The sequence below is a fragment of the Gracilibacillus thailandensis genome (genome assembly GCF_010994055.1).
In the GTDB taxonomy this organism is placed as follows: Bacteria; Bacillota; Bacilli; order Bacillales; family Amphibacillaceae; genus Gracilibacillus; species Gracilibacillus lacisalsi.
Genome location: NZ_WJID01000031.1, coordinates 1 through 57,671 on the forward strand (window position 1 = coordinate 1; position 57,671 = coordinate 57,671).

Here is a 57,671-nt window from a genome sequence, read left to right on the forward strand (position 1 = left end):
CTTTTAGAGTTTCTCTTTCTTATTAATATGTTCAATATTTATGGAGGGATAGCGAAGTTGGCCAAACGCGGCGGACTGTAAATCCGCTCCCATCGGGTTCGTAGGTTCGAGTCCTACTCCCTCCACCATTTTATTAATTTTATATTTTATGATAATCGTAGGGGTATAGTTTAACGGTAGAACAGAGGTCTCCAAAACCTCCAGTGTGGGTTCGATTCCTACTACCCCTGTTTTTCTTATCATGGCGATCATGGCGAAGTGGTTAACGCACCGGATTGTGGTTCCGGCACGCGTGGGTTCGATCCCCACTGGTCGCCCCATTTTCAAAATATTGGGCTATAGCCAAGCGGTAAGGCAACGGTTTTTGGTACCGTCATGCGCTGGTTCGAATCCAGCTAGCCCAGCCATTTATGCGGAAGTAGTTCAGTGGTAGAACACCACCTTGCCAAGGTGGGGGTCGCGGGTTCGAATCCCGTCTTCCGCTCCATTTGTATTTAACATTTTCATTTAAATATCATATACTATTTATATCGAGGCGGCATAGCCAAGTGGTAAGGCAGAGGTCTGCAAAACCTTTATCACCGGTTCAAATCCGGTTGCCGCCTCCATTTCTATTTATGCCGGTGTGGCGGAATTGGCAGACGCGCACGACTCAAAATCGTGTTCCTTCGGGAGTGTCGGTTCGACCCCGACCACCGGTATTTGTTAAAGCTATTATGACGGCGTTTTAGCGGTTTAATCAATCGTTGAAACGTCGTTTTTTGCGTTCTATTTTCAATGAACGTTCCTTCTTTCATATGATAGTATTGACCAGGTAATTTATTTCTTAAATAAAATTTCTTGGTACTTATCACCGTAATCCAGTGTAAATCTTTAGTTTCAACGGTATGTACGCCTGTTGGTGGGTTAACAAATACCAACATTAATTCTACATATTTTTAACCAATAAAACTTAGCTGAATCAATTGATGTTGCATAATTTTGGGTCTCCTATCTGTAACTATCCTTCTATCATGCTTGTTTATTGGCACACTTTCCTCACCTTCATCTATGAAAAAGTAATTAGGCATTCCCCATCCCATACAACAAATAGATCGTCCAAAATCTATACAGAACAACATGGGTTTAAAATAAAGTTTAACAGTTTATAAAAAAGTTGCACCATTTTACCCCTCTGTATATGCTCGTTTAAAGAGCTGTTTATTACGACCACATATGGTATTGGTTCTTTCATTCTTGCTATAAGATAAGTAACATGTTAATATTTATAATGAACGTTCTATATGGAGGTTGTTACATGAAAAAATCACAGAAAAAAGAAAATATAATTAACACAGCTGAGACATTATTTTATCAGCATGGTTTTCATGCAATTGGTGTAAAAAATATATTGGAGCAAGCAGGAGTAGCAACAATGACCATGTATTATCATTTCAAGTCGAAGGAAGATGTTATCAAAGAAATATTAATTCAAAGGGAAAAACAATATTTCCAATTGTTAGAAGCTAAAATCGACAGAGAGAATGGTATTAATCAGTATGTAGAGTCGTTAATTAATGCGCACCTAGAATGGATAGAAACTGAAGGTTTCAATGGTTGTTTATTCTTAAGAGCGAAACAGGAATACGAAGGTATCAACGAAGAAATTGCTTCAATAAGTAGAGACCATAAAAAAAGACTTTTAAACAAAATTGAAAATGATCTGAAGTTCCTTAAGGCTCCCAACTCTCTTAGTGTGCAACTATCTATTATACTAGAGGGCATAACATCGATGGTTCAAATACTAGAGTTAGATAAGGTGAAAAAGACGGCACTTGATTTAGCGAAAAGTATTCTGGATTCCGAAAAATGAATTTAACTAGAAATAGGTAGAGAATAGTGTCTTATATTTACATTGTTCTCTCTATTTTTTACTAAATTATTATAATGAACGTTATATATAAAAAAGGGGAGAACTATTATGAATCCAAAAAAATTAATAGCAGTGGGCTTACCAATGATTGCCGTGACATATGGTTTATCTCGGTTTAGTTATGGTCTAATGCTTCCATATATTAACGAAACGATTAATATGGATCAATCCACTAGTGGTGTCATCTCGTCTTTATCATACATCGCTTACTGTATAGCAATACTATTTGCAATGGTGTTTTCTAATAAAATTACTCCAAAATCCTTTCTTGTGGTAGCTGGATTATCATCGATTGTTGGTTTAGGTATAATATCCATTTCCTTTCATCCGGTAGTACTAGGTTTAGGGATATTTTTGGCAGGGTTGAGTACAGGGATTTCATCGCCGCCATACGCTAATATTGTTAGCACTAATGTAGAAACAAGGTTTCAGAATCAGACGAATTCATGGATTAATTCCGGTACAAGTATTGGAACAGCTAGTACTGGGGCAATTGCAATCCTTATGACTAATAGCTGGAGAGAAACATATTTGATATTTATGATCATTGCTATTTTTGTGCTTATTGTTAATTATAAAGTACTTCCAAAACATCAGAGTTCAGAAAGGAAGGGCACGGTTGGCTACTCTAAAAAAGAATGGAGACATTCTTTTCAACTAATTATTGCATCTTTCTTTATAGGAATATCCTGTTCGGCATATTGGACATTCTCAAGAGACTTTATATTAAATTTGGATAGCGTTCCTACATACCTAGGAGAGTGGTTTTGGGTCATTATAGGAGTAGCAGGCTTATTGGGAGGAACTGCTGGTGCATTTATACAAGAGTTCGGATTAGTGAGTGCGTATAGGCTTTCTGTATTAACAATTTCCACTTCTTCCCTTATTCTTGGAATTCATCCAGGTAACAATATAACAGGATTCCTGTCACCAGTACTGTTTGGAAGCTCTTATATTTTCATAACAGGAGTTTTCATCGTATGGGGGATTTCCGTGTTTAAAACTAACCCAGCATTCGGACTAGGAATACCGTTCTTAATACTTGCACTGGGGCAGGCCATAGGGTCCATTATATCAGGAGTAGTAGCCGATATATCAGGATATTATATACTTTTTATCGGTGCTTCTATAATTGGTTACGTAACCTTAGTATTTAAACCCAAAGTAAATTAGATATTTTGCTTATACTACAAAAATGATCAATCTTTATTTTCTTTTAGGGGTAAAACCGGCAACTGGTTCTACCCCTTGTTAAGGTTTATTTGAGTTAGCTATATTTTAAGATAAGGGTTATCGAGCATTAGAACAGTGAGCTGGTATCCAACCTTTTATCAGTGCACCACCTTCTGAATGGTTATCTACGAAAAGGTCACCCCCGTGTTGCCTCACGACCCTTCTTGAAATAGTCAACCTTAACCCGCCCCCTCCGGTTGATAGTTCTTGTCCCCCAACAGTTGCGGATCATGGGTCAAAGAGCTTGCAGTTGAAGGTGTTTTCTAAACGGTTTTATTCTCGTCCTCTATAGCGATAACTTCCCTTGCTGCTTCTATGAAAGACAATATGATTGGTGAAAGCCATTTTTCTTTATGCCAAGCCATATGAGTATATACGTGTAAGTCCGAAAGTTGCCATGGAAGAGCAACAAGATCACCCCGTTCAACTTCTGCTTCCACTGTGATTTCAGGAAGAAAGGCAATACCGATCCCAGAAATTGCACATTGTTTAATGGCTTCGGCATTTTGAAACTCCAAATAAGTAATACTATCAATGCCCTTTTTCTCAAATGATCGGTCAAACATGGTTCGATAAGGACAGCCCTTTTCATTAACCAGTAATACTTCTCCGTCAAAATCTTCCTGTTGCAGTACAGGTTTTTTCGCAAGTGGATGATCAGGAGCGACGAACAAGCGGAAAGTTTCTTCCAGTAACGGTTCTACAGCAAGTCTCGTTGAGAGAATGGTTTCGTCCAGCATAAAGACGACATCCGCGGTTCCATCAAAGAGTGTTTGCTTGAGTTCCTGATTTGGAACAGAGCGGAAGATAAGTCGAACGCCTGGATAGCGGGAACGAAATAGCTTAAAGACAACTGGGAGGCGATAGGCGCAAAGAACCTCGTTGGCACTGATTGTAAGGGTGCCTCTAATATCTTCGTTGTCATGAACGCTATTGCGAGCTTCGTCTAATTTGTCTAGAACGCTTTGGATATGAGTTAAAAAGCGTTTACCCGCAGTGGTGAGAGCGAGCTGCTTGCCCAAGCGGTCAAAGAGAGGAACACCAAGCTCATCCTCCAATGCTTTTATTTGCATCGTAACGTTGGAGGGGACGTAGCTCAGCGCGTCCGCAGCCCGACTGAAATTTAAAGTGGAAGCAACTGTGCGAAACGTTTTCAGTTGGCGCAATTCCATTATACTTTCCCCCTTTTATTTTCAATATTATTGAATGCTAGTTTCTGTTTTATTCACTTTTATTGAGAGTACCATGGGATTATACTTAGTACAAGAAATACATTCTAGATGTGTTTCATTTTTGAAGGGGGCTACAGTACAATGGATTATGAGATTTTTGATTTGGGTGACGTAACCTTGCAATCAGGAGTAACGTTACCGAACGCATTTCTTGCATATAAGACTTATGGAGAATTGAATGAGAAGAAAGATAATGTGATCGTCTATCCAACTGCTTTTGGCGACCATCATGTTCAGAATGAATGGTTGATTGGAAACAGCATGGCACTAGATCCGAGAAAACATTTTATTATCGTTCCAAATCTGCTGGGAAACGGATTATCTTCGTCTCCTAGTAATACTCCTGCTCCATTCGACAAGGCTAATTTTCCTCAGGTAACCATCTATGATAACGTTAAATTACAGCATCGACTGGTGACCGAAAAATTCGGCATTCAAAAGATCGCTCTAGTAGTTGGATGGTCAATGGGAGGTGTTCAATCATTCCAATGGGGGGCAAGCTATCCCGACATGGTGGAACGAATTGCTCCCTTCTGCGGAGGTGCAAAGACTTGGCCACAAACGTATATAGTTCTGGACGGAATGAAAGCTGCGCTCATGGCTGCAGTTGGCCATGATTCAAGTAAACTAAACCAATTGACTTCAGCAGACATGCGCGCTGTTGGTCGTGTCTATGCGGGATGGGGCTTATCTCAGACCTTTTACAGAGAGGAACTTTATCGTGAGATGGGATATGATTCATTGGAAAATTTTGTGGCTGGAGTCTGGGAAGATAGCTTTATGAGGATGGATCCACACAATGTCCTAGCCATGCTATGGACTGGACAAAATGGAGATATTAGTGCAAACTCCGCCTATAACGGAGACTTCGATAAGGCGCTTAACAGCATTAAAGCGCTCGCTATCGTCATGCCAAGTATCACGGATCTTTTCTGCACGGCGGATGATAACGAATACGAGGCTAAGCATATCCCTAATGCTGTTTTAAATCCTATCGAGTCGATCTGGGGTCATTTTGCCGGCCGCGGAATCAACAGTGCTGATAATAAATTTATTGATGACAACCTAAAGCGCTTATTGGAAACTTAAATTTGCTTAAAAGAAACCATTTTGATCATAGACTCTTCAAAATGGTTTCTTTTTAATCGGGTTGCTAGCTATTTTGATTAAAAATAAAGATATGACAGTGACTGAGTGGGATGCTTTAGCAAAGAAATATAAATATCCTGCTTCCTCACGTTTAATATATGTATTTGGATCATGGAATGGCGTGAAAGTAGCTTTAGGATTGGAAGGTAACAAAAGAAGATACTCAGAACTGGATTAAGTTCAGTAGAATATTCTGCTTAATCTAGCCAATTAGCATCATAATAATAATTTAACTACAGGGGTTAATCATCTAATCGTTCATTTTTATTTAGAAGAAACTGTCTAATTTCTTTTATCAGTCACACTTACTTTTACATATTCCTGTTGTCTATAATGAAGCGGAAGGTGGCCATGATTTTTGTTTTTGGAATCAAAACAATGAGCGCTAAATACTCATCATTGAGGTTTAGCGTTATTTATTCAAAATTATCTAAGTATTATCGGGTTTAATCTATATTTCAACAGGTTGTTGAATCATATGTAAGGCTTTACAATAGGAGGAGAGATTGTTAGATTACTAGAATGGAGTTGACTTTAATAATGAATCAGTCCAATAAAAGTATTTCAGAATTAACGAAAGTTTTGAAAGAAGCTATTGGTAAGACACCACCAAATGGAAATCCGCTTGTTTCGCATAAATTTGGTGCTGATCCTTACCCACTTATTTATCAAGATCGTGTTTATTTATATGCAACGAATGATGAAATTGAGTATGATGAGAATGGCGATGTGACGGACAATACATATGCAGGCATTAACACGTTAACCGTTATTTCTTCATCCGATCTTGTAAACTGGACAGATCATGGAGAGATTCCAGCTGCGGGACCAGATGGAGCGGCTAAATGGGCTAAAAATTCGTGGGCACCTGCTATTACTCAAAAAGTCATTGATGGAAAGGATAAGTTCTTCCTTTACTTTGCGAATAATGGTAGTAACATCGGAGTCTTGACTGCAGATTCCCCACTTGGTCCATGGACAGATCCGATTGGTCAACCAATCATTTCAAGGGAAACGCCTGGTGTGGATGGTGTTCCTTGGATTTTTGACCCGGCGGTTTTAGTGGATGATGATGGTACGGGCTATCTGTACTTTGGTGGTGGAATTCCGGATGAAGAATACGAGATGCCAAATACTGCTCGTGTGATTCAGCTTAGTGATGATATGATTCTTACGGTTGGAGAAGCGAAGCCGATTCCAGCACCATTTATGTTTGAAAGTGGTGGTATTAATAAATACAATGGGCGATACTATTACTCCTATTGCTCTAACTTCTACACTAGTGACCGTCCGGCGGGAGTTCCAGGAGCAGGGGAGATTGCTTACCTAACGAGTGATCATCCAATGGGACCATGGACGTACCAACATGCGATTCTAAAAAATCCAGGATATTTCTTTAATGTATCTGGAAATAATCATCACGCGATATTTGAATTCAAAGGCACATGGTATATTTCATATCATGCACAAACATTATCGGCAGCGATGGGGATTGAGAAGGGCTACCGTTCGACTCATTTAAATAAAATATATTTTGATGAAGAAGGTCAAATTGAACCTATTCAGGCTGATCTGCAGGGAGTAGAAAAGGTTAAGAATTTAAATCCATATGAAACGATGGAAGCAGTAACGATGGCTTGGCAAGCAGGAATTAATGTGAGCAAACCATCAGATACTAACTTTAATGAGCACGATCGAGTTGTATCTGAAATTAAGCAAGGTGCTTGGCTAGCTGTTTCATCGGCAGACTTTGAACATGCGGCTAAAGAATGTGTGGTTCATCTTGCAAGTGAAACAGAGGGTGTTTCGATTGAAATACGTTTAGATTCGATTGACGGTCAAATTGTCGGTCAAGTTGATGTTCCAAACACAGGTGGAAAGTGGAAAGAGCTATCCTTCCCTGTAGAAGTGGATAAAGGTATACATGATGTATACTTTGTTTTTAAAGGAGATACTAATCAATCATTATTCGAACTTGCAAGTTGGTCATTTAATAAATAGTTAACATCTTGATATTATGAAAGTGCTCCAATTCATTCGTTATGATTGAATTGGAGTCCTTTTTATCTTTTTGGTAAAGCAGAAAGATAAAGACAAGACTATAATAAACTAACAAATTAATTTAATTGAACCGCTCTCATGATAACGCTATCATGAATTGGTAACGATAAGCTGATGCGCTTAGACCTGTATGTTCCTTGAATTTTTTATAGAACCAATCTAAATCTGTATAGCCCACCTGATAAGCAATTTCATAAATTTTTAAATCTGTATAACGTAGTAAAAACTTAGTTTTTTCCATTCGGCGATTTAATAAGTATTGATTAAATGTCATATTTTCCTGTGATTTGAATTTTTGACCTAAATAAGAAGAATTGTAATGCAGATCATTAGAAATATCTTTGAGAGTGATATTTTCATGAATGCATTGTTCTACATAGTCTTTCACAACCTCAATAATATTCGATGCGTTATTCTGTTGAGTAGATCCAGGCTTTTTTGTAGTGTAAGTAATGGTTTTTGTCTTATTTTCTTCTATTACACCTTTAATGTTTAATAAGCTTTCAATTAATTCTTCCGTGTTCAAAGGTTCAGGTAAATAACTATTAACCTGTAAACTAATAGCTCTTTGAACCATCTCAAAATTCTTACCTCCTTCAATAAGTAAAATTGGGTTCGATGTTTTTTCTCGTATTTGTCTACAAAGCTCAAAGCCAAAAGTATTTAGATGTCTTAAATTTAACAAGTAGAGATCATAAGTGTTTTTCTTAATAATAGATAATGTATCTGCCATTTTGAAGACGGAATCTTGGATAATAAAACCATAATATGACCAATCAATTTCCCTTTTTAGATTCTCTATTGATTGTTGATCCGCATCAATCAATAAAATTCTACGCATGAATATCTCCCCCCTGTTGTAATATTTAACTATTTTCATTTTATCTGAGGGTATGACAATCAAGAATGTGCAAATCTTTGTATTTAACACAAATTTTTGTTTCTTATCTTTTTCTTAGTAAAATATTTCCAATAAATAGAATTAATCAGGTTATCTTCTTAAATAAAACAGGTTGTGAAGAAGAATGAAAAAATTTATATTCTTTTTATTGTTTCATTATTTAATTATACCTCGAAATTTAGATAAATCTAGAGTTTGCCAGGTGATTAAGCTTAATTATCACAGGTTGTTTACCTGTTATGAAAGCGCTATATTTAACGCAAGGAATTCCGAAATCATTTATTAATGGGAGGTATTTTAGTGAAAAAGCTCATCATATCTATCTTTTTATTGCTTTTGTTTACCCTTGTTGCATGTAGTAATAACGATGATACCGCTAGTGAAGATGTCGAAACAGATGATACGGAAACAACAGAAGAAATATCGGCTGGAGAGAAAGAAACGGAAGAGGCAGTCGACTACTATCAGACTCCTGAGATGGACTTTGACTTAGGTGGTCAAACAATAAAGGTTGTTGCTTGGTGGGATATGGAGATTACAGGTGAAGATCCAGACAGTATTCAAGCACGTGAAAATTTAGAAGCATTAAAGGAAAAACACAATTTTGATATCGAATATATCACCATTGATTTTGGTGAATATCAAGAGCGAATTACTGCTTCTTTATTAGCAAATGAACCAGTTGGTGATCTTGTACGTGTCGGTAAGAAATACACTATCCCTTCATTTGCTCAGCAAGATTTAGTGTGGGCGGTTGATGAATGGGTTAAAAATGAAAATGTATTTAACTTACAATTCACAGAAGAAATTTTTCAATATGAAGGACAGGGTTATGCTTTTACCGACGCAAAAGCTAATATAGTTCAAGGTATATTTTATAATCGTACATTAATGGATGAATTAGGTTTGGATCCGATTCAAAATTACATTGATGAAGATAACTGGAATTGGGATACATTTGCAGAAGTTGTCGCATCAGCAAATCAAGATACAAACAATGATGGCCAAATTGATACTTGGGGATTAGCGAATCCATCCGTTTTAGAAAGAGCATTGGCGTCTAATGATGCAGCGTTAACGGCCGGAAGTGAGCAAACGTTAGATGATCCCGCAACAGTTGAAGCGTTAGAATTTACAGCTTCAATATTCGAATTAGCGCGACCAACGGAAGGTGGCGATTGGACAGAGCCAGAACAATTCTTCCGTGAAGGAAATACATTGTTTTTAACTGGAGCAGACTTCCTTTATAACGGTCTTGTTAATGACATGCCTAATTATGACATTGGTTTTGTGCCATTCCCTATTGGTCCAAATGCTGATGGATATAGAACGTATGAGGCTGATATTCAAGCAATCGCCATTCCGAAATCGGTAGAAAATCCTGAACAATTACTTTATATTTGGGAAAAAATTTTCGATGTTCAGTCTATCTATGATTATCCTGGTCAGGCGCAATTAGAATCCATGTTTGCCAATGAAGATGATATCGAGAATGCTAGATTAGTTATGGAAAATTTAAATGTACTTGATCACTTTACGTTTAATAATGATGTTTATTGGAACTTTGAAGCTGAATTATTAGAGGGCACAGCAATTTCAACTCTCATTGAAAGTCATGCACCAGCCTTCCAGGCAGCAATAGACGAAGTTTACGCTGAATAACTGTACATTCAATAGAGCTGGATAAAGTGCCTACTAAAGAATGTAGGCACTTTATCTTATAACAAAGAAAAGATAAAGGGAGGGAAAATAGTGCGTATACTCAAAAACAATATAGTTCGTATTATTTTAGTCCTTATCATCTTTTTTTCTTCAATATGGATCTATGATTCTAGAAATAAAGCCAATCAGCATTATTCACAAGCCATCACTGAGTTTGAAGCAGTAATCTCGGATAGAAGTGAGGCGAGTTATGATAATTATCTAGAAAACTATTCGAATGAGAGTAAACCTGATCAAGTGATACGAATAGAAGGAGAGGACTTTGTAGAAGCAGATGGCAATGATTTTAAAGTGATGGAGGATTTTAATGACTTAGATGGCCCATCTATTTTTACTCCAGAACAAGGTTCCATATCATGGGAAGTGAATATTGAAGATGCTGGTTTGTATAATATGCGGATCCATTATTACCCGATTGAAGGAAAGAGCTCAGCCATCCAACGAGAAATAAATATTAATAATGAATTACCATTTATGGGTGCTGATTACGTTCTTTTTGATCGTATTTGGGTAGATCGGGATGAAGAAATACTACGAGATGAAAATGATAATGAGATTCGTCCGAGACAAGCAGAGCAGCCTGAATGGATTCTTGCACCATTTAAAGATAGTGAAGGTTATTTTAATGAACCTTACCTTTTTTATTTTGAAGAAGGAACCCAAAGAATAACGTTAACCTCCAAACGGGAACCGATGGTCATTGATTATATAGAGCTCTATCAAGATCCAGTAGCGCCAACATATGAAGAAAAGAAGTCAGAGTATGAACAGAATGGGTTGAAACCAACAACTGATCAGTTCATTAAAGTCCAGGCAGAAAATGCTGTTAGAAAATCCTCAGCAACGTTATTTCCTTTAACAGATCGAACCAGTCCAACTGTTGAACCTTACCATGTATCGAAATTACGGGTGAACGCGATCGGCGGACAAAACTGGAAAATGCCAGGCCAATGGATTGAATGGGAAGTCGAAATAGAAGAGGAGGGTCTTTACCAAATTGCATTCAAAAGAAAGCAAGATTTATTAAGAGGGGTATATTCATCTCGAACACTAACGATAAATGGTGAGGTTCCTTTTGAAGAGATGAATGTTCTCCGATTTAACTACAACTTAGATTGGACGACAGATATATTAGGCAAATCAGATGATGAACCTTATTTATTTCACTTAAAAGAAGGGACCAACACGATTAGATTGAGTGTAACCTTAGGAGATATTTCTCCATTATTGAGAACCATTGAATCCAGTGTTCTCGAACTTAATGAAATGTATCGGAAAATATTAATGATTACATCGAATACACCTGATCCATTGAGAGATTATCAATTGGAAAAACGAATTCCAGACATGCTGGATGTTTTTGAAGAACAGGTTGAAATTATTAAAAGTGTAGCCGACCATTTAGAAATGGTTACAGGAGAACGTAGTGATAAAGTTGCTGTTATTCACTCTACTGTTACCCAATTAGAGAAGATGATTGCTAAGCCAGAAACAGTTGCACGTCAACTGGACTCCTTCAAAATGAATGTTGGTGGGTTAGGTACATGGATACAAACTGTTCGCGAACAACCGATGACGTTAGATTATTTAATTATATCGTCTCCTAATGAGGAAATGCCGAGAGCAACTGCCACAACAATTGAAAAAGCAAAACATGAAGTTGGAGCTTTTTTTGCATCTTATTCTGAGGATTATGACAATATTGGCAGCACAAAAGATTATCGTAACGTTGATGAAGAAATCACTGTATGGGTGACAACAGGTCGTGATCAGGCTCAAATCTTAAAAGGAATGGTAGATGATTTGTTTACCCCTAATACTGGTATTTCAGTTAACGTGCGTCTCGTTCAACCTGATGTTCTTCTACCAGCCACGTTAGCAAATGAAGGTCCTGATATTGCTTTAAATTTGGGCGAAGATGTGCCCGTAAACTATGCGATGCGTAATGCTGCGCAAGATTTAACAATTTTTAACGACTATGAGGAAATTGTGACGCGTTTCCACGAAAGTGCAGTAATACCCTTTACATTTAATAAAGGCGTTTACGCTCTACCTGAGCAACAAATGTTTCCGGTTATGTTTTATCGCTCAGATATCTTAAAAGAATTAGAATTAGAGCCGCCAAAGACATGGGATGATGTGTATAACATTATTTCTGTCTTACAACGAAATAACTTAGAGTTTTATTTACCGATTGATGATCCAATGGCGCAAAATCAAACATTGCTTGCTCCTAACCAAGCATTCGGTATGCTTCTTTATCAAAAAGATGGTGAATTTTATGCAGACGATGAGAAATCGACTTCTTTAGACAATGAAATATCGATTGATGCTTTTAATCAATGGACACAATTTTATACCAACTATAAGTTTCCACTGATGGCTGACTTTCCGAACCGATTGAGAGTTGGAGAAATGCCTATCGGAATCGCTGATTATACAACCTATAATATGCTAACTGTTTTAGCCCCTGAAATAAGAGGGTTATGGGAGTTTACTACAGTTCCAGGAACGATACAAGAGAATGGAGCAATTGATCATACGGTACCAAGTACGAGTATTGCTTCTATGATGCTAGAAAACTCTGAGAAAAAAGATGCAGCATGGGCATTTCTAAAATGGTGGACGGAGAAAGAAACACAACTAACTTTTGGTCGTGAAATGGAGAGTATTTTAGGAGAGGCAGCGCGTTATCCAACAGCTAATATTGAAGCGTTAGCCGAGTTACCATGGCCAGTTGAAGATTATCAAAATCTAGCAAGTCAGTGGCAATGGGTTCAAGGAGTTCCTCAAGTACCAGGAGGCTATTTTACGGGGAGACACCTTGATAACGCTTTCAGACGTGTGGTTAATGCTAATGAAAATCCTCGAGAAGCTATACAAGATTACGCACGGTATATAAACGATGAGATTGAAATTAAACGGAAAGAATTTGACTTACCTTACTAGGATAGGAGGTGTGTATAAATGAAAGCAAAGTCAATAGAACAACCCGTAAAGGACATTGTCTATCAGAAACAAGAAGTAACTCGTAATTCAAATAGAGACAATAAATGGCAACGTCTAAAGCGAGATATGAAGATGGCTAAACACTATTATCTTTTAATGGCACCTTTTATGGTTATTTTTCTATTGTTTACGATAGTGCCTGTTGTTGCCTCATTTGTTTTAAGTTTCTTCTCCTTTAACATGCTAGAAATGCCGAAATTTGTTGGTTGGGATAATTATTCGAGGTTGTTTCTAAGTGATGATGTATTTATGACAGCTTTGAGAAATACGCTTGTGTTTGCCGCCATTACCGGACCAATAAGTTACATCGCCTGTTTTATTTTTGCATGGATCATTAATGAGTTATCACCGAAGATTAGAGCTTTTATGACGGTTATCTTCTATGCCCCTTCCATTGCAGGGAATGTATTTTTTATTTGGTTAATCATTTTTTCAGGTGATGCTTATGGTTATTTAAATGGATTTTTAATGGAATTAGGGATTATTTTAGAACCGATTCAATGGTTAAGAGATGAACAATATGTTCTAGGAGTAGTTATATTAGTGCAGTTGTGGCTAAGCTTAGGAACAAGTTTCATTGCCTTTATTGCGGGTCTTCAAACTCTTGATAAGTCTCTGATTGAAGCAGGTGCAATTGATGGAATAAGAAACAGATGGCAGGAACTTTGGTATATTACCTTGCCATCGATGAAGCCACAGTTGTTATTCGGTGCTGTTATGCAAATCACTCAGTCATTTGCTGTTGCTGATATTTCCATCGCACTTGCAGGCTTTCCGAGTGTCAATTATGCAGCACACACGGTCGTTACACACTTAATGGATTACGGAACGATTCGTTTTGAAATGGGTTATGCTTCAGCGATAGCCACCGTCCTATTCCTGTTAATGGTTGGTACAAATATACTCGTTCAAAAACTACTGAGAAAGGTGGGAACATAAGATGCGGCTATTTAACAAACAGCTCAACCGTTCATTACCAGTTACAATTTTATTATTCTTATTATTAGCAGCTTTTGGAGTGTTTATGGCATTACCACTTGTTTACGCAGTAAATAATGCTTTTAAACCGTTAGATGAGCTCTTTATTTTTCCACCAAGATTTTTTGTCCGAAATCCAACCTTAGATAACTTTTATGATTTAGTAGCCGTAATGGGTGATTCATGGGTCCCTATTTCACGTTATTTCTTTAATACGATACTGATTACCGTATTTGGTACGGGTGGCCACATTATATTTGCATCAATGGCTGCTTATCCATTAGCAAAATATAAATTTCCAGGTTCAAAAGTTATCTTTCAAATTGTTATTTTAGCTTTAATGTTCTCTCCTCATGTAACAGCAATTCCGAACTATTTGGTAATGTCAGGTCTAGGCTGGATTGATTCCTATCTATCGCTCATTATTCCAGCAATGGCATTCCCATTAGGATTATTCTTAATGAAGCAGTTTATGGAACAAATTCCAGATTCCATGTTAGAGGCAGCCAAGATTGATGGTGCCAGTGAATTTCGTATTTTTTGGAAAATAGTGATGCCTAACGTAAAACCTGCATGGTTAACGTTACTCATTCTCCAATTCCCAATTCTTTGGGGGACAAATGGTGGGAACTTTATTTATAGCGAGGAATTAAAAACGTTAAATTATGCGTTAGAACAAATTACAGAAGCAGGTATAGCCCGTGCAGGTGTTGGTGCAGCAGTTGCGCTGATTTTAATGAGTGTACCAATTATTTTATTTATTGTTTCACAAAGTAAAGTAATAGAGACGATGTCAAGCTCAGGTATGAAGGATTAGAAGGGGGTTAATAGGATGTTAAAAAGATTAAGAAAAATATGTCTATCCCTTCTTGCTACTTTTATTATCTATTCGACGTTTTGTTTAGATATGGTCATTGTTCAAGCAAGTGCAGATCAATCTTCATACAATTACTCATATTGGGAAGAGGCTGTACCAGCTCCTCCTGCCTACTTACCAACAATGGTAATAAATGGGCATGATCTTGGGATTGACGCCTTTCATACACCGAATGATATTCATGTATCTGCTGAACATGATATTTATATAGCAGATACAGGTAATAACCAAGTTGTTATTTTAAATGAGATGTTTGAGTATAAAAATACAATTGATTCCTTCACGAATGAAGGTGCACAGGAAACATTTTCGGGTCCTGAAGGTGTGTATGTAACAAATGAAAACCATGTCTACGTTGCAGATACAGGTAATAACCGTGTTGTTCATTTGGATGAAAAGTTTGATTTGGTCAAGATTATTGATGCTCCAGAGTCAGAAATGTTGTCCAATACATTTTCTTTTCGACCAAAAAAAGTAGCAGTAGATGATGCGGGCCGAACTTTTATTCTTTCAGAAGGTGTCTTTGATGGATTCATGGAGTTTTCGGTTGATGGTTATTTTACGACGTTTATAGGTGCGAATCGAGTTCAAGTTGACTCAATAGATTATTTATGGCGTCGATTTGCTACTCGTGAACAGCGAAGTCAAATGGTTATGTTTGTTCCAACTGAGTTTACTAGTTTAGACCTTGATGAAGATGGCTTCATATATGCAACGAATATAGATAATACAGATGACGTGATTAAAAAAATTAATGCAAGAGGCGATGACATTTTAAGAAGGGAAGGCTATTTTGATCCAATCGGTGATATTGATTACGACAGGGATCAAGGACCGTCACGACTAATTGATATTGCTGTTGCTGATCATGGAATTTATTCTGCATTAGATTCAACAAGAGGACGAATTTTCACCTATAACAATGATGGATTCCTTATGTATGTTTTTGGAGGATTAGGAAATAAAATGGGTGAATTCCATACTCCGATAGCTATAGACCGATTTGATGAATTTTTTCTTGTCTTGGATCGAGAACTGGGGGAGATTACAGTCTTTCATTCAACAGCATATGGTAATTCAATTGATGAGGCGGTAAGAAGTTATGAACAAGGTGATGAAGAAAGAGCGCAAGCATTATATGAAGATATCACCAATATGAATATTAATTCAGAGTTTGCCTACACAGGTATAGGAAAAGCTTTGTTGCGTAAAAATGAATTCGAGGAAGCTATATATCATTTTGAACAGAGTCTTGATCAAGCAAATTATTCTAAAGCTTACCTACTATATCGGAATGAAGTATTACGTGAGAACTTCTCCTTAATGATGGCCATTATCTTTTTAGTGATTGGCTTATCGATTGGTTTTTCTGTTTATCGGAAAAAAACAAAAAGAAAGAGGGTGTCTTAAATGGAAAAAGAGATGATAAAAAACCCTTTTCAGTTAATAGTTCGTCCTTTTCAAGGCTTTTGGGAATTAAAATACGAATTAAATCGAAAAGAGAATATAATTCTCTCTTTCATCATTTTAATTGCCTTAATTATTACCAATATATTAAGTAGTCAATACGCTGGCTTTGTCGTTAATATATACAATCCAAATGAAATGAACAGCATCATGGAAGTCGTTTATGTAGTTGTTCCACTATTATTCTGGTGTATAGCAAATTGGTCATTAACAACATTGATGGATGGAGAAGGAAAGTTTGTGGAAATTTTTATCGCAACATGCTTTGCGTTAACCCCACTTGTCATTATTAATTTTCCGTGGATACTACTTAGCAATTTTCTGTCCCATCAAGAAGCGATGTTCTATTATTTATCACAAAGTTTTGCTGTTATTTGGTTTATCTTTTTAATTTATGTCGGGACGATGACCGTGCACCAATATACACCAGGAAAGACAACAATAACGATATTTCTCATCATTATAGCTATGGGCTTTCTCGCCTTCTTAAGTTTACTGTTTTTTAGTTTGATACAACAAATAAGTTCATTTCTTATTACAATTTACCGAGAGTTTGTCTTAAGGTACTAAGGAGGGAGACTCAAAAATGAGCAAAGTCATAATGAGAAGCCTACTTACTTTGTTTCTAGTGATGATCCTAATATCTGGCTGTTCTAATACGAATACGGCTGATGTAGAGGAAGTAGATTTATCAGATATGGAAGTGACGCAAGACCAGCCTATAAAGGCAGTTTTTGATGATCGTCGATTAAAAAGGATGATTGGAATTGCTGAGAATGATTATTTACAGCTATTTGTAGATAAAGAGACAGCTAGTATTGCCGTTATCAATAAACAAAATGATGAAATTTGGTACAGTAATCCACCGGATAGAGACAAGGATCCGATTGCATCTGGTATTAATAGTGATATTTTGTCTTCCCAAATGCAACTAAGTTTCTATAATAATTTTGGCCAGAGTAGTAATATGAATTCCTATTCGGACAGTGTTGTTTATGAGCAATTTAGCATTGAACCGATTGAAGATGGAGTTAAAGTTCGTTATCAATTTGGAACAAATGAACGTACAGCGGCTGATTTACCATTGATGTTAAGTGCAGAGAGATTTGAAGAATTATCTGGTCAACTTGATGGAACAGGACAACGAGCATTAATGATTGCCTATCGAGAGAATTCCGAGACTGGAATATATGAAAGAAATGATGGAGCATTAACAGGTCTACAGTTAGAACGAGCATTTCAAGCTTTTGAAGATGCAGGCTATACCGAAGAAGATCTTGAAGAAGACATGAATGAATTAAACTTTACTCAAGAAAGTGAAAATAATCGTGTTTTTATTGCCGCTGTTGAATATAAGCTTGAAGATGATAGTTTACTAGTTAAAGTTCCTACAGAGGAGATTTATTATACACCTGACTCTCCGATTCATAGTATCTCATTTTTAAGATACTTTGGGGCGGCTGGGACAGAAGAAACAGGCTCTATCTTCGTTCCTGATGGATCTGGTTCATTAATCCATTTCAATAATGGTAAAACAAATGTACCTTCTTACCAACAGTCGGTTTATGGGCAAGACTTAGCACTACTTGAGTCCAATGATGCGAGAACAAATGAAGTAATTAGACTTCCTGTTTTTGGTTTGATAAAAGAGGAATCAGCGATGCTAGCAATTATTGAGGAAGGTGCAGCAAGTGCAACCATTAGAGCTGATGTAAGTGGCAGACTGAATAGTTATAATTTTGTATATCCTAGCTTTACAGTAATTAATAAGGATGATGTCTCTTTACAGGCAGAGGACCAAGAACGTTCTTTACCTAGATTTCAAGAAGAAAAAATGAAATCGGATTTTTCCGTTAGGTATGCATTTTTAAGCGATAAAGATGCTAGCTATAGTGGAATGGCGCGTTACTACCAAAATTACTTAGTAGAAAACGATCTAATTAGAAGTAATCAGCAGTCAGACCAATTAGATGATATTCCGTTTTATGTTCAACTCGTAGGAAGTGTTAATAAGCAACAGCATTTTGCGGGTGTTCCTTATCAAGCGTTACAACCATTAACGACGTTTGAGCAAGCAGAACATATTTTGGAGGAATTGAAGGCGCGCGATGTAAACAATTTAAAGCTGAATTATATCGGGTGGTTTAATAAAGGTATGAACCATAGTGTTCCGTCTAAGGTTCGTGTGGATCGAGCTATTGGTGGTGATAAAGGATTTAAAAACTTTATAGACTATGCTCAGGAACAAGGTATTCGTGTCTTTCCTGAAACGGCATTATTACAAGTTCATAGTGATTCAGGTTTCAAGTCTCGGAAAGAAGCCTCCCGTACGTTAACAAATTTACCTGCAACAACTTATCCGATTAACCGAGCATTAAATAAAAGAGACCGATCAAAAGATCCGCAATATTCGTTATCACCAAGATATGCGGAAGAATATACAAGCCAGTTTGTAGAAGAACTTATTCCGTTTGATACAACAGGTGTAGCGTTAAGAGATTTGGCTGATGTCTTAAATAGTGATTTTAGAAGGAATGAACAAATTGATCGTTTGGAGTCTGAAGAAATATCCGTTCATGCTTTAGAAATGCTCTATGAGAAAGATTTAGAGATGATGGCACATGGCGGTAATTTATATTCATTACCGTATTTAACGGATGTAATCAATGTACCACTTGGTCATACAGGTTTTAAAATTCAAGATGAAGCGATCCCATTTTATCAAATGGTCTTACGTGGCTATGTTGATTATGCTACAACGCCTTTTAATTTATCGACTTATTTAAATGATCAAGACTATATATTAAACGTACTTGAATACGGGTCCAATATAAACTTTCAATGGATTTATGAATCGAATGATGAATTAAAAAATACGAGCTTTGATCATTTATATGCTGTTAATTATGAACGTTGGGTCGATCAAGCAACAGAAATTTATCATGAAGTTAATGAGGTGCTTAGACAAACAAAAGGTGAAACGATTCGTACACATGAAAGCCTAGAAGAAAATGTTTATAAAACTACTTATAATAATGATTTCTACATCATCGTAAATTATGGTCTAGAGCCAGTTACAATCGATGGTTATACGGTTGAACCTCAAAGTTATGTAACGGGAGGTGGAGATGGATGAAAATCACGAGCAAATTAACAAAATCGTTACAGTCATACGAAGGTCAAAAAGCATTTTGGGGATTTATATTTGTTTCTCCATGGTTGTTAGGATTTGTGTTCTTTTTCCTAGTTCCATTACTCACGTCTCTTCGATATAGCTTTAGCAAAGTAGAGGCGAGTTCTTCAGGTATCCAAACATCCTTTGTGGGACTCTCTAATTATATGGAAGCGATTCTTGTTAATCCGAATTTTAATCGACAATTAATAGAATCTATTTTAGATATTGTTATTGATGTTCCCCTCATATTGATCTTTAGCTTGTTTGTAGCTGTAATCTTAAATCAGCAATTTCTCGGTCGATCTGTTGCACGTTCCATCTTCTTTCTCCCTGTTATCTTAGCTTCGGGCGTCATTATTAATTTAGAGGCAGAAAGTCTTGTGCAGGCAATTAATCAGCAACAAGCGACAAGTGGGGGATTATCGAATGCATTAGGATCGTTTGAATTAGCAAGAATTATGCTAGGAGCCGGTGTTAATCCAATAATAGTAGAGTATCTAACAGGATCAGTAGGGCGAATCTATGAAATTGTACGACTTTCTGGTGTTCAGATTTTAATTTTCTTAGCAGGTATTCAAACTATATCACCATCTGTTTATGAAGCGGCAAAAATGGAAGGTGCAACAGGTTATGAAGCATTCTGGAAAATCACATTACCAATGGTTAGCCCGCTCATTCTTGTAAATCTAGTTTATACCATTATAGATTCATTTGCCAGAAGTCCAGTGACAGATTTGATTTTGGAAACTGGCTTTGATGCCTTCAACTTTGGTCTAAGTTCGGCGATGGCATGGGTCTACTTTATCTCCATTATGTTGATATTAGGCGTTAGCTCCTATATCATTTCGAAAAAAGTTTTCTATCAAGAATAAAGTTAGATGGATGAATAGGAAATGAATCATTCGATATTGGATTACTATGTATGGAGGTTTGGAGAATATTAAAATTTCTATAAAAAGGATGAGTTCTATGACTATATGGCATGCTATCACGTTTGACAGGATTAAACGTTGGAGTTGGTCGTTTGTCCGTTTTGTATTAATGGCGGGGTTGTCATTTGTGATTCTTTATCCAATTTTACAAAAGATTTCAACAGCAATTAAACATCAGAGTGATTTATATTCACCAATTGTAATTTGGATTCCAGAAAATTTCACTTTAGAAAACTTTATTAGTGCCATGTCGATTATGAATTATTGGGAGACCCTTTTCAATACAACGATTTTGGCGACAGTAACAACGATTTTAACGACAGCATCCTGTGCGCTTGCAGGCTATGCCTTTGCAAAACTTAGATTTAAAGGTAGTAAAATTCTTTTTGCTGGTGTGGTTATGACTATTTTGGTTCCACCAACAACGATATTGATTCCAATGTATATGAACTTAAGGGATTTTAGCTTGGGAGGTATCATTCCTTTATTAACAGGAGATACGGTCAATTTACTCGATTCTTATTGGCCATTTATTTTAACTTCGATTACAGCTAACTCTTTAAAAGCCGGTCTGTACATTTTTATATTCACTCAATTTTTTAGAGGTATTCCGAAAGCGATTGAAGAAGCGGCATATATAGATGGTGCAAGTGTGGGAAAAACATTTTTTAGCATAATGTTACCGAATGCAAAACCAGCGATTGTTACAGTTATGTTGTTCTCCTTTGTTTGGCAATGGAACGACAGTTTTTATACAACAACGTATTTGACATCAGCAAATGTAATGTCAACGCAGCTTTCCTCATTACCTCATAATTTAGCCATATATTTAGAAGGTTCTACTTCAAATGTTGATCCCTTCTACTTGAGTATGGTGCAAGATACAGGAATTTTATTAGGCATGCTACCTTTAATTATTCTTTATTTATTTGTCCAACGTCATTTTGTTGAAAGTGTTAAACAAACAGGAATTGTTGGTTAAAAAGAGAGATAGAAAATAAGTAAATACACTTCTTATTCATTTGTTATAATGGAAGAAGTGTTATTTTCTTTTCTTATTAGTATCTTAAGTATACAAGTTTTATAGTTCGATAACATATTATGGATGTATCTATATCTATTATCCTCTTGCGTTTTTATTAGCTTTTTAATGAACGGGAGAAAAACCGTAAATGTATTGGTAAGTATGTCATTAAATTTACTTTGGGGAGGCATGCGGTTTACAAATGAAAAAGCATTTAAAGTTATGGGGGTTGGTCACATGTTTAATAGGTTGTTTTTTAATAGGTTGTAATCCGGAAGAATCAAATAATGAAGAATCAGATACTACTAATACGCAGGAAGAAACTGTTTACCAGCATAAGGGTTTAAACCGTTACGAAGAACCAATTGTTCTAAAAATAGTTGGTGAGATAAGTGATAATGTTAGGGGTCTAGAAGATCAGTTTCCAGGCGAAACATTAAGTGATAATCGTTGGACAAGGCTTTATAACGACATGCTAGGTATTGAAATACAATACGAATGGATTGTAGAAAGTCCTTTTTACTATCAAAGGTTAGCAAATGAGATTGCTTCTGGTAAATTATCGGATGTAGTGAAGGTTGATGCAGTACAGATGAGACAATTAGCGAATGCAGGATTAATCCAAGATTTGACGACTGTTTTTGAATCTTATGCTACACCTTTCACCAAATATGTTATGAGCCAAGAAAGTATTGATCCGTTTGAAGCGGCTAGGATGGATGAAAAATTAATGGGGATTCCAGAAGTTATATCTGACCTTGATACCATGCAGTATATTTGGATTCGTACAGATTGGTTAGAAAATTTAGATTTAGATCCACCGAAAACAATGGAGGATTTATTGGTTATTTCGAAAGCGTTTACACATGATGATCCAGACCAAAATGGAGAAGATGATACGTATGGTTTAGCCGTTACTAATTATTTATGGAATAACATTGGTGGTTTAACTGGTTTTATGGCAGGCTTCCAAGCATATCCCACAACTTGGTTAGAAACGAAAGATGGTCAATTAGTATACGGGGGGATACAGCCCGAAGTAAAAGAAGCTCTAAGTGTACTACAAGATATGTATCATGACGGTCAGATTGATAGTGAATTCATGTTTAAGGACGGTAATAAAATTAAAGAACAAGTGAAAAATGGTGAAATCGGAATGCTATTCGGAGAGCAATGGGCCTCTTTCTTTGTAGAGGATAGTCTAAATACAAATCCAAAAGCAGATTGGCAAGCCTTTCCGATTGTGTCAGCAACAGATGAGCCGCCTAAAATGCCAATTAGTCACCAAGTAGATTATTTCTGGGTAGTTCGAGCAGATTTTGAATATCCCGAAGCCATTGTGAAATTGATTAATTTGCATTTAGAAAAGAATTGGGGAGAAACTGCTGATTATGAGTATTATTATAGCACCCCTTATCCAGTTTGGCAGTTTTCACCTGTAACACCGTATCCAGTATTGAAAAATTTAGAAGCATATCGAGATTTAGAATATGCAAGACAGACAGGGAATGATAGCAATCTCTATGGGGAATCAAAAGCTATTCATGAAAGAATAGAAGCCTATCTAAATGAAGATGAAAAAACTGGCTGGGGTTGGTATAAAACATATTCTTCAGATGGTGCTTACTCGATTCTGGATAAGTTTTTGAAAAATGATCAAATTTTATTTGATACATTTATATCACCGCCAACTGAAAAGATGATTGAAATGGATACTATCTTAATGAACCGCCAATTGGATTATTATCAAAATATAATATTAGGAAATCCGACTAGTGAGTTTGATAGCTTTGTGAATGACTGGAAAGAAGTTGGCGGCAATATTATGACAGAAGAAATAAATAACATATACCGAAAAGACTAATAATAGCTTTTTTGACAAATACGAGGTGCATGCAAGATGGTAGGAGGAACATTTCAATCATTTAGGAAACATTTATTTACCCGATTAATAACGATGTACCATATTGTTATTCTTCCTATTATTATTTTAGGAATCTATCTTTATATATGGAGCTATAATTATGCAAGCGAAGAAATTTCCCGACATACAGAAAGTCAATTGAAGGTATATTTGGAGAACTTAAATCGAGAGCTGACATGGATGGAAACACAACAATATAATTTATTACAAGATAATGAGTTACAGACTGTCGCTTTGACATGGGACATAATGAATAACGTGGAAAAAAAAGAAAGTATGCAATACTTGTTTGATCGTTTAATGACGATTAAAACTACGAGTGCGTATATTGAAGATATTTTCATTCATATCCGTTCAATTGACCGATCTGTTTCTGCTTTAGGGCATGTCCAGAATTATAATGCTGATTATTATACTTCCATTTATTCTAAATTGATGGAAGATACCTATCTTATAAATGTGATAGATGATTCTTTAAGGCTAATTGTTGGCAACATGAACAGAGACACGGATGGGCTGCCTTTCTTCTTTGTTGAGATTATGCTTGATAAAAATAAATTAGAAAATTCACTTGATTCTATCAATTTATATGAGAATAATGGATTTTTCTTACTGTCAAATGAAGAGGATCTATTGTGGCAGTCCTCAGAAGCCTCAGAGGATATTCTAATAGAATATTTAACTACTATGGATTTAAATGAACAAGAAAATAAGCGAATGTTAACAATTGGAGATGAAAAATACCAATTTAATCAAGCGTACGACGAAATGCGTAACTTTACGGTCATTAGTTATTTGCCTGAAGAAGAGGTGGAGCGCCCATTAGGTATTTTTAGAAATTGGGTTTGGTTATTTGGACTATTCGTTATTTTTGCCATCATTATTTATGCATATAGCACTTATCGACTTGTTCATCGTCCTTTAGTTGTCTTAGTAGATGCATTTAGACGAATAGAAAAAGGTGATTTAAATCAACCAATTAAACACAATAACGAAGGTGAATTTGGCTATTTGTATAATCGATTTAATAAAATGATTGGTAGATTAAAAGTATTAATTGATCGAAATTATAAACAAACCTTAATGGTACAAAAAGCAGAATTAAAACAATTACAATCGCAGATTAATCCGCACTTCTTATATAACAGTTTTTTTATTTTAAATTCATTAGCTCAAACAGAAGATATCCCCCGTCTAGAACAATTCACCCAAATGCTTGGTGAATATTATAAATTTATTACACGTACTGATGAGAATACCATTGAATTAAGAAATGAAGTTAAACATGCTCGTATGTATACAGAAATTCAAAATATGCGCTTTTCTCGCCGAATCAAAGTTGAATTTCAGGAATTGCCAGAAGAATTAAACCAGATCAAAGTGCCTAAATTAATTGTTCAACCGATTATTGAGAATGCTTATAAGTATAGTTTGGAAGATAAAACAGAAGCAGGAATTTTAAGTGTCACATTTACAAGCATGGAAAATAAAGTAGATATCATCATCGAAGATAACGGTGAAAAACTTACTAAAGAAGAGATAGAAAAGTTAGAAGAGCGAATTAAAAACCCTAATAAGGTGCGTGAAATAACGGGTTTAATAAATATTCATCGCCGATTGGTCCTTAGCTTTGCAAGTGGCAGTGGCTTATATTTATCACAAAGTGACCTAGGCGGATTGAAAGTAAAGGTTCGACTTGTATGTAAGGAGGACTATAAACATGTATCGCTTACTCATAGTAGATGATGAAGAACTTATAACGGATGGTCTTTATGATGTCTTCAGTCGATTAATGCCAGAACATTTAGATGTTTATAAAGCATACTCAGGTAAAGAAGCGCTTGATTGGATGTCGCGTACACGAATTGATATTATTCTTACAGATATCTCTATGCCTGGCTTATCAGGATTAGAATTAATCGAACGCGTGCAATCCTTATGGCCACATTGTAGGGTGATTTTTCTAACAGGATATGATTATTTTGATTACGTATATCAAGCGATTCAGATGAACGATGTAAAATATTTATTAAAAACAGAAGGTTATGCGAAAGTAGTGGAAACAGTAAAAGAAATTTTAATGGAGCTGAAACAATCCTCCTTAAAAAGTCAATTGCCAGAGTTAACAGATCAAGAAAAACATGCGTATGAAATGATGGCACAAAGTGATTTTATGAGACACCTCATTCAAAAAAGTAATGTAAGTGTTCGAGACTTTAGTAATCTTGAAGTCGAATTTCATCATTTAAACATTCCGCTAAAAACAAGTGAGCAAGTCTACTTAGTCCTTGGAAATTTAACGTATCCAAAGAATACAACCTATACAAAACAAACTAACATTTTACATTATGTCCGATCTTATTGGGAACAGAAATTTTCCTCACAACTAAAGAGTCTCAGTATTATGGACCGTTACGGTGATCTCGTTTGGTTTATACAAATGAAAGAAGATAAACCTTTTACACCACAACATTTACTGGACTATTTAGAAGGAAATTTAGAAATGATTCAGGATGATTGTTTGCAAATAATGGATCTAACGCTTCAATTTACAATGAGTAATGGACCAGTTGATTGGCAATCTGTATCAGAAAAGTATGAATATTTACGGCAATTACAACAACTGAAACTAGACAGCAAATATCCAAGTATTATTAAGGAACAACCTAATCAAGCGGAAACAGTAGAGACTTTAAATCCAATCCCAAAAATGGATTTACTGACGGCCCACTTGTCCGCGAATCGAAGAGAGGAATTTTTTGAAGAATTCTATGAACTAATAAAGTCAGTACAAAAAGACAGCTATCACCAAATGACAAAAGTTTATTACTCTGTTGCACTTGTTCTATATGTTGACATAAGTCAAAATCAATTACAAAATCGAATGGATGATCTTGATAAAACTTTTAAAATAGATGAGCATACGTCCTTAACAAGTAGTTTTAACTACTTAGAAAAGGTAGCGAATCAATTATTTGCCTTGAAAAAAGCAGATGGTCAAGATCGGGCCTCACAAGTTATTGAAGGAATTTGTCAGTATATTGAGAACCATTTAGATGAAGATTTATCTTTAGTGAGACTAGCGGAAATTCATTATTTTAATCCATCGTATCTATCCTATTTTTTTAAACAAGAACAAGGAATTAACTTATCGGAATATATTGATCGTTGTAGAATTAGAAAGGCTCGTGAACTCCTAAGCCATAGTGATTTAAAAGTTCGGGAGGTAAGTGAAAAAGTGGGGTATCACACTGCACATTCGTTCACACGCTTTTTTAAGAAAATGACTGGTATGACACCAAAAGAGTATCGTGGTAGTTTAAGTAAACAGTAGCTTGTATATTCATCCAAATATATATTTTTATCGAAACAAGGCTTCTTATCAGTAGAAGTCTTGTTTTCTTTTGGGAGAACGACACTCCCACTAAATGGTACACCTGTTTGAATCAAAAGAATAGACCACATAAAATCTTAAGATATTTTATGCGGCCTATTTGATTATCACCTCTTAAAGGATCCTTGTATGTCTATCATAGATTATTTATATATCTGATCGTCTCTTCTGCTGCGAAAATCATCTCTATTGCCTGCTCTTCAGTCAGTTTGCCTGAATTAACAAAAGCATTGACCTGTTTGATAAAGGCGTTTAGCATATTGATGGCTTGTTCAGGTTTGTCATGTTTCTCATCCAACAGAAATCTTTCTGCCTGATTTAGTTTTACCATCAGAGCATTCCTGTTGCCACCAACAATATCAAGGTCTGCAACAATCTCTTCAAGGTCGTCAATCCTGTTTTCGGCCCTGAACTGTGCGAACATCCAATCAAAGATATTCTTATCTGCGTATTCTTCATGGCCTGGGCCATACCTGAAGCTTGCGTTTGATTGACCGATAAGGTTACTGAACACTTGGGCTTCGGTTTCGTGCGGTGTCCAGTCAAAGCCGAAGTATGGAAAATTAAATGCCTGGTTGGTTTCCAGAACCGTCACGTTAGCTTCTGAATATAAGCCACTAGCTCCAGCGCCTGTTGAGAAATAGTTTGTCCAAGCATTACCAGCACCATCATCCTTATGTGTATGCGCCCATATGGCAGTTTTTGTGAGCTCGGGATTCGCGGTAAGCTGTTCTACGGTTGGTAAGGAGCCTCCTGCAAGCGGAACGATTGCCGCGAGGAACTCAGGATTGCGGTTATAGAAACCGATTGTGTACATACTCCCCATAGAGAAGCCGGACATGTAGATACGGCTCATATCCACCTTTCCCTCAGCGGCCAGTTTCTCCACGTATGCCATAAGAGCCTCATTGTTGTCCTGATTGTTTGAGTGGTTCTGCGTAGCTATGATGTGTGCGTTGTACTTGCCCGGGTTCTCCAGTTGGTGCTTGGAAAGCACAGCTGCGCCGTTCGCAGTTTGCACGGGCGCGAAGTAGTCCCCCGAAGGGCCGCCGCGGCCGCCGCCATGGTTGTAGATGAACAGCGGGAGAGGACCGAGGTCTTCCCAGGATTCGTCGATCGAAATCAGGATGTCCATGTTGCCTGTTCCATCCGGGTTCGTTTTATCAGGAACAAACTTGTCGAGCGCCGGGTTTACTACCTCTGCTTGAGTGAATCTCGGGATTATGGTAGTGCCGTCTGTCAGCTTGATCTCACGATCCACGTTGACGCGGTAATTGAGCATCGCCGAGAATGCGTTTTGCAAGTTGCCAGAAACCATTGCGCCGGATGTATAGCCATTGGCATTCCAAAACTCAAATTCAACGATGATGTAGCGTCCGCTCTCGGGCATATCTGTTACGAGGTCGTCGGATCCTGGTGCAGGCGATATATAGCCAAGCGGCTCGGGATCATTGTTTACATATACTCTGGTGATATTGCGCATGCCGTCGAAAATCACGGTCGAGCCATCAAGCCTCGTGTTCCTGGCGGCAGCCGTAAACATGTCGGCGCTCAGGTCGGTAAGGTTTGCCGCGTTGCCTTCGCCAAGGTCGATGATGACCGCTGTAGTGACGTTGCCGACAGAGAATATGTCGTTATACACTGTGAACGGTAAATCCGTTGCGTTTGAAGCAGGCTTGAATGTCACGTGGATGCTTGTGTCGCTTGCGGTAACGTTCTTTATTGTGTATGTGTTGTCTGTAACAGCCACTTCTTCGTCGTTAACCGTAACCTTATCCACTTCAAACCCGAACGCGGGGTTGAACGTGAAGGTCACGTCTTCGCCATCGTTTACCCAAACATGGCCTGCCAGGGAGGACGGACTTATACTGCCATTCTCGCCGGATGACGTCATGACGTAGTGCTGAACGCCAACGTTCACGTTCGGTTCATACAGACGCAATGACGGTGACTCTTGCATCTGCTCAAGCAGTTGAGCCGCGCTCGTAGTGCTCGCTTCCTTGCTCTTTGCAGTGAAGCCGTCTTTCGTACTCGTCAGGGCAAAGTTCCACTGGTTGTTCCCGCCCCAATTGTACAGGGACACTGTGCCTTCTTCTTCATCCAGTACATGCAGCAACAGGCTCTGCTGGTTGCCGTTGCTGGCTGCGCCGGTCGTGTTGAGGGGCGCATGCTGTGCATTGAAGCTGGATTCCCTTCTCAGGGGTTCCGTGCCACCGCCTGTGCCGGGAGCGTTGTTCAATAAATAGTAGCCCGGGCCTTCACCAAGACCGCCGGATGCCGCCGCAGTGTTTGCGCCAAGGCCAAACTGCCAGATCATGTCGTCCGTCACTTCGGATGTGATCAAGCCGTCTTCAATCGTCACGGGCTTGGACACCATGCCAACCTGAGTGTCGCCGGTGACGTCGCCTGGTGTGTTGATTGTCGCTTGAGCGTTAGTAAGCGCGCCGTGCTCGGACACGATGAGATAGCTTCTACCAATCTTGACATCAGCAGGGTCGACCTGCCTCCACGTGATGTTTGGTTCCGGCTCTGTCTCCGCCGCCTTAGCCTGGGGTAAGTTGTATACCATTTCTGATACCATAATGAAGTAAACTAAGAAAGCCACCACTGATATTATTTTACGCATTACCTACCAATCCTCTCCTCTCTAATTCCTTGTTTTTTTCCCTTTCATTACAATTTGACGACATGACTATCGCCTGCAAAAAAAGAAAACTAACTTAATCACCCCCAGTTTGATATAAGTCGTTGGGGATCTTAAGATGTTAAATCGTTCTAGAATGTCCCTAAGACAAGTATAAGTATAGCACGAATAATTTGAGAATAATGTCATATTGTGTAAGCGTTGTCATTATTTTTGTCATAGTTGCTAAGGTCAATTGTTATTGCTTGGACACATAGAAAAAGAGCGTCGCAACGACTAGAGCAGCACCGCCAATCACTAATAATCTTCCATAATGATCTCTTGTTTTAAAAGCATTCTTTGCGATTCTTAAAATATAAATCAACAATATTAGACATAGACTAATTCCAACTATCCAGCCAAAAGAGTAGAAATTGCAAAGTCAGACTGACGAAGGATTTATTTTTCAATTTTTCTATAGTAAACAAATAATTGCAAATAAAAATCCCCAAGCACCTGTATCGAAACGAGCACTTGGGGATTCTATTATTAAAGATACTTATTACTGTCCGAGTAATTCTTTCGAAAGTTTCACTACATACGCTAATTTATTCCATTGTTCTTCTTCTGTTAAAATATTTCCGTGATGCGTAGAAGCAAATCCACATTGTGGGCTTAAGCAAATTTTGTCTTTCGATACAAATTGACTCGCTTCTTCTACACGTGCTTTAATTAATTCTTTGTCCTCGAGTTCGCCGAATTTTGATGTAAATAATCCTAATACAACACGTGGTCCGTCTTCCTTTGCAATATGACGTAATGGTTGGAAGTCACCTGAACGATCATCATCATATTCTAAGAAGAAACCATCTACTTTTTCTTTAGCAAACAGTGTCGGTGCGATATGTGCATAGCTTCCTTCAAATGCCCATGTCGAACGATAGTTACCTCTGCAAAGGTGTGTTGTAATAATTAAGTCTTCTGGTTTATCCTCTAATACACTATTGACAACATGTAACGATAAATCAATTAGTTCTTGTCTCGATAAGTTCTCAAAAGCAAATAATTGCTCTGCGTTTAATCCAGCAATATATACATCATCAAATTGCAGATAACGACAGCCTGCATCATAGAATGCTTTCACTACATCACGGTATGTATCGATCACATCTTGTGTATAATCTTCTAATTTCGGGTATATGTCTGGATTACGAATACCTGCATGGAACAGTTGGTTAGGACTTGGTATCGTTTGTTTCGCTACTGCACGGTCTCCAACAATTTCTTTAAATTCAATGAAATCTTTAATGAATGGATGATCTGCATTAAAGGAAACTTTCCCAATGTTTCGTACATCATATGGTTCTGTCTCCAGACCGTGGAACTGAAGTCCTTTTTCTGGAACATATCCTTCAAATCCATTCAAGTGTTCGATAAAATCAAGATGCCACCATCCACGACGAAATTCACCATCTGTTACTAGTTCTAGCCCCACTTCAATCTGCTTATCTACAATTCTCTTAATCTCATTTGTTTGTACTGCACGTAACTCATCATAGGATATCTTACCTGCTTGGAAATTCTCATTTGCTTTTTTTAAGCTTTCTGGTCGTAATAAACTCCCCACATGGTCTGCTTTAAAGGGTGCTTTAATAAATGTTTTTGTCATAATTAATCAATCCTCTCTATTTTTTTCTTAAGGTATTATTGCAAAAGAGCGCACTGGAAACCCAGTTGCCTTTTCTGGTTTTGCTACTATATTAAATATGATACTGCCTTTTGGGGGCAGTTTATCTAAATTTGTTAATAATTCTACTTGGTATGTATCTTGCTCCAGTACATAATATTCGCCAATTAGCGATCCGTTTGCTCTTGCATCCTTCGCAGAATCTGTATCAAACGTTTCGTGACCAATGGCTTTCACTTGTCTCTCTTGGAAGAGATATTTCAATGCATCTAATCGCCAGCCAGGTGCATGTGGATTCCCCTCGTTATCCTTATTCTCGAATTTCTCAACATCTGGCCAACGTTTGCTCCAATCTGTTCTTAATGCTACAAATGTTCCTTCTTCTATTTGTCCATACTCTTCTTCAAACAATTTAATATCATCGACTGTTACGGTATAGTCATGATTTTCTGCTGCTTCTTTAGATTTATCAATCACAACAAGAGGTAACACTAACTCTTTTAAATCTAATTCTTCTAGCCAACGCTGATTCGGTACAAAATGAATAGGTGCATCTATATGTGTTCCATATTGCCCTGGAAAGGAAAATTGTTGAACAAAAAAACCATCTTTATGCGTAAATAATGGGTCAATCTCAGCATTTGGTAATGCGGAAAAATGTGGGGAACTAGGCCCAAATGTGTGTGTTAAGTCAATCCATTTCTTACTTTTTAGTTTTTGCAAAGCGTCTATCAATTCTAGTTGGTTGCCTTCTATCGTCATTCTTCCTCCTCCTTCACATGCTAAAACGCTTAGGACGCTTACCATGAATTCTATTTGTATATTTTATCTTTTTGAAAAACCAAAAACCCCTTTTCTAAATAAGAAAAGGGGCAAAATGTCAACTACAATCTGTCTCCCTTCTTATCTTCAAGCGTATCACTTCTGGAATTGGCACGGTACTTACAGATAGTCCGTTGCCGAGGTTTCAAAGGGCCAGTCCCTCCACCTCTCTTGATAAGAAATTTATGGTATTTAATTTAAATATTACAATACGCCAAAATATGGTACAATGTCAAGTCTCATTTCTTCTGGTGCCTGTCACTACATGAATTTTGTCGATTTTGACCTTTTTCGGGTAGTGACAAACAGCATTGCAAGAAAATGTGATCTACTCTGAATCAACAAATTTCCCTTTAAACAGACTTTTCTTTGAAACAGTCAGATCCAACTGGCGACTAAATTTCTGCAGTTGTCGCTCCTCACTCTCGGTGACAATCGCTATAACGGTTCCTGAGTTAGATCCCAACCGTCCAGTTCTTCCGGAGCGATGAACAAATTGTGTTGTCTCTTTAGGCAAGTCCATATGAATAACATGGGTTATATCAGGGATATCTAAACCTCTTGCAGCAACATCTGAAGCTAGTAGTAGTTCAGATTTTCCTTCGCGAAATTCTTTAATTGCTTTAGCTCGTTCTTGCTTTTTGGAGTCACTATGTAAAACTCCTGCATGGATGCCCATATAATCTAGTTTTTCTGCCAGTACCGAAAGCGTTGTAATATCTTTGACGAATACCAGTGCTTTCATGTCATGATTACGTAGGAGCCTTCTTAGAGATTCAATCTTATCTCTCGCTTCACAAACAAGATACATATACTCCACATTTGGTCGATCATCCTCTTCTTTACCTACTCGAATTACTTCAGGACTGTTCATTAGTTCTTCTGCCTTTGATTGTACTGTCTCAGGTAGCGTTGCCGAAAAGACAAGCATTTGTCGATCACTTAAGGTACTTTTCACAATTTTTTCGATAGTAGCTATATGTTCGGGGATTAACAGTTGATCTGCTTCATCCAATACAATCGTTTTTACTTGATGCATCTTTAATTTTTTCTGGTTAATTAGTTCGTTGATTCTTCCTGGTGTTCCAATTACGATTTGCGGTTTCTTTTTCAATTTTTCAAATTGTCGCTTTACGTTTGCTCCTCCAATCAGTGTTGCACTTCCAATTCCACTATCCCTTGACCACTTCTGAACTTCTTGTTTTATTTGCATCACTAGTTCATGGGATGAGGCTAAGATGACAACTTGCGTATTTCTTTGAGTTGGGTCGATTTGTTGCATAAGTGGTAAAAGGTAAGCTAGCGTTTTACCGCTGCCTGTTGGTGACTCAGCAATGATATCTTTTCCGTCGATTATAAAACGGGCCGTATGCAGTTGAATGGCTGTTAGCTTTTCGAACCCGGATTTATCCCAAGCGGTTTGAAGAAACGGTTTCAGGTCAGGTAATACTTCATTTAATGATTGTGTTTTATTCATTATTAATGCTCCTTTTATTGCTTCAATTCGTATGTCTTTATTCAGAGTAATCTTGATTACTATATACGTCAACTTGTACCATTATTTTGTGATAAATTAAATCGATTATGTGCCTCCATAAGCTGGGGAGTGATCACACATAAAAATTTCGCCTTCGTTACAAACTACATGTATGTTTAGGAGGTATAGAATATGGATAATCAAGAATTTGAGAAGATATACCAAGATTATAAACAACAGGGTGAGGAACAAGCTCAGCAGGAAGTCTCAGCATCTGGAGAGGATGGAAAAGAACAAATTGTTGCTGTTCGAAAAAATGATGATGGCGATATTATTGCATTTAAAACGAATAGCGGCAGAGAGTTAGACTACGTGACCGCAATTGATGAAGCAAAAGCAGGAAAATTGGAGCACGTCGATGTTTTTCATAAATATGGTAGAGACATTATCCGTAGTGAACCTGATGGTATTAAAGCAAATAATCTAGATCAATTAGATACTTTTTAATGGACTGTTGAAATAGACTTCTCTAATTTTTGGAAGTCCAAATGGAGACTAACTTATGAAAAGGAATACCAAATTACATCGTGTGATTGGTATTCTTTTTTCGTGGGTATGGGAAGCAATAATCATCAAAAATAAAGGTATTCTTTAAACTAGGATTTGCTTTTAAAACCTTTTAACTTGCTGATCATCAGATGATATAATAAACATAAATGATTTGGATTGTCATTACCAACTAAAGGACGTATATTTATGTATGCTGATTATTTGTCATGGCTTGAGGATGAACGAATCGAGATTATTGCTGGTGTATATTACTTACAAGCAGCACCTGCTAGATTGCATCAAGAGGTATTATCTTCAATTACATCGCCATTTAAGTTTGGTATTTGCACAGTAAATCTATCATACTTTAATGGGGCTGTTGTCAGTTATGGGCTAGTGCCCCTTTTATTAAGTGTTTCATAATAGGAAAGGAGCGACTAAAATGAGTCCAAAGGTAAAATTAAGTGCGATTATAGATGGAATGGAGATGCAATCAGAAGAATTTAATTCATTTTTAAATAAAGAAACAAGTGAAGTTGTATTCGTTTCAAGGAGTGCATTAAGAACGGCAGAAGATGGAGATGATTTTGATCATCTTGCTGATTGGGAACAACAAGAGGTTAATACTGCCATCGATATGTTGGAATATGAAGATAAATATGCTTCACTTCCATCACAATCTGAAATAGATGAGTATGACATGATGGAACAATTTTGTTTTAGTCAGGAAGATGAATCGATACAATCAGCTTTGCTAAATGCTATCCGTGGAAGAGGAGCATTTAGCAGATTCAAGGATCAGATTATCACACTTGGTGTCAGTGATGAATGGTTTACATTCCAAAATGTTTGTTACAAACAAATAGCCATTGATTTTTGTGAAAAAGAGCAGATCGACTATGTGGAATAGGAGGTATATCATTGAATGTGAACAATTTTGAACAATATATAAATGAGATCATAGTATCTCGAGGCGAAGATTACTATGAATGGGAACTTGTAAATAACATAAATGAGATTCAGCCAGGACATTTTCATGCAATTGTCAATGGTTCAGAGGATTATCATGTACAGGTAACTCTCGATGAACCGGGAAATATTCTTTATTCAAGTTGTGATTGTCCCTATGATTTTGGTGATATATGCAAACATGAAACAGCTGTGTTTTTTGCTTTACGAAATAGAAATTCTGACGTTGATCGGGAAGAACCAACATTACATGAGCTTTTACAAACCTTGACAAAAAAAGAATTAATGCAACTATTAGTGGAATACGCTACCGATAACCCTGTAATGGAACAAGAGCTGCGTCTTAAATATGGACCTAAAAAGAATGGCATAGCAGGAGCAAAGGAATTAATTCAGCAATATATTGAAATGGCAGAGGAAGGTGGATTTGTTAATTGGCGCAATGCCAGTCTTGCTGTAAAAGGTGCAGAGCTAGTAATAGAAAAAATGGAAGAAAGCATTGCTAATCAGGAAACCAAAATAGCAGTGCTTCTCGGTGAATTAATCTTGACCGAAATGATTGATCTGCTACAATATTGCGATGATTCTGGTGGAGAAGTCGGTATGGTTGTTGACGAGGCACTTGATAAAATCGATACTGCGATATTAGAAGGAGTCGATCATCTAAACGATCTAGAAAAAATAGATATTGTACAACAACTGATAGATGCTTCAAGAAAGAATAGTTATAAAGGATGGAGTGAATGGCGATTTGCTTTACTCGAGTTTTGCGTTTCATTCTGTGATAGTATCGAATGCCGAAAAATGTTAGAAGAAGAGCTTGAACAAATCTTAGCTGAATCAAATAGTGACCGGTGGAGTGCTTCTTATGATCGTAAACAAATAAAACTGATTCAGTTGGAATTAATTGAACAATTCGAGACAGCAGAAAAACGAAATATGTTTTTGGAAAAAAACATAGATTCTTCTGAATTCAGAGAACGTGTGATCCAAGATAATTTTAATCAGGCAAGCTATGACAAAGTAATAGAACTATGCTTGGATGGCGAGAAAAAAGATAAGCAATCTCTAGGTCTGGTACATAAGTGGCAGCACTACCGTTTTCAGGCATATAAAGCATTACAAGATGAAACGAAGCAAAAATCACTAGGCATGTCCCTATTGCTAGAGGGCAATTATGACTATTTTCTAATATTAAAGCAGTTATACAATCAGGAAGAATGGTCGCAAGTTTTAGAGTATATCACCGACAATTTGTCACAAACCAGATTGAGAGGTACTATCTATGTTCGTATCTTAATAGAAGAAGGGCTAACAGATAAATTACTAACATATTGTGAGAATTCCCCAATCGAAATTGAACATCTGTATCCTCATCTAATAGAGCAGTATCCACAACGTGTAACCGAGATATTTAAACAGCATATTCATTCAATGGCTGAAAGGTCCTCGAATAGAAGCGCTTACCGCAATGTGTGTAAGGTAATAAAAACGTTTAGAAAAGTATGTGGTCCAGAAAGAGCTAATGTTATTATCAAAGAATTAGAAGATAGATACCCTAAAAAACCAGCATTTTTGGATGAATTGTCAAAAGTTTGAGGTAAATTTCACCCTAGACCGTATAAAAACTATGAATGAACAGTGGAGAGGTAAAGTTGGAAATATTTTTCCTCACATTATATTCGATTCTAGTATTCGGAGCAGGTGTCTTACATTTTCTTGGTGAGCATAATTTCTGAAAAAAATAAATTCTGATTATGCCTTTCTTTAACTCGTAGTTATCGCTGCGGGTTATTCAATTTATTCATGTATTTGACTGATTATGAAAAATCTTGCTTATGTATTTTTTAGCTGGGTTGAATAGTATCAGTGAAAAGCATTGGGATATAAAAGAAGTTAAGCACATGAAAAAGAAAAAAATATTTCAAAACAATCTTGTAATGATATTTTTCATCTTGCTGATCGGTTATTTTATTGCAAATTATTCAATCTACCGTCCTTTAAATCTCTCCTTATAATCAAAGTAACTTCTCCTTGATCATTTGTGGAATAACACTGAAGAACAAAAATTCGAATAATGAACAATATACATAAAAGACTTTATAACATACTGTTACATTTATTGGCGCACGAAATACTTACGTTTAAAGATTTACGATTATTCTAGCTGAATGACTATTGAGCAGAGATGGCAAATTATCTTCTCCATATTAAACTTAGAATGTATTTAAAAAAGTGTTCCAACTGACAGTTATATTACCTATATAACCGATAAGATTAAGCTAGTGAGCAAGAAAGGATCCGCTTCACTTTTTATGATGAAGTAGTAAAAAAATGAAGGAGAGCGATATCGATGAAAAAATATTTATTTGTTTTAATCGCGGTTTCTATGTTGCTAATAGCTTGTGAGGAAACTGGGACAACAACATCAGAGTCAGCCAATGGAAATGAGGAAAGTGACGTAAAAACAGAGGAAGATAAGTCAACTAAAGAAGAAAACACAAAAGGTGTAGTAGCTGAAGAAGATTTCGACAAAATGTATTCCGATCCAAGCTCATATCAAGATTATGAAGTAGAATATACAGCACAAGTTTTTACCAAGCCCGAAAGAGATGCAGACGGTACTTATTTACAGGCTTATGCAGATCCAATTAATTACGAGCAAAATACGATTATATTTATAGCTGATCCAGATCTAGCTGTAGAATCTGAAGATTATATTACAGTAAAAGGAATTGTTCGCGATCAATTTGACGGTGAAAATCTGGTAGGTGGTTCTATTGCAGCACCCATGATCGAAGCAAATTCAGTTGAAGTGGTTGATTATATCACAGCCGTTTCTCCAACCATAGAAACTGTGGAAGTCGGACAAGAAATTGACCAACAAGGTTATCTTGTAACGTTACAAAAAATAGAACTAGCTGAAAATCAGACGAGAGTATACGTAAAAGTCTCAAATAATACGAATGATTCTATCTCGTATTTTGCTCATTCAACAAAGCTTATCGTAGACAACCAGCAATTAGAGCCAGAGTTCAACTATGAATCTGGTCTGCCTGAAGTTCAATCAGATATCCTAGCTGACGTAGAATCAGAAGGTGTCATTACCTTCCCAGCCATCGATCAAGAAACAACTTCTCTTAAATTTCATTCCGAAGGTTATTCAGATAACTGGGAGTTAGAAATAGAACCATTTGTATTTGATGTGGAAATATAGTAAATGCCTTATGACATTACGATACCGGCAATTCTAGCTGATATTGTTGAATAGATGTAAAAGGAAAACACAGTACCTGTCGTGTTTTCCTTTTATTATAATCAAAATCATGAGCCATTTTTCTACAAATACTATAAAGATATTCCGAAAATAGTGCTTATATGATTGGAATAGGTCGATTGATGCGGTATAATTTTATTAATATATTACTATTTCGTTTTATGTTTTTCCATAATCTTTATTTTTTTATGATGTAACGTATATTTTTCATTCTTCTTACTGCTAGTTATAGTGTGCAAAAAGAAGGGAGAATATTATATGAACAATTTGAATTATGTTACGTTGACGCAAGACGAGGTAGAAAATGAATTTGACGTAATATCTTCTGTTGAAATTAAGACTTCTGGGGAAATTGATTATTCTGATGGAAAACCTAAAGCGAATGTCAAAAACATTCATGAGAGTATAGTGCCAGAAGGAGAAGTAAATATTTATCGTATCTCGAATCACGAAATTGATATCGAGAAGGCGGTAAAAATTGGTCTAGGTGTTTTGGAAAATAAACAGACAAAGGAAAGAGTTTTGTTTAATTCATTAAGAGCAGTGGAAACAGGACCTACTAAAATCGTCCAAGATACTGAAATTATGCGATTAACGATTTATTATCAATTAGCATTCCCTGATTATGATGATCCAGCTTTCAATCAGTTTTTAGATGAAACGGCAAATTATGAAGGTATTAATAATGTCATTTTATCTAAGGATAACGCGATTATTAAGGAGCTTGATTTTGTAATGAATAGGAAGAAGGGATTAGGGGATAATGTCATCTCTTTTAAAGTGTACAAAAAATAGCATTCAAGTTGTTTTCCTAAAAAGCTAGATTTTGAAGCATTAACTGATCTAAAAGATATATTGAGTGATCGAAGTTATCCTTGATATATCTTTTTGTATAAGATCGATAATTAAAATTAAACAAATCTATGGCAAAAAAGGATGTTCTACATGAATAAAGTCCAAAATCAATATTACTATCACTTTCTAAACGAAGTATCTACTGAACTAGCTTCGATTGCAAGAGAATTAGAGAATAGTGTTTTTACTAGCCCAAGAACAATGCTGACACATTCACGTGTTTTTGTGGAAGGTGTTGTGCAAAGAGTATTACAGATAGAAAACATTTCTGATTTAGGATGCGAAGGGCTAAAAGATAGATTGTATTTATTGAAAGCAAATGCCTTAGTGACAGAAGAACAGTTAACGGCATTGCATCAAGTAAGGAAGTTAGGCAACGAAGCGTCGCACCAAACGCGACCATTTCGATTTTTAGAAGCATTAATGGCTTGGGAATCGCTTTATATTGTGATCAAATGGTTTGTGGAAGTCTATGGTTCTCCAACTATAAAGGTGCCTGCATACCAAGAACCTGCCATTGAAAGTGATAACAATTATGATATTCAAGAATTGGAATTTAGGTTAAAAGAATTAAAAGATCGCCTAGTGGATCGTTTTCAAGCATTAACGGAAATGGATGAAGAAGAAAATCCCTCCAATATAGACGATGAACCAGTTCATTTACCTGGAGAAACGATTGTCCGCACGATATCTTACAAAGATAAATCAATGGATATTCCTTACTTTTTAAGGGATGCTTTTTTGTTACCACAACGTTTTGAAAATTCAGAACGATTTATGATTGCCTTAGGCGGTGCTCAACAAGCTAGAATCATGAGTGAACTGCCATTAAAATTAGATGGGATTTCTTCACATGTGAAGCGATTTAATGAAACGAATGAACAAGCAATGTTTGATGATCTTGCTATATTTATAGAACAGGAACGGACTCGTCGAAAAATAGTGAAAGAACGACCAGGTGAGTTGTTTTTATTCTTTCGAGCGGAGTATATTATCATTACAGAGCGACTTGCGGCTATTCCATTAACAGAAGAATATTTTGTGGGATTCCCTAACTTTTTGCGTCAAATGAAAGAGGATGGCATCGAATATGTTGGGCAATTACCGCAAGAATTATTGATTTTGGCGAAGTATGATCGAGTGGGGATTGGGACGGTTGAGAAGTTGTTTAGGCAGTTGCAGGGGAATGGATAAGCAAAACAATATAATTTGCCAATTTATCGTTGAACTGTTCTCAAACATAGGGCAAATTAGTGTTTAGGGGGGCCCGCTATCCCAAATTGATTTCCTTTTCTTTTATTCAAGCTACTAACATAGCTCCTTTATGAAGAATAGATTATGATTAATTTAAAGTCGATCCTAACTTTTAATAAAGAATTAATTGCAAACAACGCACAAAAAAGTTAGTAATCAAATTATCAACAAAAGTGTTGACTTGTTATTTGAAATAGTTTATATTTAACTTAATTAAGGTTAGTAATTTAATAACTAACTTTATGTAGAGGGGATGTTAAACATATGGAGGATAACGTGTTATTTAATCAATTAGATATATTGCGTGGAGATTTACCACTAGAAAAAATGAAAAATGTAGCTATTCCCATTTATAGTCTGCAGTTTCTTAAAAACAATCAAAAGATTCCTGAAGAAGCTACGGTTAGTAACGTATTAAAACATGAAGATAACCTGGTGGGGAGTTTAGTACATGCATTTAAAATTGTTGAAGACGAATATCCGGAATTAAAGGGTGTGTATGATATCTTTCCGTCAAAAGAGTTAAGTCAGAAAGTGTTATTTAACTTCTTACTTCAAGTGAATAATATGAAGTTTACTAATAATGAATGGGCTGACTTAATGGAAAAATTGTTTAACAATCTATATGAAAACGAAGGTAAAAAAGGTGGTGCACATTATTCACCAGAAAGTGTCAATCAATTAGGGATTGCATTATTACAACCACAATCAGGCACTTTTTATGATGGTGCTGCGGGTGTCGGTGCGACGACTGTAGAAGCACAAAAGTATGCAAGAGAAACTAATGGGAACATCCAACTGTTCGGGCAAGAAGTGAATTATAACAATTGGGCGGCGGCAAAGTTTAATTTACTTTTTCATGGTGTAGAAAATGCCGACCTTCGGTTAGGAGATACACTCCTTAAACCAGCATTTGTTGAGGGTAAGAATATAGCGAAATTTGATCGAGTTATGATGGATTTTCCATTTTCAATGAACATTACTGATTATGAAAAGTTAATAAATGACCCGTTTAATCGTTTTATTTATGGTAAACCACCAAGAAGAAGTGCAGATATGGCATTTATTATGCATGGATTGTCGTCATTAAATCAAAACGGAAAGGCAATATTTGTTGTAACTAATGGCACATTGTTTAGAAAAGGAGTTGAAGGAACAATTCGGCAAAACATGATTTCTGCTGATGTTATTGAAGCAGTAATCGCATTACCAGAGAATATTTATGCTGAAACTGCCATTCAGACGAATTTACTTGTCTTAAATAAAAATAAGCCTATTGAACGTCAAGGCAAAATATTATTTATAAATGCAGAAGAAGAATTTAAACAATTAAACAGAAGAAGAAAACTTTTGAATCATGAAAATATCAATAAGGTTGTTAATGCGTATAAAAAAGGAACTCAAATAAAAGGTTTCAGTAAATTTGTTAAGACAAATAAGATTGAGGATGCAGATCTGTTGTGTAAACGTTACTTGGAAGATGGTGAAATTGAAGTCAATACGTTTGGGAAGGTAAAAGTTTCACAAGACAAAATTAAAAATCAACCTAATAACAAATCTCTATCCAATTTAACAGAGTCCATATACAGAGGCTTAAATGTTTCTTCTAAATCAGTAGAAGAAGGGGTTGGAGAATATAAAATCATAAAACTTTCAGATGTGAAAGATGGCGAAATTAATCTCGAGGAACTAACGCAGGTTACTTTAAAACGCAAATCAAAAGTGGAAATGTATCTCGTACAACGTGGAGATGTCATTATTTCGAACCGAGGGACAAGTATAAAGATAGCTGTGGTACCACATGTCGAAGAGAATATTATTTTGTCTCATAATTTCTTGGGGATTAGGTGCAACAATCAATTAGATCCATATTTTCTCAAAGAGTATCTAGAAAGTCCAGTCGGTCAATACATGCTTACAAGTAAGCAGATAGGTACGAATATCTTAACGATAAACCCTAAAGATCTTGAGGATATAAAAATACCAGTACCAGAAATCGAAGCACAAATGGAAATTGTTGAGGGATTTCATGACATGAAAAGTAATATTCAAGAGAGGTTACAGCAGTTAGAGGAAGAGAAAAAGCAACTACAACTACAGTTATATGATTATATGGGAATTCGTGATTCATTTGAAATTATCGAGTGATGGAGGGGAAAAAATAATGGAATGGTATTTGTCAGATTAATGAGATCAATCTAGAAGAATACCTTCTTGGTAAAAGAACTGAGGTTGAAAACTTTTATCTTCAGAGGTTAAAGGAAGATGTCAGCATTACTGCATAAAGGTTTTGGAATAATTGTTTATAAGATTGAGTCATCAGGTTAATAGGATTATCTATCTAGGCATTAATGACTATTATATTTCTGATATAATCAGTATTATAGCGAATTTTACTTAGTTGAAAATAGAATTTAAATATATTTCTAGAACGAACAAATGGAGGGGTAAGTCTAATGAACGAAGTATCAAGACATTTGCAAACAAGTGTAAATATTCAAGAAAAAGCAAATCTTATTTGGAGTATCGCAGACTCCATTAGAGGGTTATATAAACCTCACCAATATGGTGAAGTAATTTTACCAATGACGGTTATTAAAAGGTTTCATGATACATTGTTACCAACTAGAGATAAAGTATTAGAAACTTATGAAAAGGTTAAACATTTAGAGGTTAAAGAGGGATTCCTCCAAAATGCGTCTGGTTATGTGTTCTATAATGTTAGTAATTTTACATTTGAAAGTTTATTAGCGGATCCGGATAACATTGAAGAAAACTTTTTGGCCTATTTAAATGGGTTCTCTGAAAATGTCCAAGACGTATTAAAGAATTTTGAATTCGAACGTGAGATTAGAAAACTTGCAAACAATGATAAATTGTTTTTCATTATTCAGGAGTTTAATTCTGAGAAAGCGTATATGGGTCCAGACAAAATTACAAGCACTGATATGGGTTATATTTTTGAGGACCTAATTAAGAAGTTTTCAGAGAGTTATGATGAAGAAGCAGGGTCTCACTTTACAAGCCGAGATATCATTTACTTAATGACAGATTTATTGATTGCAGAAGAAAAAGATATTCTTATTGATGAAGGTGTTGCTAAAACAGTTTATGACCAAACAATGGGTACATCACAGATGTTAAGTGCTATGGAGGAAAGATTAGAAGCTCTAGATTCTGAAGCTGACGTAACCACGTTTGGCCAAGAAATTAATGAACAGACTTATGCCATCGCTAAAGCAGACACGATGATTCGTGGTGGAAACCCAGACAACATGAGATTAGGTAATACGTTGACTGAGGATCAGTTTGAAGGATATACATTTGATTATTGTATTTCCAACCCACCATTCGGAACCGATTGGAAGTCAGAATACAAAAAAGTAAAAGATGAACATGGTCGAGGCGAACATGGTCGCTTCGGTGTAGGATTACCTAAAAAAAATGATGGTCAGCTATTATTCCTATTAAATGGATTAAGTAAGTTGAAAGATTCAGGTCGTATGGCGATTATTCACAACGGTTCTGCACTTTTTAGTGGGAATGCAGGTGGTGGCGAGAGCGAAATCCGTCGCTATGTGATTGAGAATGATTGGTTAGAAGCGATTGTTCAATTACCTAATGATTCATTCTACAATACGGGGATAGCCACTTACGTTTGGATATTAACAAAAGAAAAACCGAAACATCGTATTGGAATGGTACAACTTATTGATGCGTCTAATATGTTTGAAAAGCGTAGAAAGAACATTGGTAGTAAACGAGTCGATATCAGTGAAGAATGTCGAGAAATGATTGTTAAAGCATATGGTGAGTTTCAAAATAAAGAGTATTCTCTTGGGGAACGTGGAGTTGAGTCTAAGATTCTAGAGAATGAAGAATTTGGTTTTTATAAAGTGACTGTCGAGACACCTCAATATGATGAGGAAAGAAACATCGTGCTAAAGAATGGTAAACCTGTGGCTGATACTGATAAAAGAGATACCGAAGAGATTCCATTAAAAGAAGATATTCAAGAATATTTTGACAAAGAAATTAAGCCATTTAATTCTGATGCATGGATTGATGAAAAGAAGACTAAAATCGGATATGAAATCCCATTTACACGCTTATTCTATAAGTTTGAAAAACTGGAAAAATCAGATGACATTGCAGCACGTATTAAAAAAATTGAAGCCGAAATCGTAAAATCCTTTGAAGTCTTATCAGGTGAGGAGGTAAGAGTGGATGACTAAAGAGAAGGTAGATATTGATGCTAGTTGGTTTGGTGCCATTCCAGAGACTTGGAGTATAACTAAAGTTAAATGGTTAGGAAGGTTCATAAATGGTTATGCGTTTAAACCAGAGGATTGGGGTAATGAGGGTCTTCCTATTATCAGAATTCAAAATTTAACAGACCCTGAAAAAGAATCAAATCATTTTAATGGGGACCTGGATGATAAATATCTAGTTACAAAAGGAGACTACTTAATATCTTGGTCAGCTACACTAGATGTCTTTAAGTGGGAGAAAGAAAATGCCTACCTGAATCAACATATATTTAAAGTAACGTTGAACAGAGAGAATATAGAATATAAATACTTTTATTGGCTAGCAAAAGTATTTATGGAAGAAATGAATAGTAGTAAACATGGTTCAACAATGCAACATGTAACAAAATCAGTATTTGATAATTTTAAAGTTCCTTTACCACCAAGAGATGTTCAACTTATAATCGCAAACTTTCTAGATGAAAAAGTATCGGAGATTGATTCCATTGTAGAAAACACAAAACAGTCTATTAAGGAATTGAAGAAATATAAACAATCTTTAATTACAGAAACAGTTACAAAGGGATTAGATCCAAATGTGGAGATGAAGGATAGTTGGATTGAGTGGGTAGAAAAAATACCAAAACATTGGGAGATTAATTATTTAAATCAGTATTTTACACAACATAAATTTAAAAATGAAGGGTTAAAAGAAAATAATTTATTATCTTTGTCATATGGAAAAATTATAAGGAAAAATATTAATACTACTGATGGATTGTTACCGCAAAGTTTCGAAAACTATAATATTATTGACAACGGAGATATTGTATTGCGATTAACTGATTTGCAGAATGATAAGAAGAGTTTAAGAGTAGGGTTGGCGACAGAAAGAGGTATCATAACTTCAGCGTATATAACACTAAGAAAAACTTATAAGATAGATACTAATTATATTTACTATTATCTTCATTCTTTTGATATATACAAAGGCTTTTACGGTTTAGGTTCTGGTGTTAGACAAGGTTTAACTTACGACGGACTAAAGAGATTGCAAATACTACATCCACCATTACATGAACAAGAGGAAATTTCTGGATATTTGAATGACAAAGCGTCACAAATTGATGAGTTAATTAAGAAAAAAGAGGAACTATTAGTTGAATTGGAATCCTATAAAAAATCTCTAATCTACGAATATATCACCGGAAAAAAGGAGGTAATATAATTGGCTTTTGAGGATACGGAAAAACGTTTTGAGGAAGATATTGAAACGTTTCTACTTACTGAAGGTGGATACGTTAAAGGTGACCAATCAAACTATGATAAAGAACGAGCCATTGATCTAACACAGTTGATTAACTTTATTCAAGAAACTCAAGAGAATGCATGGCTCCGTTATCAAAAGATTTATGGGGATGAAGCCCCTAGAAAGTTGTATAAGCGTCTCAATGATGAAATTGATACAAATGGCTTATTACATGTTTTACGTTACGGTATATCAGATCGTGGCGTGAAACTAAAAGTGGCAGCCTTTAGACCTGAATCTACTTTGAATGAAAAGACATTGAAGAACTATCAATCAAATAAGCTAACCGTAACTCGTCAGTTTGCTTATTCCACTTCTAATCACAATACATTGGATATGGTGTTATCTTTAAATGGTATTCCAATTGTGGCAATGGAGTTGAAAAATCAATTCAAAGGGCAGTCAGTTGAACACGGAAAAAAACAATTTATGTATGATCGTGATCCACGAGAAAAGATATTTCAGTTTAATAAACGTGTATTAGTTTACTTTGTTGCCGATTTAAGTGAAGTCTGGATGACCACAAAACTGAATGGTAAGGACACATTTTTCTTACCATTCAACCAAGGGTCTAACGGAGCTGGTGAAGTTGGAGGTGCAGGTAACCCTGAAAACCCTGAAGGTTATACAACATCATACCTTTGGGGAAAGGTGCTTCAAAAAGACAGCTTGATGAACATTATTCATCGCTTTATTCACTTAGAAGTAAAGAAAGAAAAAGTAATGAAAAACGGCCGTGAACAAAATAAAACGAGCTCTAAGTTAATTTTCCCGCGTTATCATCAGCTAGATGTAGTTCGAAAACTTGTTCATCACGTAAAGCAAGAAGGTAGTGGGGATAACTATTTAATTCAACATAGTGCTGGATCAGGTAAGTCGAACAGTATAGCTTGGCTCGCCTATCATTTAGCTAGTTTACATGACCAAGATAATAAGAGTGTGTTTAATTCAGTCATTATTGTTACAGATCGTACAGTTCTTGATCGCCAATTACAAGATACGATTTCAGGCTTTGATCATACACAAGGATTGGTTGAAACAATAGGTGAAAAGAAAACGTCACGCGATTTAAAGAATGCCATTAACGATGGAAAACGAATCATTATTACAACGCTACAAAAGTTTCCTGTGATTTATGAAGAAGTTGAAGTCAATGAAGGAAACCGTTTCGCATTAATTGTTGATGAAGCACACTCGTCACAGACAGGTACCAGTGCAAAGAAATTAAAGGCAGCTCTTGCTGATACAGAGGAAGCTTTAAAAGAATATGCAGAACTAGAGGCTGAAATAGAAGAAAATACACCTGACCAAGAAGATAAACTGGTACAAGAACTGCTAACGCATGGTCGTCATACAAATTTAAGTTTCTTTGCTTTTACCGCAACACCAAAAGAGAAAACCTTAGAGATGTTTGGTACTCAACAGGCTGATGGTACATTTAGACCATTTCATGTATATAGTATGCGTCAAGCCATTGAGGAAGGATTTATCTTAGATGTATTGCAAAATTATATGACATATGAAACATCATATAAGATTGCCAAGAATACTCCTGATAATCCTGAATTATCAACAACACAAGGTGTAAAAGCGATTAGACGTTATCAGTCCTTGCATCCACACAACTTACAACAAAAAACAGCTATCATGATCGAGCACTTCCGCAATGTAACGCGTAAAATGTTAGGTGGTAAAGCAAAAGCTATGGTCGTAACAGCTTCTCGATTACATGCGGTGCGTTATTACTTTGAGTTTAAGAATTATATCGAGAAAAAAGGTTACGTTGACATGGATGTATTAGTTGCTTTTTCAGGTTCAGTTAAAGATCAAGATGAGGAATATTCAGAAGATCAATTAAACAAGACAAAAGAAGGTAAGCGAATTAAGGAAAATCAATTAAAAGAAATGTTCAACTCTGATGAATTTAATGTACTTGTCGTTGCTGAAAAATATCAAACAGGATTTGATGAACCGTTACTTCATACGATGTTCGTAGATAAGAAATTATCTGGGGTAAAGGCAGTTCAAACATTATCTCGCTTAAATCGAACATATCCAGGTAAAGAGGATACCTTCGTGTTGGATTTTGTTAATGAAGCGGATGATATTAAGGATGCCTTTCAACCGTTTTATGAAGTGACGGAATTAGATAAAGAGATTGATGTGAATTTAATCTATGATACAAAAACAAAACTTAGGAACTACAACATATACAATGATCAAGATATACAAAAATTAACAAAGATATATTTCAAAGCTGGAAATCAATCGGAGTCTGATTTAGGTAAAATAGCGAGTCATTTGATCCCTATCATAAAACGTTATGAAGAACTAGATGAACAGCAACAATACGAGTTTCGGGTAACGGTAAGAAACTTCAATAAATGGTATTCATACATTACACAATTAACAAGAATGTTTGACAAGGAACTGCATGAAGAATATATCTTCTGCAAGTATTTAATTCGTTTTGTTCCAAAGAATAGTACAGAGAAAATTGATATTGAAGACAAGGTGAAGTTGGAATATTACAAGGTTGAAGAGACGTTTAGTGGGGATATCACATTAGAAAAGAATTTAGATTATAAGCTTAAAAACCCAGATAACGTCGAGACAGGAGTTAAGCCACCAGACGATGACGATGTACTAGAGAATATCATTAGACGTGTCAATGAAAAATATGACGGAAAACTATCAGAATCTGACCGACTAATTATTGAAGGCGTTACACGTAAAGCGAAGGAATCAAATGATCGCCTGAAAAGTCTTGCAAGAAGTAATGATGAAGAAATGTTTGAGAAGAGCCTTTTCCCGAGCGTGTTTGAGAAAGCATCTCAAGAGCTTTATTTAGAACAAATGGACTCCTACTCCAAACTATTTGAGGATAAATCATATTACAACTCAATAATGGAAGCTGTGGCAAAAGAGATATATAAGGAATTAAGAAAGTAATCCGGCCTCTTTTTAATTCAAGATATACGGTTAATTTTATGGCGACATCAAGGAAGTTGTGTGGATAATTTTGGATATAAGACAGCGGCAAAATTAGTTATGTAACTAGTCGGACTTGATCAACAAGCTGTCAATGAAGCATTCTCTGAATTTTTGTCAAATGAAAAGCTAAACATTCAATAAATTGGATTCGTAAAGTTGATTATTGATTGTGTTGTTAAAAATGGTGTAATGGATAAAAAGGTTTTACAACATGGTCCTTTTAAATCCGTGGGAAGTATCGTTGAGCTGTTTTAGGATAAAATGGACGATACTCGGAAGATTATAGGTGTTATTGGTGAGTTAAATAAGAATTTCTGAAGAGGTTGCTGGAGCATAGATGTAACTGGCGTACTTTTAATGAAGGCACTTAATAATATTTTAGGTGCCTTTTGATTTAAGAGTGGGAGGGAGCTAAATTGGGTGAAATTGTGTTATCTACAGTGGAATTGCAGGAATTAAAAGATAAATATGGTAAGTATTTTGAGCCTATAAAAAGTGATAGTGAATTTCTGAAAATCCATGCAAAACTAGACCGTATTGGTGCGGGGGATAAAAATACTGCAGAATTCCATAATATTGCACAGAGGTTATTGGAGTATGTTCATAGAACTGAAAATGGTAAACAAGCATTATTGCTTACAAAAACTTTAAATGAAATAAGAGTGCGGAATAAATTCTTTCTAACAAATAACGCTACAAATGTAGATCAATTGTGTGATTTAATATTAATTCAGTTTAAACACTCTTTGAAACCAAAAATTTATTACAATATAATGAAGTTACTAAACTACTGTGAAGGGTGGCTGGGTAATTTTAATATTAATTCAGTAGTTGGTCGAAGAAGAATAGATGATTTGGAAGGAAACATCTTTGAGTGTTTCAATTTAAAGTTATCTTTAGAACACCTTCATACATATTTAGTTTTGGGACAAGAAGATGAATTGAGGAAGCTGTATTTGGATTTGGAAGTGGAGTGGGACAAACTTGACCATCAGGTAAATGAAAAGACTTTTGAAAAATTCCTTTGGTACAGCTTTATTTTAGATAAGGAGAAAGGTATTCAAGAACATATAACTCATTATAAAAGCTTAATAAAGAGTAACCGTTGGGGTGTAAAGTTTTACCGTTACGTTACAAAGACTTTCTCTGAAAATGGTAGTCTAAATAAAGAAAAAATGCAAAAACTAATTAAACGCTTTAAAAAGATGAAGGGCTATTCCATTGCTGAAAAGGAAAGGATTATTATAAAAATATTAAAGAAGATAAAAGAAAAGCAAGTGACCAATGAAGTGGAGAGGCTAGTATCATATCATCTTCCGAAAGATGTAAAACTAAAGGATGTTAATCAAGAATTAAATATTAATCTAGCAGTCTATGAAAATAAGGAAATGAAAAATATCTTACGAACAATCAGTGTAGAAGCCATTAGTCATCCAAAAAGAGAAGATATTTATATAAATCGAAGAGTACTAAAAAGGATAATAGAAGAAAATGCCCCTGGATACATACATGTATTAGAAGGTAGAAGATCAACTAGTAAAGAGAATGCAGATGGTGAAAGTGATTGGTTTGTATGGCCATCAACAGAAATAACTGGTGATGGTGAAAACGATGCGAATGGTCTAAAAAAGAAAAGTGAATTAATAAAAATAGGCTATCAAATAACTGGTAAAACAAGAGAACAACGTTGGCGAATATTACAACGCGCTGTTCCAGTTATTGGTTTGAAGAAAGTAGCTTATACGATTGCAGGAAACGTGAAATTGAGGAAGGGTCAAAAGAATGGAGTAAATAAATTTAGTTATGCTATTTCCGAATGGGAACACGACTTGGCTAAGCTAAAAAAGGTTTACTATAAAAAAGATTTTAATTGGCCAAGTACATAATTCGAATAATAGTTACCGCTTATGTTGTGGTTGGCAAATTTGCTTGTGCTAGATTTTTCAAATATAAAAGCGAGGTGTGTGAGTATGCCTATTGAAGTTGGAATATGGAATATTAATAATGGAATAAAAAAAGTTGCTTTTTCTTCGATTGAGTCGGAGAGGAAATTGGAAGATATTTTGGTTAAGGATATCTCTATTCTTTCGGAAGACATATTACTTATAGGAAGACAAATCCAAACTGATTACGGAAAGTTTATTGATATGCTTGCTATAGATCAGGACGGAAATCTTCTAATAATAGAGTTGAAGAAAAATAGAACGCCTAGAGAAGTGGTGTCTCAAGCAATCGATTATGCTTCATGGGTGCAAAATCTATCATACGATCAAATATTGAATATATATGAAGAGAAAAATGATGCTCCTTTAGAAGAAGCTTTTGCTGATAAGTTTGATAATAGCTTGCCAGACAATTTAAATGATAATCACCAAATCATGATTGTTTCTGCACAATTAGATAGTGAAACAGAACGAATAATTAATTATTTATCTAATAATTTTGACGTGCCAATTAACGCTGTGTTCTTCAGATATTTTGAAGACGGAGAACTGCAGTATATTACAAGAAGTTGGCTTCTCGACCCGAATATAGTTGATGAGAAATCTAGTAATCCAAAAGTAAAAAATAAAAGGGAAAAGTGGAATAAACAAGACTTTGTAGTTAATTTTGAAGAAAAAGATTCAAGAAATTGGGCAGATGCAGTAAAATACGGTTTTATTGCTGCTGGTGGTGGCCGTTGGTACAGCCAGACATTAAAACGTTTATTTGTTGGTGCTAGAATATTTTGTATGATTCCGAAAAGTGGATATGTTGGAATTGGGAAGGTAACAGAAACAGTTAAACCAATAAAAGATGCTACTTTTGAAGAGAATGTTGAAGAAAAGGGTATTGCTAATTTAAGTTTAAAAGCTCCAAATATGTTGCATGATTCAGATGAACTTGATAAATGCGAATATATTGTTAAAGTGGACTGGATTAAAACAGTCCCTAAAGAAGATGCATACTGGATAAAAGGCCTGAAAGCAAATCAGAATAGTGCATACAAGTTAAGAAGCCAATATACCATTGATAAGGTTTCTGAATTTTTTGGTCTTGAAAATGATAACTAAAGTAAGAGACAATCCTTAACATCAGGGATTGTCTCCTACTTTTTTTCTATCACTTGCAAGTCATTTTGAATTTAAAAAGGCGAGCAGAAAGAAAGAATGGGGAAAAATGTAGAAATCTAAGTGGGATAATTATACAATTAATGTAAGGGTAACCTTGAAAACACGCTTTAAGAATTATTGTTGAAAGCAAAGTAAATAGTTAATTAATATCTTGAAAAACTATAAAAGTAAGAGGTGTAATTGTGCAAAAGAAAATAAAGTATAACCTAAACGAAGAGTCACTGAACTTTATCTTGTTATTTGAAAAGTCAGTTTCTAGCGGAAAAGTATTTAGCAAAAAAGAACTTGTAGAACTTTTTATCGAGTCTAGTTTTTACGATGATGTAATTAATACATATTACGAGACAGCAATTTATAAAGCCATATGGTGGGCAGTTAAAAGAAGCGGCAGTTGGAAAATGAATAGAGGGAGTTATACTAAGATTTATATTTAGGTATTTAGAATAATAGAAAGGGGTCTGTTATCAGTTATAGAGTTTGCTAGAAATGAATCCAAAAGTATATATATGAAAGGGTGGAAAAATGTATTTACAGGAATTACAGAAGGTGTTTGGAGCTAATGCGGCTTTTCGTGATGGTCAGGACAAGGCAATTAACAGTATCTTAAATAAAAAACGTGTCCTTGTTGTTCAGAAGACAGGTTGGGGGAAAAGTTTAGTTTATTTTCTTGCAACAAAGATTTTGCGACAGCGTAGGGAAGGTGTCACGCTAATTATTAGCCCATTGTTGGCTTTGACAAGAAATCAAATTGATAGCACAGAAAAATATGGAATTGTAGCAGAATGTATTAACAGCCAAATTAACAAAACAACAGAGGAAAGGGTTAATGTTGTTAACCGATGTAATGCTGGTGAATGTGATGTTCTATTTATTACACCTGAGCAACTACAAAATGAAGATTTTGTTAGACTATTATCACAACTTGAAATCGGATTATTTGTGGTTGATGAAGCACATTGTATATCAGATTGGGGACATGATTTTCGACCAGATTATAGACGTATTCATCACCTTCTTCAAATTTTACCAGAAAACATTGCTGTTTTAGCCACTACAGCAACAGCAAATAATCGAGTGATTGAGGATGTAGCGGCTCAACTAGGCGAGTGTGAGGTGGTGCGGGGAGATTTACAACGAGAATCTTTACATCTACACAAGGTATTTCTACCAACTGCAGAGGAAAAGTATGCCTGGATAGCGAAGAACTTAGGATGGTTAGAGGGTTCGGGGATCATTTACGCTACAACAATTAAAGAGTGCGAACGCCTTGCGATATGGCTCCGACAAAATGCAATTGATGCTAGTGCGTATCATAGTGGACTTAATGAAGAAGTTAAAATTGATCTAGAAAATAAACTAATTAACAATAAACTTAAAGTACTTGTCTCCACGATTGCTCTTGGAATGGGCTATGACAAGGAGGATATTAGCTTTGTCATTCATTACTACACACCGAAATCTGTTGTTGAGCATTATCAACAAATAGGTAGGGCAGGACGTGGCATAGATCAAGCTGTATGTGTGCTTCTTTATGGTGGGGAGGACGAAAGGAAAATTAATGAGTACTTTATCTATAATTCCTTCCCTAAGCAAGAGCATATTAATCTGGTGCTCAATCACTTAAGTCAAAATGACGAGGTTAAGAAGTCATCTCTTGAACAAAAGATGAATATTAAGTCAACGACTCTAGATCAAATTTTGAAATTATTATTAATTGAAGGTTTCATATTGAAGGATTCGAGATCACGATATTCCCGAACATTAAAACCTTATACCTCTCAACAGAATTATTATAGTTCTGTTATTGACATAAAGGTTCGTGAATATCAGGAATTACTTAATTTTCAACAAACAACGGAATGTCAAATGGCTTATTTAACAAAAGCATTGGATGACCCTAATTCCAGAAGATGTGAAAAATGTAGTACTTGCCTTGGTGATGCATGGAATTTAACTAATGATGTATTGATTAGCGATGATATCGCTAAAGTTTCTCAATTCTTTAAGAAGAATTATATTTTAATTGAACCCCGTAAAAGATCCTCAGTAACAAATAAAAAACTGGAGTTTATACACAATGAAGGGCTTGCTTTGAGTTATTATCACGAGCAACTTGGGCAGGAGGCTCGTCGTGGGAAATACGTTAACAACAATTTTTCAGATGTGCTTGTCGATGCATCAGCTGATAAATTAAGACGTTTCTTAAGAGAAAAAGAAATCGATATAAAAGAATTAGTTATTATTCCAATTCCTTCAAATCGAAGACCAAATCTTGTTCCAGAGTTTGCACAACGACTTGCAAACAAATTACAATGTAAGTATATTAATATTCTTGCTAAAAAACCAAATGAACCAGAACAAAAATCGCTTCTAAATAGTCGTTTTCAAGAGCAAAGTATTCGTGACCATTTGTATATACAGAATGACGTAAATATTAATAATAAAAATATACTTTTAGTAGATGACTTTGTGGATTCAAGATGGACTTTTACAGTGGCGACGGACATACTAGGTGTAGAGTTTGAAAATATTACTATAACGCCGTTTGCCCTAGCGGATACTAGTGGCAATGATTAAAATGAGGTGTGCTTAATGAAGTTTACAAAAAACGAAGTTGCTACTTATTTATTTTGTGCGCAACTGACACAGACAAAGACAAATCCATTGACGATTCTGGAATGGAATGCAGTTGTAAAATCCTTAAGTGAGCAAAATATGGAACCGGACTCATTATTTAACATAACATCTAATGAATTAGTTAATGTTTTAACGAAAGCAACTGAAGCACAGAAAGCTAGGATTGTAAAAAAAATAGAAGGCCGGCAAAAGCTAGGGGTTTCAATGTTAGAGTTAAAGGAAATTAATCATCAAGGATATGGAATTATGTTTCGTTCACAGATGCCGCCTTGTTTAAAGAAGTTAACACAAAAATTTATCCCGCCTTTCTTCTATTATGCAGGTGATCCAGCAATACTTTCTCATCGCACATTAGGTGTTGTAGGAGCTAGAAATGCAAATTCTGATGAACTATCTCAGACAGCTGAAATTGCAAAAGAAGCAGTTTCGAATGGAGTAGTAATAATATCAGGTGGAGCAAGAGGTGTCGATACAACAGCAGTCGAAGCCTCTTTAGAAAAAGGCGGAAAAGCCATAGTTTTCCCCGCAGATGGGCTATCCAAATGGGTCAAAAAAAGTGCCATTAGAAACTTTATTTCTAATGGACAACTGCTTTTAATGTCTACTCAAAGGCTCGATGCTCCGTTTTCTGGTTCGTATGCAATGCAGCGGAATAAATTTATCCATGCACCATCAAATGCTGTACTCGTTGCTTCATCAAAAATATCGGGAAAGAAGTCAAGTGGTACCTGGGAAGGAGTATTAGAAAATATTAAGCATCAATGGTCACCCTTATATGTTTTAGGTAATAGTGAAGGGGTAGAAAAACTTAAAGCAGAAGGGAATGCAAAGCAATTCTCGTCATTTGAAGAATTATTTAAGCAGAGTGATTGTACTAGAAAAAAGCCTCAAACAGAGATTGATAAGAAAATAGTTTCAATAATTCAACTTGCTATTGAGAATTCCGTGGACAAAGAAACTTTGGAGAAAAAGTTTTTGGATTTATCATCTAAGTATTATAAAGATAACGAAAGTTCGATACGAGATAATGAACCTGAAACTCAAAAGCAATTGAGTATGGAAGAGTATTTGTGAACACAGATAAATTCTCTTATTGCATTAATATTATATGGATTAGAGATAAGGCAAGCTTTAAAACTAAATATACTATCATAAGACAGCTCGAGGAAAATGTTAATTTTTTGGGCTGTCTTTTATCATTTGGTACTAATTCTGTTTTTTCATAGAGTTAAAGTTTTGATCCAATGATAATAGGATCTTGGTGTGTTGAAAAAAGGGGTTGGCCACATAGTACTAATATTTAGGTATTGGGGGCAGGCTCGCTTTGTCAGTGTTAAACCAATAAAGTTATTGGTTTTAAGGAATGGACAGTTAAAGTAAAGATTAGCTGTATATCTATTAAGAGAGGAGATTGAAGAGAATGTTAAGACTCTTACAAACCAAGAATTAAACAAAAAAGCGAAAATAATTGTTAAAGAAAAATTTAAAACGTTTGGTTTTAAATTTATTGAGAAGGATAGAACTTTTAACGTATTAACAAAAGAAGGAAAATGCATTGAAGTCTTAGTCAAACTTTTATATATCATGGTAATCTTTTCAGGAGAGGCAGAACCTGAATTATTTCTGATTCCTGCTAATGCATCTTTAAAACCTAATTATTTATTGAGGGACCGACCCAATTATAAAGAGCCTGAATTTGGTATGAATGTTTCAAATAAAAATATGCCTTTATTAAATATTTATAAATTTGAAAGCGTCTTTAAAAGTTAGTTTATTCTTTAAATCTTTAAGTCAACAAGGTAAAATGGAAAAAAGTTGATATGGAAAAGATCCTATTTTTAATGTCAATTAATCTGCGAGATGTATCAATAGAAGTTATTTAGCTTATAGAGGGGAGAGAATATCTGTGCTTTATAATGTTACTTGGGCAACGTCAAAAACCAAAGAGATCTATAATGCCACTAGAGAATCGGAAGAATTAATGGCTTATCTTGAGACTAAAATAGTTTCTAGTAATTTAGTTGAGTTGATTGGAGAAAAGCCAGTCCCTGAAAAAGGTAGGGAGTATGGAGTAATGATATATTACTACCAGTCTATACCGAATAGAAGGTTATTATCTGCTGCTCCTCGTAAAGAAAATGATCATATTCATGTAGTATTGTTTGGGGGTATTTTGAATAGGAAGGAATTAGTAGAAAAAGGTTTTGAAATTGGTAATGGAACTGACCCTCAACCGGATATTAAAATGCGTTCAAAAGATGAGATTAACATATTAACTGAGTTACTAAAGAAAAACTTACGCAGAATTTGAGTAAAACTAACATCTGCCCATTTTTGTTTTGATAGGTATAATCAACTTAGGGATTTTTCAATTCTTAATAGGTGGTTTTGCCATCACAATTAAAATGTGGAGTTTTGGTTTACTTTAAGGTGTATTTTAATACATTTAATTAAACAGATAAATATGGTAGAGAGTTTCTAAAAGGAGGGTTAATATTGACAAAATTAGATCCGAAGAGTATTGGAGAAATTATGAAGGAGGGTGTCCATTTTTGGATTCCCGGATATCAACGCGGCTATCGTTGGACATCCTTGCAAATTACAGAGCTGCTCGAGGACATCTGGGAGTTTCATAGTATGGATCCGAAAAAAGATGATGTTTACTGGTTGCAACCAATCGTTGTTAAGAAGCAAGAAGAAGGGATAGAAGTGATTGATGGACAGCAGCGATTGACGACTGTATTATTGATTGTCAAATATATTCAGTCAATTATACCTTTTTATGAGGGTACAGGATATACATTACGTTATGAAACTCGGACTGGCAGTGAAACATTTATTACTGATATTAAAAATGGAGAAGAT

The 57,671-nt window shown here is 35.8% G+C and carries 42 protein-coding genes, 7 tRNA genes and 1 riboswitch (1 of these 50 running past the window's edge); of the genes, 42 read left to right on the forward strand and 7 right to left on the reverse strand.

The features are described 5' to 3' along the window. Positions 1-42 precede the first annotated feature (42 nt). The 9 genes from GH715_RS10525 (at position 43) to GH715_RS10565 (ending at position 3,085) form a co-directional block, all read left to right on the forward strand. Positions 43-128: transfer RNA gene (locus tag GH715_RS10525), tRNA-Tyr, on the forward strand. Positions 129-159: 31 nt separating this feature from the next. Next, a tRNA-Trp gene (locus GH715_RS10530) sits at positions 160-230 on the forward strand. Between the two features lie 14 nt (positions 231-244). Then, positions 245-320: transfer RNA gene (locus GH715_RS10535), tRNA-His, on the forward strand. A gap of 12 nt (positions 321-332) precedes the next feature. After that, a tRNA-Gln gene (locus GH715_RS10540) sits at positions 333-407 on the forward strand. 5 nt (positions 408-412) lie between these two features. Continuing rightward, positions 413-487, forward strand: a tRNA-Gly gene (locus GH715_RS10545). 47 nt (positions 488-534) lie between these two features. Then, positions 535-608 (forward strand) — tRNA-Cys (locus tag GH715_RS10550). A gap of 11 nt (positions 609-619) precedes the next feature. Next, positions 620-701: transfer RNA gene (locus GH715_RS10555), tRNA-Leu, on the forward strand. A 596-nt stretch (positions 702-1,297) separates the two neighbouring features. Next, complete coding sequence (locus GH715_RS10560; protein ID WP_153835341.1) at positions 1,298-1,852, forward strand: TetR/AcrR family transcriptional regulator; 555 nt, start codon at positions 1,298-1,300, stop codon at positions 1,850-1,852. Positions 1,853-1,960: 108 nt separating this feature from the next. Next, complete coding sequence (locus GH715_RS10565) at positions 1,961-3,085, forward strand: MFS transporter (RefSeq protein ID WP_153835340.1); 1,125 nt, start codon at positions 1,961-1,963, stop codon at positions 3,083-3,085. A gap of 323 nt (positions 3,086-3,408) precedes the next feature. On the opposite strand, the gene GH715_RS10570 is transcribed toward GH715_RS10565, so the two are convergent. Next, positions 3,409-4,317 (reverse strand): LysR family transcriptional regulator, encoded by a 909-nt coding sequence (locus GH715_RS10570; protein ID WP_153835339.1) that lies wholly within the window; start codon positions 4,315-4,317, stop codon positions 3,409-3,411. Between the two features lie 141 nt (positions 4,318-4,458). Here GH715_RS10570 and GH715_RS10575 point away from each other — a divergent pair, with 141 nt between their 5' ends. The 3 genes from GH715_RS10575 (at position 4,459) to GH715_RS10585 (ending at position 7,527) form a co-directional block, all read left to right on the forward strand. Further along, the gene (locus GH715_RS10575) at positions 4,459-5,466 is read left to right on the forward strand and encodes an alpha/beta fold hydrolase (protein ID WP_153835338.1); all 1,008 of its coding nucleotides are present in this window, start codon (positions 4,459-4,461) and stop codon (positions 5,464-5,466) included. Positions 5,467-5,539: 73 nt separating this feature from the next. Further along, complete coding sequence (locus GH715_RS10580) at positions 5,540-5,704, forward strand: hypothetical protein (protein ID WP_153835337.1); 165 nt, start codon at positions 5,540-5,542, stop codon at positions 5,702-5,704. A gap of 344 nt (positions 5,705-6,048) precedes the next feature. Then, a complete protein-coding gene (locus tag GH715_RS10585) occupies positions 6,049-7,527 on the forward strand; it encodes a glycoside hydrolase family 43 protein (RefSeq protein WP_153835336.1) in 1,479 nt (492 codons plus the stop codon). Between the two features lie 136 nt (positions 7,528-7,663). On the opposite strand, the gene GH715_RS10590 is transcribed toward GH715_RS10585, so the two are convergent. Continuing rightward, positions 7,664-8,428, reverse strand: a complete 765-nt coding sequence (locus GH715_RS10590) for a response regulator transcription factor (RefSeq protein WP_163578594.1) — start codon at positions 8,426-8,428, stop codon at positions 7,664-7,666. Positions 8,429-8,788: 360 nt separating this feature from the next. Here GH715_RS10590 and GH715_RS10595 point away from each other — a divergent pair, with 360 nt between their 5' ends. The 12 genes from GH715_RS10595 (at position 8,789) to GH715_RS10650 (ending at position 26,930) form a co-directional block, all read left to right on the forward strand. Further along, the gene (locus GH715_RS10595; protein WP_240469377.1) at positions 8,789-10,150 is read left to right on the forward strand and encodes an ABC transporter substrate-binding protein; all 1,362 of its coding nucleotides are present in this window, start codon (positions 8,789-8,791) and stop codon (positions 10,148-10,150) included. A 90-nt stretch (positions 10,151-10,240) separates the two neighbouring features. After that, complete coding sequence (locus GH715_RS10600; RefSeq protein WP_240469378.1) at positions 10,241-13,159, forward strand: extracellular solute-binding protein; 2,919 nt, start codon at positions 10,241-10,243, stop codon at positions 13,157-13,159. A gap of 18 nt (positions 13,160-13,177) precedes the next feature. Continuing rightward, the gene (locus GH715_RS10605) at positions 13,178-14,158 is read left to right on the forward strand and encodes a carbohydrate ABC transporter permease (RefSeq protein WP_153835333.1); all 981 of its coding nucleotides are present in this window, start codon (positions 13,178-13,180) and stop codon (positions 14,156-14,158) included. A gap of 1 nt (position 14,159) precedes the next feature. After that, positions 14,160-15,014: a carbohydrate ABC transporter permease gene (locus GH715_RS10610; protein WP_153835332.1), complete on the forward strand. Its 855-nt coding sequence runs from the start codon at positions 14,160-14,162 to the stop codon at positions 15,012-15,014. A gap of 15 nt (positions 15,015-15,029) precedes the next feature. Further along, the gene (locus GH715_RS10615; protein ID WP_228760290.1) at positions 15,030-16,484 is read left to right on the forward strand and encodes a hypothetical protein; all 1,455 of its coding nucleotides are present in this window, start codon (positions 15,030-15,032) and stop codon (positions 16,482-16,484) included. Beyond that, positions 16,485-17,111 carry a Yip1 family protein gene (locus GH715_RS10620; protein WP_163578595.1) on the forward strand — a complete coding sequence of 209 codons (627 nt, stop codon included), beginning with the start codon at positions 16,485-16,487 and terminating at the stop codon, positions 17,109-17,111. Positions 17,112-17,127: 16 nt separating this feature from the next. Further along, entirely contained in the window at positions 17,128-19,677 is a 2,550-nt protein-coding gene (locus GH715_RS10625; protein ID WP_153835331.1) for a DUF5696 domain-containing protein, read from the forward strand. Further along, entirely contained in the window at positions 19,674-20,588 is a 915-nt protein-coding gene (locus GH715_RS10630; protein WP_153835330.1) for a carbohydrate ABC transporter permease, read from the forward strand. The genes GH715_RS10625 and GH715_RS10630 overlap by 4 nt, the downstream gene beginning before the upstream one ends. Before the next feature lie 97 nt (positions 20,589-20,685). Further along, positions 20,686-21,630, forward strand: a complete 945-nt coding sequence (locus GH715_RS10635) for a carbohydrate ABC transporter permease (RefSeq protein WP_153835329.1) — start codon at positions 20,686-20,688, stop codon at positions 21,628-21,630. Between the two features lie 244 nt (positions 21,631-21,874). Further along, on the forward strand, positions 21,875-23,536 hold the full coding sequence (locus GH715_RS10640) for an extracellular solute-binding protein (RefSeq protein ID WP_153835328.1): 1,662 nt from the start codon (positions 21,875-21,877) through the stop codon (positions 23,534-23,536). A gap of 36 nt (positions 23,537-23,572) precedes the next feature. Further along, the gene (locus tag GH715_RS10645; RefSeq protein ID WP_153835327.1) at positions 23,573-25,342 is read left to right on the forward strand and encodes a sensor histidine kinase; all 1,770 of its coding nucleotides are present in this window, start codon (positions 23,573-23,575) and stop codon (positions 25,340-25,342) included. Then, entirely contained in the window at positions 25,317-26,930 is a 1,614-nt protein-coding gene (locus tag GH715_RS10650; protein WP_153835326.1) for a response regulator transcription factor, read from the forward strand. Before GH715_RS10645 ends, GH715_RS10650 begins: the two co-directional genes overlap by 26 nt. A gap of 196 nt (positions 26,931-27,126) precedes the next feature. Here the strand turns inward: GH715_RS10650 and GH715_RS10655 are convergent, their stop codons facing one another. The 5 genes from GH715_RS10655 to GH715_RS10675 form a co-directional block, all read right to left on the reverse strand. Next, entirely contained in the window at positions 27,127-29,616 is a 2,490-nt protein-coding gene (locus GH715_RS10655; RefSeq protein ID WP_228760289.1) for an FIMAH domain-containing protein, read from the reverse strand. Between the two features lie 256 nt (positions 29,617-29,872). Beyond that, complete coding sequence (locus GH715_RS21780) at positions 29,873-29,998, reverse strand: hypothetical protein (protein WP_276208109.1); 126 nt, start codon at positions 29,996-29,998, stop codon at positions 29,873-29,875. Between the two features lie 177 nt (positions 29,999-30,175). Further along, positions 30,176-31,282, reverse strand: coding sequence for a 5-methyltetrahydropteroyltriglutamate--homocysteine S-methyltransferase (locus GH715_RS10665; protein WP_153835325.1), 1,107 nt, complete (start codon positions 31,280-31,282; stop codon positions 30,176-30,178). Between the two features lie 27 nt (positions 31,283-31,309). Further along, entirely contained in the window at positions 31,310-32,062 is a 753-nt protein-coding gene (locus GH715_RS10670) for a cyclase family protein (protein ID WP_153835324.1), read from the reverse strand. Positions 32,063-32,200: 138 nt separating this feature from the next. Beyond that, positions 32,201-32,303: riboswitch (SAM riboswitch) on the reverse strand. A gap of 147 nt (positions 32,304-32,450) precedes the next feature. Beyond that, a complete protein-coding gene (locus GH715_RS10675; protein ID WP_153835323.1) occupies positions 32,451-33,599 on the reverse strand; it encodes a DEAD/DEAH box helicase in 1,149 nt (382 codons plus the stop codon). A 192-nt stretch (positions 33,600-33,791) separates the two neighbouring features. Here GH715_RS10675 and GH715_RS10680 point away from each other — a divergent pair, with 192 nt between their 5' ends. The 18 genes from GH715_RS10680 to GH715_RS10770 form a co-directional block, all read left to right on the forward strand. After that, positions 33,792-34,106, forward strand: coding sequence for a DUF3892 domain-containing protein (locus GH715_RS10680; RefSeq protein WP_153835322.1), 315 nt, complete (start codon positions 33,792-33,794; stop codon positions 34,104-34,106). Positions 34,107-34,355: 249 nt separating this feature from the next. After that, positions 34,356-34,571 (forward strand): hypothetical protein, encoded by a 216-nt coding sequence (locus GH715_RS10685; protein WP_153835321.1) that lies wholly within the window; start codon positions 34,356-34,358, stop codon positions 34,569-34,571. A 19-nt stretch (positions 34,572-34,590) separates the two neighbouring features. Continuing rightward, complete coding sequence (locus GH715_RS10690) at positions 34,591-35,058, forward strand: UPF0158 family protein (protein WP_153835320.1); 468 nt, start codon at positions 34,591-34,593, stop codon at positions 35,056-35,058. 11 nt (positions 35,059-35,069) lie between these two features. After that, a complete protein-coding gene (locus GH715_RS10695) occupies positions 35,070-36,716 on the forward strand; it encodes an SWIM zinc finger family protein (RefSeq protein ID WP_153835319.1) in 1,647 nt (548 codons plus the stop codon). Positions 36,717-37,470: 754 nt separating this feature from the next. Then, on the forward strand, positions 37,471-38,334 hold the full coding sequence (locus GH715_RS10700; RefSeq protein ID WP_153835318.1) for a DUF4352 domain-containing protein: 864 nt from the start codon (positions 37,471-37,473) through the stop codon (positions 38,332-38,334). Positions 38,335-38,652: 318 nt separating this feature from the next. Continuing rightward, complete coding sequence (locus tag GH715_RS10705; protein ID WP_153835317.1) at positions 38,653-39,189, forward strand: hypothetical protein; 537 nt, start codon at positions 38,653-38,655, stop codon at positions 39,187-39,189. A 150-nt stretch (positions 39,190-39,339) separates the two neighbouring features. After that, the gene (locus GH715_RS10710) at positions 39,340-40,443 is read left to right on the forward strand and encodes a DUF4145 domain-containing protein (RefSeq protein ID WP_153835316.1); all 1,104 of its coding nucleotides are present in this window, start codon (positions 39,340-39,342) and stop codon (positions 40,441-40,443) included. A 324-nt stretch (positions 40,444-40,767) separates the two neighbouring features. Further along, positions 40,768-42,651 (forward strand): N-6 DNA methylase, encoded by a 1,884-nt coding sequence (locus GH715_RS10715; RefSeq protein ID WP_153835315.1) that lies wholly within the window; start codon positions 40,768-40,770, stop codon positions 42,649-42,651. 308 nt (positions 42,652-42,959) lie between these two features. Beyond that, a complete protein-coding gene (locus GH715_RS10720; protein WP_153835314.1) occupies positions 42,960-44,738 on the forward strand; it encodes a type I restriction-modification system subunit M in 1,779 nt (592 codons plus the stop codon). Beyond that, positions 44,731-45,981 carry a restriction endonuclease subunit S gene (locus GH715_RS10725; RefSeq protein ID WP_153835313.1) on the forward strand — a complete coding sequence of 417 codons (1,251 nt, stop codon included), beginning with the start codon at positions 44,731-44,733 and terminating at the stop codon, positions 45,979-45,981. Before GH715_RS10720 ends, GH715_RS10725 begins: the two co-directional genes overlap by 8 nt. Continuing rightward, positions 45,982-49,014, forward strand: a complete 3,033-nt coding sequence (locus tag GH715_RS10730; RefSeq protein ID WP_153835312.1) for a type I restriction endonuclease subunit R — start codon at positions 45,982-45,984, stop codon at positions 49,012-49,014. A gap of 458 nt (positions 49,015-49,472) precedes the next feature. Beyond that, entirely contained in the window at positions 49,473-50,942 is a 1,470-nt protein-coding gene (locus GH715_RS10740; RefSeq protein WP_153835311.1) for a hypothetical protein, read from the forward strand. Between the two features lie 84 nt (positions 50,943-51,026). Continuing rightward, positions 51,027-52,109: an endonuclease NucS domain-containing protein gene (locus tag GH715_RS10745; protein ID WP_153835310.1), complete on the forward strand. Its 1,083-nt coding sequence runs from the start codon at positions 51,027-51,029 to the stop codon at positions 52,107-52,109. Positions 52,110-52,351: 242 nt separating this feature from the next. After that, positions 52,352-52,603 (forward strand): hypothetical protein, encoded by a 252-nt coding sequence (locus GH715_RS10750; protein ID WP_240469379.1) that lies wholly within the window; start codon positions 52,352-52,354, stop codon positions 52,601-52,603. Positions 52,604-52,691: 88 nt separating this feature from the next. Next, positions 52,692-54,746, forward strand: a complete 2,055-nt coding sequence (locus GH715_RS10755) for a RecQ family ATP-dependent DNA helicase (RefSeq protein ID WP_153835309.1) — start codon at positions 52,692-52,694, stop codon at positions 54,744-54,746. Positions 54,747-54,761: 15 nt separating this feature from the next. Next, complete coding sequence (locus tag GH715_RS10760; protein WP_153835308.1) at positions 54,762-55,880, forward strand: DNA-processing protein DprA; 1,119 nt, start codon at positions 54,762-54,764, stop codon at positions 55,878-55,880. 832 nt (positions 55,881-56,712) lie between these two features. Continuing rightward, a complete protein-coding gene (locus GH715_RS10765; protein ID WP_153835307.1) occupies positions 56,713-57,117 on the forward strand; it encodes a hypothetical protein in 405 nt (134 codons plus the stop codon). A 185-nt stretch (positions 57,118-57,302) separates the two neighbouring features. Beyond that, positions 57,303-57,671, forward strand: the 5' end (the start) of a protein-coding gene (locus tag GH715_RS10770) for a DUF262 domain-containing protein (protein WP_153835306.1). It continues 1,368 nt past the right edge of the window; 369 of the gene's 1,737 nt are visible here — the first part of the coding sequence; its start codon is at positions 57,303-57,305; its stop codon lies off the right edge, out of view.

What these genes read in the sequence shown, in the direction of transcription:
- GH715_RS10560 (WP_153835341.1), top strand. Translation starts at nt 1,298, where the DNA reads ATGAAAAAATCACAGAAAAAAGAAAATATAATTAACACAGCTGAGACA.
- GH715_RS10565 (WP_153835340.1), top strand. Translation starts at nt 1,961, where the DNA reads ATGAATCCAAAAAAATTAATAGCAGTGGGCTTACCAATGATTGCCGTG.
- GH715_RS10570 (WP_153835339.1), bottom strand. Translation starts at nt 4,317, where the DNA reads ATGGAATTGCGCCAACTGAAAACGTTTCGCACAGTTGCTTCCACTTTA.
- GH715_RS10575 (WP_153835338.1), top strand. Translation starts at nt 4,459, where the DNA reads ATGGATTATGAGATTTTTGATTTGGGTGACGTAACCTTGCAATCAGGA.
- GH715_RS10585 (WP_153835336.1), top strand. Translation starts at nt 6,049, where the DNA reads ATGGAGTTGACTTTAATAATGAATCAGTCCAATAAAAGTATTTCAGAA.
- GH715_RS10590 (WP_163578594.1), bottom strand. Translation starts at nt 8,428, where the DNA reads ATGCGTAGAATTTTATTGATTGATGCGGATCAACAATCAATAGAGAAT.
- GH715_RS10605 (WP_153835333.1), top strand. Translation starts at nt 13,178, where the DNA reads ATGAAAGCAAAGTCAATAGAACAACCCGTAAAGGACATTGTCTATCAG.
- GH715_RS10610 (WP_153835332.1), top strand. Translation starts at nt 14,160, where the DNA reads ATGCGGCTATTTAACAAACAGCTCAACCGTTCATTACCAGTTACAATT.
- GH715_RS10615 (WP_228760290.1), top strand. Translation starts at nt 15,030, where the DNA reads ATGTTAAAAAGATTAAGAAAAATATGTCTATCCCTTCTTGCTACTTTT.
- GH715_RS10620 (WP_163578595.1), top strand. Translation starts at nt 16,485, where the DNA reads ATGGAAAAAGAGATGATAAAAAACCCTTTTCAGTTAATAGTTCGTCCT.
- GH715_RS10625 (WP_153835331.1), top strand. Translation starts at nt 17,128, where the DNA reads ATGAGCAAAGTCATAATGAGAAGCCTACTTACTTTGTTTCTAGTGATG.
- GH715_RS10630 (WP_153835330.1), top strand. Translation starts at nt 19,674, where the DNA reads ATGAAAATCACGAGCAAATTAACAAAATCGTTACAGTCATACGAAGGT.
- GH715_RS10635 (WP_153835329.1), top strand. Translation starts at nt 20,686, where the DNA reads ATGACTATATGGCATGCTATCACGTTTGACAGGATTAAACGTTGGAGT.
- GH715_RS10640 (WP_153835328.1), top strand. Translation starts at nt 21,875, where the DNA reads ATGAAAAAGCATTTAAAGTTATGGGGGTTGGTCACATGTTTAATAGGT.
- GH715_RS10645 (WP_153835327.1), top strand. Translation starts at nt 23,573, where the DNA reads ATGGTAGGAGGAACATTTCAATCATTTAGGAAACATTTATTTACCCGA.
- GH715_RS10650 (WP_153835326.1), top strand. Translation starts at nt 25,317, where the DNA reads ATGTATCGCTTACTCATAGTAGATGATGAAGAACTTATAACGGATGGT.
- GH715_RS10655 (WP_228760289.1), bottom strand. Translation starts at nt 29,616, where the DNA reads ATGCGTAAAATAATATCAGTGGTGGCTTTCTTAGTTTACTTCATTATG.
- GH715_RS10665 (WP_153835325.1), bottom strand. Translation starts at nt 31,282, where the DNA reads ATGACAAAAACATTTATTAAAGCACCCTTTAAAGCAGACCATGTGGGG.
- GH715_RS10670 (WP_153835324.1), bottom strand. Translation starts at nt 32,062, where the DNA reads ATGACGATAGAAGGCAACCAACTAGAATTGATAGACGCTTTGCAAAAA.
- GH715_RS10675 (WP_153835323.1), bottom strand. Translation starts at nt 33,599, where the DNA reads ATGAATAAAACACAATCATTAAATGAAGTATTACCTGACCTGAAACCG.
- GH715_RS10680 (WP_153835322.1), top strand. Translation starts at nt 33,792, where the DNA reads ATGGATAATCAAGAATTTGAGAAGATATACCAAGATTATAAACAACAG.
- GH715_RS10685 (WP_153835321.1), top strand. Translation starts at nt 34,356, where the DNA reads ATGTATGCTGATTATTTGTCATGGCTTGAGGATGAACGAATCGAGATT.
- GH715_RS10690 (WP_153835320.1), top strand. Translation starts at nt 34,591, where the DNA reads ATGAGTCCAAAGGTAAAATTAAGTGCGATTATAGATGGAATGGAGATG.
- GH715_RS10700 (WP_153835318.1), top strand. Translation starts at nt 37,471, where the DNA reads ATGAAAAAATATTTATTTGTTTTAATCGCGGTTTCTATGTTGCTAATA.
- GH715_RS10705 (WP_153835317.1), top strand. Translation starts at nt 38,653, where the DNA reads ATGAACAATTTGAATTATGTTACGTTGACGCAAGACGAGGTAGAAAAT.
- GH715_RS10710 (WP_153835316.1), top strand. Translation starts at nt 39,340, where the DNA reads ATGAATAAAGTCCAAAATCAATATTACTATCACTTTCTAAACGAAGTA.
- GH715_RS10715 (WP_153835315.1), top strand. Translation starts at nt 40,768, where the DNA reads ATGGAGGATAACGTGTTATTTAATCAATTAGATATATTGCGTGGAGAT.
- GH715_RS10720 (WP_153835314.1), top strand. Translation starts at nt 42,960, where the DNA reads ATGAACGAAGTATCAAGACATTTGCAAACAAGTGTAAATATTCAAGAA.
- GH715_RS10725 (WP_153835313.1), top strand. Translation starts at nt 44,731, where the DNA reads ATGACTAAAGAGAAGGTAGATATTGATGCTAGTTGGTTTGGTGCCATT.
- GH715_RS10745 (WP_153835310.1), top strand. Translation starts at nt 51,027, where the DNA reads ATGCCTATTGAAGTTGGAATATGGAATATTAATAATGGAATAAAAAAA.
- GH715_RS10755 (WP_153835309.1), top strand. Translation starts at nt 52,692, where the DNA reads ATGTATTTACAGGAATTACAGAAGGTGTTTGGAGCTAATGCGGCTTTT.
- GH715_RS10760 (WP_153835308.1), top strand. Translation starts at nt 54,762, where the DNA reads ATGAAGTTTACAAAAAACGAAGTTGCTACTTATTTATTTTGTGCGCAA.